The organism is Hydromonas duriensis (assembly GCF_004363775.1).
GTDB lineage: Bacteria > Pseudomonadota > Gammaproteobacteria > Burkholderiales > Burkholderiaceae > Hydromonas > Hydromonas duriensis.
Window position 1 is genome coordinate 115,343 of sequence record NZ_SNZE01000002.1, and the last position, 52,562, is coordinate 167,904.

Here is a 52,562-nt window from a genome sequence, read left to right on the forward strand (position 1 = left end):
AACTTTTCAATCCAAACTCTTTTTGAGCCTGTATGGCTAGGCGTGTTGGCAAGACACAAATCATTTGATTGTTTTCTAACAGTGCAGACACGCTATGAAAGTAAGGTAACACTATTTTAATTGGCGGAGATGAGCATCCCAAGCGAGACAGAACATCATCTTGAGCTTCATGATTACCCGCAGGGTAACTAACAATAACTCTTGGGTAGTTGGCACAGTTTTTCAACATCTCATCCATGCTGTTTTTTTGCACCAGCGGATGGCTTTCGCTCATTACTAGGCTGTAAGATTCAGTAAACAAGCGACGTTGATGAAAGTCGGCGGGTAAGTCCCCTGTGTAAATAGCAAAGTCCAATTCGCCATGTTCAAGTTTGTGCAAGGTATTTGATTGCCAAGCAGCAACTTCGATTGACAGGTGTGGCGAGGCTTCGTATAGCTTAGGTAATAACGGCTTTAAAACAATCGAAATACCATAATCTGTTGATGCAAAACGCACATTGCGTTTATCGAGTGCTGGGTCAAACTGGTCAATGACAAATATTTCTTGCGCCTGTTGCATAAGAGAGCGCACTTTTGTTTCCAGAGTTCTAGCCCGATTTGTAAGCGTGTAACCCTTGCGTGTTCGCACCAACAGCGGGTCGTTTAACTGAACCCGCAAACGACTCATAGTGCGGCTTGCTGCGGGTTGACTGAGCCCGAGCAACTCTCCTGCACGCGTGATGCTGGATGTTTTTAATAACGCATCCAGAAAAGGCAACGTGTTCAGATTAAGGTTTAAACTTTCTTCATTCGATTTTTGCATGCTTAACATCCATTTTAATGACTTTATATAATTCTGAGACTGAATATAATGCCAAGCTATTATCCAGTCAACAGCTAACTCGACTATCGAGCTGATAAAACGCAACATAGCAAACTCATTGTTGAAACACATTGTTTTTATTAAAAACCCAAGTAAAAGGATAAAGAAATGAAATATGCAGTCATTGGAGCAACAGGACAAACAGGCTCAGTCGTTGCTCAAACATTAAAACAAGCTGGGCATGACGTGCGCGCAATCGTCCGTGGTGAGGTGCAAGCAGAAAAAATGCGGGCTTTAGGTTATGAAGCCTTTTTAGCGGAAGTGGACGATATTGCCGCTTTAACGCGAGCATTCAGCGATGTAGACGGGGCTTATTTAATCAATCCGCCCGCATACTTATCAAGTGATATGTTCGCTAGAGCTAAGCAGGTACATTTCTCACTTCTCAAGGCAATAGAAGATGCAGGTGTGTCTTATACGGTGGCATTGTCGTCTGTGGGTGCTCAACACCCTGATGGAACGGGCAATATCAAAACGACATTTGATTTTGAGCAACAAATTAAAGCATCGGGTCTAAATATCACCATTTTACGCGCACCTAATTTTTTAGATAACTGGTCTGATAGTATTCTTATTGCGAAGACAAAAGGCGTTTTACCTTCATTTTTCTTACCTTTAAATAAACGTTGGCCTATGGCTTCAAGTTTAGATATAGGCCGTGTCGCAGCGGAATTATTAATCGAGCGCAATATGGAAGTTAAAATGGTTGAGTTATCGGATGCCGTAGAATGCTCTGCGGAAGATGTCGCTTCCTGTTTATCAAAATTACTCGGCCAAGATATTCAAGCGGTTGAAGTCCCTACAGACAGCATTGCCAGTCTCTTTGAGGGCAAAGGTTTGCCCAGCAAATCAGCGCAAGGCTTCCAAGAAATGATGCATGGGTTTAACACTGATTTCATACAGTTTGCAGGTGAAGGCGCACAACGCCGCACAAATGTTGATTTAGAAACGGCGATTAAACACATGCTTGCTGAATCCTAAACAACCGATATCCCCAGTTGATTCAAACTGGGGATTTTAATTCGCCCCACTCCCTAGACCACAGCCAGTACAGCCGCAATACAATTTCACATTATGTTGGTAGAATGCGCGCTGGGTTTGCAAGGATGTTGATGATAGGCCCCTTCCCTCTTTTATCTGATGATGACCTTATTGCTAAAAAAATTTAAATGATTATATGAACACAACTAAAAAAAATTCACTATTTAAGCCCATGCTGCCTCGCTCTAAAGAAGAGGTTCATCGCGCATCGACGCCTCTTGAGCTGCTATTTGATTTGGTTTTTGTGGTGGCCGTAGCGGGGGCAAGCGCCAATTTGCACCATAGTATTGCTGAAAACCATTTATCTTCAGCGATATTCCCTTTTCTTTGGGTCTTTTTCGGTATTTGGTGGGCATGGATGAATTTTTCATGGTTCGCCTCGGCTTACGATATCGATGATGTCCCTTACCGCATATTGGTTTTAGTGCAACTAACAGGCGCGCTGGTCGTCGCTGCGGGTGTATCCGATACCTTTTCAAAAGGCACCAGTTGGTTTGCTATTACAGGCTATACCATCATGCGCGTCGCTCAAATTACGCAGTGGGTTCGCGCTTGGCTCGGCGACCCTCCGCGCCGACAAGTAATTACGCGCTATATAGTCGGATTATTTCTTGCCCAAATTTACTGGTGGCTCATCATGCTTGCGCCCATGTCGTTAAAGCCTTATTTGATTGGGTTTGGCATTTTAATTGAACTGAGTGTGCCTTTTTTAGCTGAGAAAGTGAATGGCGGTACACCGTGGCATCCTAAACACATCATTGAACGTTACAGTCTATTTACCATTATCGTACTGGGCGAGACTATTCTGTCAGCCTCTACCGCTGTGCAATCCTCGATTGATGCAGGCTATGTTGATGGTTCTTTAGTTGGAATTATTATTGGCGGCTTACTGCTTGTGTTCAATATGTGGTGGAGTTACTTTCAGCAAACTGAGCACAATATTACCAATAGCCATTGGCAAGGCATTTTTTGGGGCTATGGGCATTATTTTATTTTTGTGTCTGCTGCGGCAGTTGGTGCAGGCTTGGCCTCCTCGGTCGACTTTATGAGTGGTCAATCTATGGCTTCTCTGACTTTGACCAACGCCGTTATTGCCATTCCAGTTATTTGTTATTTTCTCACCTTGGCACTGGTTCATGGTCGTTTACGCGCTTACCCAATGTCTGCCGCCGTACTGTGCATAAGTACTGTACTGATTGCTCTTTGCATCTGGAGTCAATCTGCCGTACTTCTGATTGGCTTAATTATATCGGCTTCAAATGCATTCAAATTATGGCACTATCGAACACTATCTTTTTAAGATAGTGTTTCACCGAATTATTATTTTAAGGAATGCGGGGGCTTAAACCACATGATGGTTAAACAATTTCCCCGCCAATCTCGAGGACTTTTTGCTTGAGTACTTGCCAAGCCTCTTCCAACAAAACACATGCGTCACCCGTCGCTTTCACGCCCAATTCAATATGATAGCGTCTTGCGGATGCCTCGCCTTCTTGCGCTTGTACAATTTTAGGCAAGCTATAGGTTTTCACGCCTGCAAAATCACGTTCAATCGCTATCATGAAAGGCGCAATTTGTGACTCTTGCAAGCCGTACAAATGAGCGGACAAGTGCGCATGGCGTTGTTTAAAAAACTCATGCTTGTAGTATGTCTCCAAAACCCATTCGAGCATAGGGTGCGCCATCACTGGGAATCCAGGGACAAAGTAGTGACGCTGAATTGAGAAGCCAGCGACATTGTTAAATGGATTGGGAATAATTTCAGCACCTTGCGGAAAATGCGCCATTTGAAGCCGTTGCAAATGAATCGCTCCATTTAAATCATCACCACGTTTTACAGACAGTTCTTCAATGAATTTTGCGGCCACAGGATGCTCAAGCAGAGGCACTCCCAGCGCACTGGCCGCGGCTTGTCGGGTGTGGTCATCAGGTGTTGCGCCAATGCCTCCTGTAACAAAAACGGGGACATCTTGCGCAAAACTACGCTGTAACCGCGCAACGATTTCAGTAGGTTCATCAGCCACATATTCGACCCATGCTAAACGTAAACCACGCGCATCAAGCATGGCGCGAATCGCTTGAAAATGCGCGTCGGTACGCGAGCCATTTAATATTTCGTCACCAATAATCATTAAACCAAAACGCATATGTCCTCATCAATCTTGCAAGACTGTTTGCAATAAATGTTCTCTTTGCCGCATGCGATAATCAGATAGCGCCTGTAAGCAATAGCAACTATACGTCAAACCACAAAATGTAAAGAGTGCCGTGAACGTCAACACCGAAAAAATCGCGGCAAACGGCAATAAGATGACGCCAATAATCGAGCCCATCCAAATAAACGTAGGCAATGCGCCCATCAGGGTTATCAGCACCCCTAAGATGAACAGATGCACATTTCTTTCGTTCGCGATAGCCGCATATTCATTTGTGTCGGCATAGTCCGCAAGTGCATCAAAAGCAAATACTTTTTGATTATAACGCGCCATGACTCCCGTTTGAATGACAGCACCCAAGCCTGCAAACAAATACGCTGGAGTGCTGATAATCCAAAAAAAAGCAAACCAAAACGTCCACCTCATGGTGTTACGCAAACTTAGCCATGTGCTCAAGCCACCTTTACTTTGCAATGTTGGAAAAAACTTATCCGCAACCGCGCGGTTGATGTGAGTCATCCCAAAAACGCTAATCATCAGCATGGACGACAAAACCACCAAAAGAATCCACAACAAGCCGACGGCCAACCAAAAACCGCCCTGCATCGCCCAATTCATTGCCTGTGCCATCCAAGCATCACTCAACGCCCACCGATTTTTCAGAGCCGTCAACCAGACAAAAATATCGTCACCGAAACCCCACCAGAGCACGCCGCCGATGACGAACCAACCCAACAATGAAAACAATGCGGGACGCCAGACCAGCCCCCATATTCGCGGAGTGAGCATCATCATGGTCGCTCGGCTCATTGCTTGAATCACGTCTTTCATTGACACCTCCGTTTTTTATCTTTGCAAACTATCCCAAACTTTATGCAAACGTTTGACCGACACGGGCATAGGGGTGCGGCACTCTTGTGCAAACAAGCCCACTCGCAACTCCTCCAGCAACCATCTAAACTGTAGCAATCCGTCATCCAACTGCCCCCCCCGCTCATTAACAGCACGCTGCCAATTTTGCGTTAAAGGTAGCATATCTCGCATCAATTGCGCATCTCTTGCGTTATCATTTTTTAGCTTATCTATTCGTAAAGCAATCGCTTTGAAATAACGGGGATAATGCACCAGCTGCACATAAGCTGTATTTAAAACAAAGTGTTTGGGTATTAAACGTTCAATTTGCCCTTTAATGTCATTGTACGCATTGATGTGCGCCTTTGCTGACACCCACTTTTTCTGTGCCACTTGCCATTCGCTCAAAATATTGAGCACCAGCTTCGACACTTCTTGCACAATGAGCCCCAAACGGGATTTGGCTTGCGATAACATTTTTTCAAATGTTTCCGCATTACGAGGCCACTGCGTCACGTCATCCAAGCCACACGCACGTTGAAGTGCCAAGGCGACAATGTCACTTTTTAACGCCTCTAAAGAATCACCCGTCAAGGCTGCATACAACATACCCATGTTGGCGGCATCGGGTATATTTTTATCCAAGTGTTTCAAACTGTCTTTGAAATGCAAACGCGCCAAGCGCAACAATCCAAGCAAATGCACGTCTTGGGCAATTTTCTCTTCATCCCACACGCTTAATTCACAATGCGTCTCACAATCAAGCAACGCAGGATAACCAAATATTTTGGCTTGCCCTTTCTGTAACTCCATCAGTTCGGGCAACTCGCCAAAATCCCATGTTGTAATGGCTCGACCAGCCTCACCAGCGGACACTGTTGATTTAGCTTGTTTAGACTGTGAAGCATCGTCAGCCGTAGATTGTGCTTGCACAACCTCTTGAAAAGACTCGCGTGCCTGCCCCCCAAAATGAGTTCGCAATAAACTTAAGTTTCTCGACATTTCAAGCTGCCGCCCATACTCATCAATTAACTTAAAGTTCATAAACGCATGTGCAGGCAACAGCTCCAATTTGAAATCGGTGCTTTTGAGCTGTTGCCCCGTTTTTAAACGCACATGCGCAATCAACGCATCCAATAAAGCTTGCTTACCCATGCACGCTTCAGCCACCGACCATTCAATAAACTGCTGCGCATAGTCAGGTAACGGAACACAATGACGACGAATTTTTTGGGGTAAAGATTTAAGTAAAGCCAACACTTTATTTTTCAACATTCCCAACACCAACCACTCACACTCAACCGCTGACACTTGATTCAAAACCGCAATCGGTACAGTCAAGGTCACCCCATCGCGTGGGCTATTGGGTTCAAAATGGTAGGTTAAACCGCATGACAGACCGCCGACTTGCATATGTTTTGGAAACACATCCGTGGTCACACCCGATGCCTCATGCCGCATCAAGTCATCTTTCGACAAATACAAAATTTTAGGCTGGGTTTTAATCGCTTCATCATGCCATTTTTGTAAAGCACGGATGTCGCAGATGTCCTTTGGGATGACGCTATCATAAAAAGCCACGATTAACTCATCATCGACCAAAACATCTTGCCGACGAGATTTGTGCTCAATATTTTCAATATGCGCAATCAATTGCTTGTTGTGCGTCAAAAAGGGAAAACGCCCTTCAAATTCATGCTGAGCTAAGCCATCACGAATAAAAACGGCACGCGCCTCTTCTGGATTAATACGAGCGTAGCTGACAGGTCTATGGTTATAAACCACCAAACCATATAAAGTCGCACGCTCATCCGCTTGAACTTGCCCTGATTTTTTGCGCCAACGTGGCTCAGAGTAGGTTTTTTTCAATAAGTGTGAACCAACACGCTCCAACCATTTGGGTTCGATTTTAGCTAAGGTTCGAGCAAATAAACGGCTGGTTTCTACCAACTCTGCGGCCATGACCCACTGGCTCGACTTTTTCTTTAGACTCGAACCCGGCCATAAATAAAACTGAATCCCTCGTGCACCTTGATAATATTGACCACGTTGCCCAACCTTGGCTGGCGCTCCTGCGGAATGTTTAACCGCCTCGTTTTGCAATTCGGACTTAAAACCAATATTGCCCAACAATCCCGCCAACAACGCGCAATGCAATTGTTCAAATGTCGGCTCAGACTCATTGATGCGCCATCCAAGTTCTTTGACCATACTCGATAATTGAGTGTGCACATCTCGCCACTCACGCAAACGCAGCTGCGATAAAAAATGTGCACGACAATTTTCTTGCAATAACTTATTGGATTTTTTGTGCTTAACCGCCTCATCAAACCACTGCCATATTTTTAAATAACTCAAAAATTCCGATGCAGGGTCATTAAATTTGGCATGCGCTGAATCGGCCTGCGCACGCAACTCCGTTGGACGGTCTCTTACGTCTTGTACCGACAACGCACTCGCAATAATAAGCACCTCTCGCAAAGCCCCCTCATCTCGTGCGGCCAAAATCATGCGCGCCACACGCGGGTCAATTGGCAACTTCGCCAGCTCACGCCCTATCTGTGTGAGTTGGTAATCATCCGTCAACGCACCCAACTCTTGCAACAAATGATAGCCATCCACAATGGCGCGATTAAGAGGCGCTTGCACAAAAGGAAACTCTTCAATGCGTTTTAAGCCCAAAGCCTTCATCCGTAAAATAACCGTCGCCAACGATGAGCGCAAAATTTCTGGGTCAGTAAAATCGGCTCGTGCAACAAAATCCGCTTCGTCATATAGACGAATGCACACGCCCGCCGCCACACGCCCACAACGACCAGCCCGTTGATTTGCAGCCGCTTTGGCAATGGCTTCAATCTGCAATTGCTCAACCTTTTGACGATACGAATATCGCTTAACTCGCGCCAAACCACTGTCTATCACATAACGAATACCTGGCACGGTCAATGAGGTTTCAGCAACATTTGTTGCCAAAACAATTCGGCGCGCATTCGATGGCTTAAAAATACGCTCTTGCTCCTGCGCCGTCAAACGAGCAAACAAGGGCAAAATATCAACATGAGGCGGATGATGCTTGCGCAAACTCTCGGCGGCCTCTCGAATCTCTCGCTCGCCAGGCAAAAAGACCAAAATATCACCCGTACCCTCGCGCGCCAATTCGTCGACAGCATCAACAATGCCATCATACAAATCACGCTCTTTATCATGCTCATTGGCTTGAATCGGCCGATAACGAATCTCCACTGGATACGTCCGACCGCTGACATTCATAATCGGAGCGGGCCCTTTTTCTGTAGCAAAATGCGCTGCAAACCTATCCGCATCTATCGTTGCGGATGTGATAATTATTTTAAGGTCTTTGCGCTTAGGTAAAATTTCTTTCAAATACCCGAGTAAAAAATCAATATTTAAACTTCGTTCATGCGCCTCATCAATAATGAGCGTGTCATATTGTTTCAGTAAGGGGTCGCGTTGCGTTTCAGCCAGCAAAATACCATCTGTCATCAACTTAATCGACGCGCCCTCATGCAAGCGGTCTTGAAATCTAATTTTATAACCCACGACCTCACCCAATGGTGAATCCAACTCCTGCGCAATGCGCTTGGCGGTACTGGTTGCCGCCAAGCGACGCGGTTGGGTATGCCCAATCAAACCCAGCCCCCCCACCCCAACACCACGTCCAAGCGACAAACACATTTTAGGCAGTTGAGTGGTTTTACCTGAGCCTGTCTCACCGCAAATGATGACCACTTGATTGCTCTGAATGAGCTTGCAAATGGCCTCTCGCTCTGCACTTACTGGCAGCTGTTCGGGAAATTGAATAGACTGTTGTAAACGCTCTATTTGAGCAGGCGTAGCAGAAAACTTAATTTTAGCGGGTGAAGATTTCATTTTAATGATCAAATAATAAACATCAAATAGTAAAAGCCTTCGTCAAACGAAGGCTTTTATGATTATATAAAGGTGCTATTTCTAGAGTGATGGTGAACGACCACCAAGCACGTCCAACTTTGACACGGTCGGCGCATTACCACTTTCAAGCCAATCCTTAATACGAACTGCATCTGTCACACGAGAATCTGCCGTACGAGAATCGAGCAAAACAATAATTTTCGGCGAGCCGTTAATGAAAGCCTGAATGACGACACATTTACCCGCGGCACTCAAAGTCCCTGTTTTTTGCATGCCGATATTCCAACCCATGCCCCGCGATATCAAACGATTACTGTTGTGATACACCAACTGACGACCCGATGGGGTGTAAACCATAGCACTATCGGTTGTCGACAATTGTCGAATCATTTTGTATTGCGATGCAGCATTAACCATCTTCGCTAAATCCATCGCAGATGCTTGATTTGAGGGCGACAAACCACTTGGATCAACAAAGTTGGCCCCACTCATTCCGAGCATACTGGCTTTTGCATTCATGGCCTGAATAAAAGCAAATAAACCGCCAGGATAAGTGCGACCCAAGGCATAAGCGGCACGGTTTTCAGATGACATCAGCGCCAACAACATCACATCACGACGAGGCAATGTCGTGCCAACAGACAAGCGCGAATTACGATAATGATTGGCATCTTCTTCGGTGATGGTGATTGGCTCATCCATATCCAAACGCGCATCCAAAGAGACCATCGCCGTCATCAACTTGGTGATAGATGCAATGGGTAATTTTGTACGAGAGTTTTTTTCGTACAACGTACTCCAACTGTTCTGATCCACCACCAAAGCCACACTGGCTCGTAAATCGAGAGGATCATAGGATTGCTCCAAACCATATTGTCGGCCATACGACACGTTATGAGTTGCGTAAGGGCGAGCGGGCTGGGCTGTGACGGCCTTAGTCGTAGCTTGAGCAATCATTGCCCCAACCACATCTTCTGCGGCCTGAGCAAATGTCGATAGAGAGGCAGAGAGTGTCAGAGCCGATGCCACGGCAAATTTAAGTATATGTTTCATCACAACCTCGCTTTTTTTGTGTATTTACGTATGACTTTACGGAAAACGAATTTTAAAAATATGTCCTAATTTTCCTTCGTCAACTGCTTTTGAAAAGAATTTTACGGATAAAACCATTAAAAATCAAATAGTTTTCTCTTTTTTATAAAGCAAAAACTTAATTTGTTGTTAAATGGGCAGAGTTTCTCAAAATAAAAGCACATATACCCTAATGCAATGTTATTTTCTTTAAAACGTATTTATAGCAAATTAACATTGAGGTAAACGCCGCAATACAAAAATCACTCAATCGCCACATATTTAACTTCAACAATCTCTAAAATATCTGTGCCAGCTGGTGTATTAAGACGCACCTCATCGCCCTCTCGCGCTTTAAGCATTGCTCTTGCAATGGGGCTATTCCAACTCACCCAGCCTCGAGCCGAATCAATTTCATCCTTGCCAACAATACTGATTGTTTCTTCAACCTGCGTCGCCTCACGCCAAAAGGTGACTGTAGCGCCAAAGAATATTTGGTCGACGTGCTGCTGAGTAGCGGGGTCAATGACCTGCGCATTTTCCAAAGCCTTTGTTAAGTAGCGCACTCGACGGTCAATTTCTCTCAGTCTTCGCTTGCCGTATAAATAGTCGCCATTTTCTGAACGATCGCCATTTTTTGCAGCCCAAGATACAACTTGAACCACTTCAGGCCGCTCAACATCCAACAGGTTTAACAATTCGCTCTTTAGACGCGTATATCCCGTTGGTGTCATATAATTTTTTACGGGTGCTGCCACTGTTTCTGCTGCATGCCCCCTCTGGTTTGAAACCATGACAAATCCTTTCCATCTTTGCGATTACTCAAAAACCGACACCTAGACACTTAAATTTTAACCACAAATTATACGCTAAACGATAACAACGCCTTAAGAACACATATAACCATTGAGTGCCTCGACCTAAAAATGGCTTGTCACATTTAGACTTCTATGTGATAATAAGCGGCTTTTTATATATTTGGCGTGTGATTGGGTTTATGCTTTTTAGCCGCCCAATTGGCTGCCGCTCAACTTTTAAAGGATTTAAAATGAAATCAGGTATCCACCCAGAATATCGTGAAGTTGTTTTCCATGACATGTCAAACGACTTTAAATTTGTGACTCGTTCTACAGTCAACACCCGTGAAACCATCCAGTTCGAAGGTAAAGAATATCCTTTGGTTAAGTTAGAAACGTCTTCTGAATCACACCCATTCTACACTGGCACGCAAAAAATCATGGATACTGCGGGTCGAGTTGAGAAATTCCGTAACAAATACGGCTCACGCGGCGGTGCTGCTAAAACAGCGGCAGCTGAGTAATCGTTTCTCTCTGACACATGTTACATGTTCAGGACAAAAGGCAGCATTTGCTGCCTTTTGTTGTTTTTGTTTAAACACTTTTAGTATGCCTCTTCAGTGCTATGGCACATATTGAGACATATTGTTATGCTGCCACTATGGATATTAAAGCTTCTAATCCCTTGCGCTTAAACCAACACGATGTCGCACGTTTGCCTCGTCGTTATCTGTTTTTATTATTAACGCTTTACATCGCCGCTGGCTTGACTTGGCGAGACTTGTGGCGACAAGAAGCGGGTAGTTTTGGCATTATGCTAACCATGGCTCAAGGTGGTGTGAGTGACTGGATTTATCCTAATGTTGCTGGTTTGTATAGCACGACTTTTGGGCCTTTGCCTTATTGGATTGGTGCTGTATTCATTCGGCTATTTAGCTTCATCATGTCACCGTTTAACTCGGCTCAGTTTGCTATTGCCTGTCAAGGTGCTTTGAGTGCTTATCTATTATGGCTGGGTGTTTATCGACTGGGTAAGCGCGATGAACTTCAGCCTCAACGTTTGGCTTTTGGCGGCGAGCCTTCGCCGACGGATTATGGTCGAATGCTTGCTGACTCTGCCGTGTTGCTTTTGGTAGCGACATATGGTGTTGCCGCACATACGCACGACACAAGCGAGGGTGCAACAGTGTTATTGGTCTGCATGATGTGGCTGTGTGGCGCCATCAGTGCGCTTGAACGACCTGCAAAGGGGCGATGGTTATGGTCTTTGGGATTTGCAGGTATGGGCTTAACCCTACCATTTACCTTATTTATTTTCTTTATTTTTACAACATTAGGCGTGCTTTTTTTCACGCACTGGCGTGAGAACAGTTTACACGTCACTCCCGTTGTTATCGCAATTGGATTACTTACACCTGCCATTTGGTTTTTCAATATGGCACAAAACCCCGAGTTTTTTCTAAACTGGCGGTCTAATCAACACTTTACCCCCTTGTCAGCTGATAACGTGACATTTTTCGGGCGCAATTTTTTCGTTTTCACTTGGCCAATTGCCCCATTGGGATTATGGTGTATCTGGCGTTGGCGTTCGCGCTGGAGCAATCCAATGATGGTGTTAGGCGTTTTATTGCTATTGACTCCGCTGGGTCACCTGATTATCAGTGGCCAACGGTTTGATGCGTCCATGTTGATGTTCGTGCCTGGTTTTGTACTTTTAGCACCATTTGGCTTGGCAACACTCAACCGTGGTCGCGCCAATATTATTGATTGGTTTTCTTTACTGACTTTTTCAACTTTATTGCTGCTGGTTTGGATGTTTTGGATTGCGGCATGGACAGGTTTTCCTACCCAACTCACTCGTAACATTTTTAAACTTGCGCCCAACTTTCAAATGGAATTTAAATGGTGGCCGTTTTCAATTGCGGTTCTTGTGAGCCTGGGTTGGCTGCTGATTTTAAATTGGCGTGCACGCTTTCAGCCTCGTGCTTTATGGAAAGCTGTTGCCCTATCATCCAGCGGACTGGTGATGATTTGGGTCTTGTTGGCCACCTTGATAATGCCTTGGTTAAACTACACGAGAAGCTATAGTGAAGCGGGGAAAGCATTAACAAGTAACATTCCATCAGAAGTGTCTTGCGTGAGAGCAATTGATTTACCAGCCAATATACGCGGTGCCATGTATTACTACGCCAACGTACCGTTTGTACCAGAGCGCTCCGAGTTTGCAAAGGTGAACTGCCCTTACGTATTAACGCAAGAAAGTACTCTAAAATTAAACACGCCCATTAAAAACACGTCAAGCGTTCAATTACACAATCAAACATGGAAAGTGATTTGGACAGGCGAGCGTGTATCTGAACGTGGCAATGCCTTGATTCTACTGCGTCAATAAGGACATCGCACAAAGCCTAGCTCGTTTATTAACCAATATCTAATCAACCAGAGGAGCCTTCATGACCACTATTTTGGAAAAAGATTTTGTTGAGTCCATCGCTGATGCGTTTCAATACATTTCTTACTATCACCCAGAAGACTACATCAAAGCACTGGCCGCTGCTTATGAGCGTGAAGCCTCGCCCGCAGCAAAAGACGCCATTGCACAAATTTTAACCAACAGTCGCATGAGTGCTGAAGGTCATCGACCTATTTGCCAAGACACAGGGATTTGCGTGGTGTTTCTCAAAATCGGTATGAATGTTCGCTGGGAGTCCAAACTCACCATCCAAGAAATGGTCAACGAAGGTGTGCGCCGTGCTTACCTCAACCCTGATAATGTCTTGCGTGCCTCTGTACTTGCTGATCCCGCTGGTAAACGCAGCAACACCAAAGACAACACCCCCGCCGTTGTACACATTGAAATGGTCGCTGGTGATACGGTTGACGTGACGGTCGCAGCCAAAGGTGGCGGCTCGGAAAACAAATCCAAAATGGTCATGCTCAACCCATCTGATTCCATCGTTGACTGGGTTTTGAAAACCGTACCAACCATGGGCGCAGGCTGGTGCCCGCCTGGCATTTTAGGCTTAGGCATTGGCGGCACGCCAGAAAAAGCCATGACGCTTGCCAAACAAGCAATTATGGAACCGATTAACATGCATGAGTTGCTCGCGCGTGGCCCCTCCAATCGTGTTGAAGAATTGCGCGTTGAGCTATACGAAAAAGTCAATGCATTGGGCATCGGTGCGCAAGGTTTAGGTGGTCTCACCACAGTATTGGACGTTAAAATTTTGGACTACCCCACACATGCCGCCTCATTGCCCGTCGGCATGGTGCCCAACTGCGCGGCCACCCGTCACGCGCATTTTGTGCTCAATGGCAGCGGCCCCGCCCTGCTCACCCCACCGTCATTGGACACTTGGCCCAATGTCAGCTGGACGCCTGACGTACAAAAAAGTAAACGGATTGACCTGAACAACCTGACCCGTGCTGAAGTGGAAAGCTGGACACCAGGTCAAACTTTATTACTCAATGGCAAAATGCTTACTGGACGCGATGCCGCGCACAAACGCATCGCCGACATGCTCGCCAAAGGCGAACCCTTACCAGTTGACTTCACCGATCGAGCGATTTACTACGTCGGCCCAGTCGACCCCGTACGCGATGAAGTGGTCGGTCCAGCGGGTCCCACCACCGCCACGCGCATGGACAAATTCACCGAAATGATGCTGGCACAAACAGGCTTAACCGTCATGATTGGTAAATCAGAACGCGGCCCAGCAGGTATTGAAGCCATCAAAAAACACAAAGCCGCCTATCTAATGGCGGTGGGTGGCGCAGCGTATCTGGTGTCTAAAGCCATCAAATCAGCCAAAGTATTGGCTTTTGAAGACTTGGGCATGGAAGCGATTTATGAGTTTGATGTGGTTGACATGCCCGTCACGGTTGCCGTTGATTCAAACGGCGTGTCGGTACATGAAACAGGCCCGAAAGAGTGGAAAGTAAAAATCGAGCAACTCAAAGGAAAATAAGCCCCACAAAAAAGCCCAGTTCATACTGGGCTTTTTTATAGTCAACTTGGTTGGCGTTGATATCTGTTCGTGCGCCATTTAACTTGATTAGCATCGTTTCGTAATTACTTTGAATCTCGCATCAACGTTGATTTACCAAATAAGCTATCCACCAAATCTACGGCCAACAATGCCGTTTGATTTTTGACGTCGTATGCGGGGTTGACTTCCATGATGTCAAGAGAGGCCATACGCCCCGTGTCAGCAATCATTTCCATGCACAGTTGCGCTTCGCGGTAGGTTGGTCCACCTGGAACGGTTGTGGCAACGCCAGGGGCTATGCTCGGGTCAAGAAAATCAACATCAAAACTAACATGCAGATGGGTATTCTCGGTCATGCCTGCCAGTGCGCGCTCCATTGCTTCACGCATGCCATACTCGTCAATGTAACGCATGTCGAATACTTCTAAACCAACTTGATGAACAAAACGTTTTTCGCCCTCGTCAACGCTGCGAATCCCAATCTGATGCACCACGTCAGGATTAATCGCTGGAGTGCGGCCACCAATACGCGTGAGTTGTTTTGGTCCATAGCCACACAATACGGCAACAGGCATGCCGTGAATATTGCCCGTGGGCGTGAGTTCACTCGTATTAAAATCGGCATGGGCGTCTAACCACAGTACGCGCAAGTCTTTTCCTTTTTCACGGCAATAGCGTGCAACCGCGCTGATGGAGCCAATACCTAGGCAATGGTCACCCCCTAAAATAATTGGCAAATGACCTTGCTGCAAGGCAGCATAACTGGCTTCATGTAGAGATTGATTCCAAGCGGCAACTTCCTCAAGGTGGCGGTAGCCTTCAACGGGGGGTAGCCAGGGGTTGGTCGGCCCAGCTAAATTGCCACTGTCAATGACGTTTAATTGATGGGCTTTGAGCATTTCAATCAAACCTGCAACCCGCAAGGCTTCTGGCCCCATGGATGCGCCCCTTGAACCTGCGCCGATATCTGTTGGTGCACCAATAAGTTGTATCGTAGTCATGAGATGTGTTCCTTATGTAATATTTCAATCAACTTTTCCACTGCCAAACCACGGTGGCTAATGGCATTTTTTTCGTTATGTGACAATTCTGCTAAAGTTTTATTCAAATGCGGTAAATAAAAATAAGGGTCGTAGCCAAAGCCAGAGTCACCACGGGGATTATCAATCATTTCACCCCATAATTGACCGTCTACGATAATCGGTTGTGGGTCTTGAGCATGACGAACCAGAACGATGACACAATAAAAATAAGCCCGTTTGTCGAGTTTATCCGCTAACGCGGCCGTTAATTTTAAATTGTTGCGCACGTCTTTGGGCAAATTTGAATCTTTGTCCTCTCCCGCGTATCGAGCTGAAAGCACCCCAGGTGCTCCGTTTAATGCAGGTACACACACCCCAGAGTCATCCGCCAATGCAGGCAACCCCGTGATGCGAGCCGCATGCCTCGCTTTGTGTAATGCGTTTTCAACAAAAGTAAAATAAGGCTCTTCGCACTCGGGCACATTCAAAGCCGCTTGCGCTTGCACCTCAATATGAAGAGGAGCAAGCAGGCGATTGAACTCGAGCAGTTTACCTGAGTTATTAGAAGCCAAAACCAATTGAGACATAGATAACCCACCTCATTTTTATAAATACATCACCATGCAGGTGACTTTTTTCCAATACAACAACTGCCACATTCTAGAAGTGAGCGAAATCGATTCTTGCACAAACCCTTGCTTGATAAAAAAGCGGTGCTCCGCCTCAGTCATCGCAGGAAACTCAATACGAATACGATTGTAATGATAAGTTCGAGCATGCTGGATTAAACACCGCAATAATTGCTGACCAACCCCGATACCCCTACATTGCGGATCAATCGCCAAACCAATAACAAGCAACTCGTCAGGCCTAGGCTTTTGACGAACATATTTCAAAACAAACGCAGCCCAAAGTCCCGATAAAAAACCTAAGTTTTTGATGAGCGTACACAATGAAACCTTTTTAATCAGTGTCTCACGCAAGTGAGCAAATCCCAAAACCCCTAGCAAATGCTCTTCCAAATAGGCGGCCACGCAACAATTCGGCTCTAAAAACTGTTGCAGCAAGGCAGCCCGTTTGACGCTGTTTGGTACTGCCAATTTGAAATATTGACCAAAAGTTTCATTGTACAAAAGAGAGACCAAGCGGGCATCCTGCGGTCTGAAACCAATCGTGCAATTGATATCCATTTCAACTCACCTGATGTCACCACGTAACTCACGGACGATAGATTCCAAATATTCAGGCGTTGCCTTTTCCGGTTGAATTGGCGACCCCACCACCACATTCACTTTTGAAAAAAATCCGCGTACAAAAGGACGTGTCATCGCTTTGCCGTATTTTCGTGAGAAGAATGAGCCCCATAAGCCTTGTAACGCACATGGAATCACTGTGGTCGGATGCAAAGCTAAAATTTTGCTGATGCCGGGTCGAAACGTGCCAATCTCACCATCACTGCTCAAACGACCTTCTGGGAAAATGCAAACTAGCTGACCGTCTTCAAGCTCATGTGCGATTTGTAAAAAAGCTTTTTCCAATAAAAATTCGTCGTCTTTAGCACTCGCAATTGGAATGGCCTCTAATTTTTTAAACACCCATGACAATACTGGAATTTTAAAAATCTGTGCATCCATCACAAAACGAATTGGACGCGGGCTCGCCGCCATTAAGAACAAAGCATCTACAAATGACACATGATTTGCAACCAATATTGCCGCTCCTTGCGCGGGTATGACTTGACGATTAATGAACCGCACGCGATACATTAAACGAGTCAACACCCATGAGAAAAATCGCAAAAAGAATGCGGGCACTAAACGAAAGATATAAATGGCAACCAAGACATTCAAAATTGCTGTCACGCCAATGATGTGCGCCACATTGGCTCCCAGCATGGTCAAGACCAAAGCCATGACACTGGCAATAATCATAAACAAAGAATTGATGATGTTGTTCGCCGCAACGATGCGCGCACGGTGGGTCGGCTGTGCGTACGTTTGAATCATGGCGTATAACGGTACGCTGTAAAAACCCGAAAACACGGATAATAAAAACAAATCCAGCAACAATCGTATACTGCCTTCATGCGCCAAAAAGTCAATGACACCCATCAAATCTACGCCATTGCCTCCCACTCCAACAAAAGCTTGAATCGCAAAATACAAATCGATGCCAAAAATACTCATGCCAATTGCACCGAAAGGCACTAAACCAATTTCCAATTGTTGGCGTGACAATTTTTCGCACAAAACTGAACCCACACCGATACCAATAGAGAACGTCGCCAACATCAAGGTCACAACCCGTTCATTTGCGTGCAAAATCTCTTTTGCCAAGGGCGCAAAATGCGTCAAAAAAATCGCGCCAAAAAACCACAACCATGAAATACCAATCATGGCATAAAACACGGCCATATCTTCACGCGCGAGCTTCAAATTGCGCATGGTTTCCGACAGTGGATTCCAGTTCATTTTAAGATTTTGCAAAGACGGCGTGCTTGGAATGAAGTAACTTGCAGCGTAACCCAATAAGGCCACCGTTACGCACAATAAAGCCACGAGTTGAACACCTTGCTCACCATAATGCACCAGCTCACCAGCCACCAAAGAACCCACAAGGATTGATACAAACGTTGCCATTTCAACCAAACCATTACCGCCGACAACTTCCTGATTCGACAAATGCTGAGGTAAATAAGCATACTTGGCGGGGCCAAAAAGAGCTGAATGCACACCCATCAAAAACACACAGACATATAAAATCGAAGCCACATGAGCAATCAACCCAAAAGCCGCCAAACTTAAAATGACAATTTCAAACAACTTAATCATGCGCATGAGCCGAGCTTTGTCCATTTTGTCCGCCAACTGCCCTGCCGTAGCAGACAGTAAAACAAAAGGCAAAATGAATAGCCCCGCAATTAAATTACTTGCCATCGTGCTGGACAAGCCGCCGTATTGCGCCGCATAAAAAGTCACCAACAGGGTGAATGCAGATTTAAACAAAGTATCGTTAAAAGCACCCGAAAGCTGTGTGATAAAAAAGGGAAGAAATTTGCGCTGTCGCAAAAGACCAAAAGAAGAATTCGACATATTTTAAGAGTTGTATAAGTTTGATGAGTCGTACGTAACGAGTATGTTTTTCAAGTAAATATTTGAGTAAATTTCACAAAAAAACGGGCAACCCGCCCGTTTTTTTTAATGACCAATGTATTAACCTTCAATTGGCCAATCACGGATATATGCTTTTAACATTTTATTTTCCAACGCTTGCGCATTGAGCATGGCTTTGGCGACATCGTAAAATGAAATGACGCCCATCAGTACATTGTTATCAATAATGGGCACATATCGAGCATGGCGATCAAGCATGGCTTGGCGGGTATCGTGCACGTCCGTTTCAGAGGTCAAAACCAGCGGCGAGCGATCCATAACCTGACCAACCAATGTCCCAACAATTGAGCCTCGGGTGAAACTCAAAGAGCTGTTGATTTCACGAAACGTCAACATACCCACTAAAATACCCGCATCCAAAACAACCAATGAACCCAAGTCTTTTTCTGCCATCAAGTCAACCGCAGTTTGTAGTTCAGTTTCAGGGTTCGCAGTGAACAATGTGAAGCTTTTAGTTTTTAAAATATCAGCAACTTTCATAGTTGTCTCCAGCGAAGTTTTAATGTTCAAATCAGTTTTCAAATTCAATGCAATAACCACAGCATTGCACGTTTAAAGCGCATTGTAACCATAAGCCCGCTTAGATGCACTACTTTTTATCGCTTTTCAAACAACTCAGATAAAGACACCTGATGGTAATTTGAACGATGTAAGTCGGTTAAACGGCTGGCCCACGGTAAATGCTCCTGTTGTGCTTTAGCGGCATGGTATTGAGAATCGAATACGAACACATCGTACAAATGGGCTAAAGAAACCTCACTTGTATCACAAATCAACGCCCAGCCCGTCCCATCATCTGGACGACGAATTTTACCGACCCATCCTTGAGTTTGGAGTTTGCCCATAATGCTCGACAAATCGTCACTATTGAGCTTCATTTCTGTTTGCAATGACTCCCAACTAATCATACGTGCAGGCGAGTGCTGTACCTGATATAGCTTATATAAAATCATCAATGCTTCGGGTAAGTCGTCACCAACGCGCGGCTCTTTACGCCAACGTTCAAATTTTAAAATCGGCAAACTCGCTGTCAATGACGCCCCCAACATCACAATCCACCAAAACACATAAAGCCACAAAAAGAATGCAGGCAAAATACTAAATGCGCTATAAACAATCGCATAGACTTGGAACTGATGGAAAACGTAAGCAAAACCTTGCGTCAGGCACACAAATAAAATAGCCGCCACCAACGCGCCAATCAATGCATCATGCCACCTAACCTTGCGATTAGGCACAAACATGTATAACGCTGTGAACGCGAACCAAGCCAATAAAAAAGAGCTGGCAGTCATCAGCCCGTTATTTAAAAAGGGCGCATTTTTTATAGAGTCAAAAACATAACGGCTCAATACAAGAACCAAAGCAAATAATATCGGACCTGCCGTCAATACGGCCCAATACACCAAAACATTTTTACGCAACAATCCGCGTCGTTTGACGTGCCAAATATCGTTGAAAGCCCTATCGACTGTACTCATGGTTAACAAAGAAGTGGTAACCAATGACAAGCCGCCCGCTAAAGACAACTGAGAACTGCGAGCCGCAAATTGATTGATTTGCTTCATGACCTCTTTACTCATTTTTTCGGGCATCAAGTTATCCAACATCATTTGTTGAAGCTCTTTTTGAAATTTTTCAAAAACAGGTAAGCCTGTGAGCACGGATAACATCACCACCAACAACGGTACAAGTGCCAATACCGAGGTGAAACTCAGACTACTCGCCACTTGATTTAAGCGTTGCTCATTCATTCGCCGCAATAAAAAGTGAAATACGGCAAGGACGCGCTTACCTTTTTGTTGGAGGTTTTGTAATTCAGTAAAATTCATGGCGTTTAGTCTTTTGTGTGGGTGAAATAAGTGATACAACTCTTGTGGCCGAGCACTTGTTCATCTTTGAGCGATTTTTTAAGATGAATTCTGGATATAATACCGCTATTCTAGCAAAAACACGTTTCGCTTATGGTGCATCGCAGCATTTTTTATATGAAAAATCCCTATATACTGGTTTTGTTTTATTCTCGCAGCGGTCACACTCAACGACTGGCCGAGTTCATTGCTCAAGGCATTGAATCTTTAGGATGCGTTGAAGCGCGTTTACGCACCGTACCCCCAGTTGCAGTTCAAACCGACACGACTTTGCCTCCCGTGCCTCTTGACGGCGCGCCTTATGCCACTTTGGATGATTTAAAAGACTGCATAGGGCTTGCTCTCGGCTCGCCCACACGCTTTGGCAACATGGCGGCTCCAATGAAACATTTTATTGATGGCACCAGCGGCTTATGGAATAGCGGTGCTCTTATTGGCAAACCCGCATCTGTATTCACCAGCACAGGCTCACTGCATGGCGGACAAGAAACCACGTTATTAACCATGATTCTGCCGCTGATGCACCACGGCATGATTTGGGTAGGCTCGCCATACAGCAATCCAGAGTTGATGCGCACCAGCAGTGGCGGCACGCCTTACGGGGTGTCTCATTTGGCAGGTGTAAAATCGGACAGAAGCATAGACGACACCGAAAAACAGTTGGCATTTGCGGCGGGACAACATTTGGCGCGTATCGCCCTTAAATTACAAGAAACATAAATGACCTCATCTCAACATTCTCCTGAACTGCATGCGCTTAGCCGCAAAACCTCTTACGCCTGCATTACCCTAATTGTATGGTGCTTATTTTGGGAGACTGTCGGTGCGCCCTTACAACATGCAGGCTATTGGCTTGCCCTGAAAGGTTTTTTACTGCTGCCGCTCTTGCCTAAACTTTGGCGCGGCGAACGCTACACGTATCAAGTTTTGAGCTTATTGATATTGTTGTATGTGCTTGAAGGACTGCTGCGCACATTTTCAGATACTGCACCTTCGCGTTATTTCGCCGTTATAGAATTGTTGTTATCCACTTTGATTTTTATATGGGTCAATCAGTTCGCTCTAAAAACCAAAGCCGCAAAACCTCAACGTGAGAAAAAAAATCGAAAAATGAGCTGGCTACTCTACGCCATCATTCTTTTAATCGCCATGAACCTCACACTGCCGAGCACCCACAGCTCGTTGATTGGTGCAGAAGATGCGAACTACATTCATTTTAAAACAGCACTGGAATGGCTAACAGCCGCTTTGGTCATACCGTATGTGAGCTTGATTGTATTTTATCGATTCAAAACAACCGAAAGCACATCAGACCGTTCATGATGCATTCACCTCACCGCACTCATTTTTTAAAGGCGCTCATCACTTGTGTCGGCGAAGCCCACTTGCTGACGGATGAAGCTGCAAAGCCTTTTACACAAGATGAGCGCAACCGCTATCACCACCCTGCCCTTGCCGTTGTTTTTCCAAAAACAACCGAGCAAGTTGCCCGCATCGTCCAACTATGCGCCAACCATCAACCACCAATTGCCATTATTCCGCAAGGCGGCAACACAGGACTGGTCGGCGGTTGTGCTGTTTTAACCCATCGCGATAGTATTCTGCTCAACTTATCACGTATGCAACAGGTACTTGATATTGACCGTGACAATCGCACCATGACACTACAAGCAGGCGTCACTTTAGAACAGGCTCAACAAACAGCAGAGGCGCATCAGCTACTTTTTCCGCTTACTCTCGCTTCACAAAACGCAGCCACCATCGGCGGCAACCTCGCCACCAACGCGGGCGGCACACAAGTCCTGCGCTATGGCAATATGAGAGACTTGTGTTTAGGGTTGGAAGTCGTTTTACCGACAGGTGAAGTTTGGCAAGGCCTGAACCGTCTGCGCAAAAACAATACAGGTTATGACTTAAAACATCTATTCATCGGTGCAGAAGGCACTTTGGGCATCATCACCGCCGCGGTACTTAAACTATTTCCCGCACCACAGCAAACTCAAGTAGCGATGCTCGCTGCGCCCAGCGTGGCTGGTATTGCCCGTAGTTTCGATGTCTTGCAACGCCAGTTTGATGCACAACTGACCGCATTTGAATACATCTCGCCCAGCGCATCACAACTGGTGTGTGCTCAGTTTAACTGGCCCCCTCTTTTCTCAAATCACAATGCACACGTTGCATTGATTGAGCTATCACATGCACAACCCGATGCCTCTTTAAATGAACAATTGCAAAACCAACTCAGCCAACTGATTGACAATCAAACGCTTGACGATGTACTGATGGCTCAAAACCTCAATCAAGCCAATAATTTTTGGCGCATGCGTGAACATATTTCGGCCGCTCAAAAACGAACGGGACCCAACATCAAACACGACATCAGCGTCCCCATTTCAGCCATCGTGCCCTTTATTGAACAAACCACATTAACGTTAGAACAAGCCTACTCTGGCATTCAGCCCATCGTATTTGGGCACATGGGCGATGGCAATTTACATTTCAATATTTCATGCGGCCGCGCATTCGCAACATCCGAGCAACTGATGGCTCGCGAACGCGACATTAACAATATGGTTTACGAAAAAGTCACTCAATTCGGCGGCAGTATCAGTGCCGAACATGGCATAGGCCTACTAAAACGCGACCTTATGCCCTCCATCAAAAGCGCGGTCGAACTCAATATGATGCGTCAATTAAAAAATACTTTTGACCCGCTCAATATCATGAACCCTGAAAAAATCATCACACACAACTAAGCCACCGCACGTTCAATCTTCACAAAAAATAGAACGGTCGTTATTTTTTATTAAAATGCATTCAAAACTCAATTACTTCTGTTAATAAACAAGATTTCATAAACAAACCCTAGTGTTTTAAAGTATAATCCCTACTGAAGCCAAGTGATATTCAACATTGAGAATGGTTTCTTTTGATATAAAGGACATATATGAGTAAAGAACATCCCGTCGAACACATTGAGCCCGTGCCTGTGAGTGAAGCCCTGCCTTCTCGCAAAGTGCTCCGTTCGTGGCTGTTGCCATTGGTACAACAAGACACCGCACGCGCCTTGCGTTTGTTGATTATTGATTACATCATCTTTTTTGCTTTGATTTTCGCAGCCATGGCCGCACCTCATTTTTGGCAACGCCTATTGGCAAGTCTCGCCTCAGGCTACTGGATTGGTCGTCTCTTCATCCTCGGCCATGATGCCTGCCACCAAAGCTACACACCACACCGCAAGCTCAACCGCCTTTTAGGCCGAATTGCATTCTTACCCTCTTTGTCAGCCTACAGCTTATGGGAAGTCGGTCACAATGTGATTCATCATGGCTTTACCAACTTAAAAGGTGTTGATTTTATTTGGATTCCCGCGTCTAAAGAAGAGTACGACGCCATGAGCGGTCCGCGTAAAGCACTCGAGCGTTTCTATCGCAGCGGCTTCGGCCCTTGGTTGTATTACATGATTGAAATTTGGTGGAAAAAAATGTACTTCCCCAATAAAAAACACAAACCAAGCGATCGCAAGTCATTCTTTTGGGACAATGTGCTGGTCACCGCTTTCGCCGCCATATGGCTACTGGCCATCGTGTTAATTGCGCCTGCGTTTAATGTCAGCATCATTTCAGCCCTCATCACAGCATTCGTCATTCCATTCATCTTCTGGAATGGCATGATTGGCTGGGCTGTTTACGTGCATCATACGCACTCGCGCATCCAATTTTATGACAACAAAAAAGAATGGACGGCTGCCAATCCATTCGTCACAACGACTGTTCATTTGACATTTAACAAACCTTGGGGCGCCATGATGCATCACATCATGGAACACACGGCTCATCATTTAGACATGACCATACCGCTATATAAACTAAAGGCGGCACAGGATAAGCTGGAAGAACTGTTACCAGGTCGTATCGTGGTTCAAAAATTTTCAGTGCGCTGGTATTTCAAAAATGCCAAACAATGCCAACTGTATGATTATGTGAATAAACAATGGATTGACTTCAATGGTCGTCCAACTGTTAACGCATAAACATAAAAAAGTCCCCGCACATTGCGGGGACTTTTTTTAACTTCATTCTTGGACACATCTTTTAAAAAACTTGAGACATATTCATTCGACTGATTCAAAGAGCACTATCAACTACAGCCAAAATCCTATTTGTTTTATTGATGAGCCCTTGCGACATGCGTTTATTACGACATGCGTTTAAACACATTTTCTTTGTTCATCAGCAAGTGAACCAATGCACCCAAAATATGAACCGCCAATAAACCAACAAAAACATCAGCTCCAAAACCATGCAACGAACCGAGCTGTTCAGCCAAATCAATATTTTTGCCAATTAAAGTCGGCAAGTTAAACAAACCAAAGAAACTGGCAGGATAACCAAACGCGTTACTGGTCAACCAACCGACAACAGGCAAGCCAAACATGGTCAAGTACAACAAACCGTGAACGGCTTTTTCAACCCAATATTTCAAAGAACCGATTGTATTCACTGATGCAGGAATACGGTCTTTTGCACGAATACGGTTAATCAAACGCAAAACGCCCAAAAGCAACACCGCAATACCCAAGGACTTATGCAACCCCATCAACCCCTCGTTGTCTTCTAATTGCCAACCGACAACCAAAGTCGCAATCATCAACAATGCAATTAAACTGTGAAACAACTTAACAGACATGGGATATTTATTTATATTTGAATTACTCATAACGCCCTCATTAAAAAAGATAAAAAAACAGCCGACTTTGATTTTACCACAAAGAAAAACCCATACAGCTTACTAACCACTTGAATTATCACAGATTAAACTTAAATCTCAAAACAATGTGTTTCTATAAAAAACAATAAAATATTATTGGCTTTATCATTAGCTTTGGTATTATCATCCTCTAACTCTAAACTAACAACAGCTATTGTTAGCACTGTTAATGTTGTTAATTTTATTAATAACGATGTCAAAAACACAACACTGATTTTGACACATGCCTAAGCTAAAAGCTAATTTCAGACTAGCCGAGTTGTATTATCAAGTTCTTCATATTGCCAAAAGCCCATCATGAAAAAATTCAAAGACATTTATGCCATCGCCGTTGAACGCAAAGGTTCGGAACAAGTGCTGACACGTCTATTGCCTGCCATTAAAACGGCGAAGGAGTTGGCTAAAATTGATGACAGTCGATATTTATCGACTATGACCAAAGGCATCAATCAAGCTGGATTTCATTGGCAAGTTATTGAGAATAAATGGCCACAATTTGAAGAAGCTTTTTTAGGCTTTGACCCAATTAAACTTGCTCATTTACCCGAAGAAGCATGGGAACGCTACATGGATGACACCCGTGTTGTGCGCAATTGGCAAAAAATTGACGCTGTTAAACGCAACACCCAATTTATTAATGCCTTGCGTGCAGAGCATGGCACCGCCGCTCAATTTTTCGCGAATTGGCGCGTTGACGACCAATTTGGTCTTACTCAATATCTCAAAAAAAATGGTGCTCGCTTGGGTGGCAATACGGGGCAACTTTTCTTGCGCCGCATGGGCTGGGACAGTTACCTGCTGTCGCGCGATGTTGTACTGTGTTTACAGCAAGCGGGCCTGGATATCAATGGAACACCTAGCAGCCAGCGTGAGCTTAAATTAATCCAAGCCGCATTCAACGAATGGCATGAGCAAAGCGGCTTGCCATATAGTCATTTATCAAAAATTGCAGCCTATTCAATCGGCGAAAACCACAGCAGTGAACTCATTTTGAGTTACATGGGACAAGATGTGTATGCGTCCAAAGAATAAGCTGATGTGTTATTTTGTCTGCAGTCATTTGGCTTAGCTTTTTACGCTGTTGTAAACATTGAAGTCCATCCCCCCAAAGTATTAGAACAGCATCCCCCAAATGCGATGACTAAACGCCCCCTGTAGCGAATGTTCTATTGTCGCGCCCTCACGTATCCTCAACATTGTAAAACTTTAAGTGATTTTTTAACGCAGTTAAACAATGATGAGGGGCAAGAATGAGCCACTTTTTAGATCGATTGAATTTTCTTGGCAAAGTGAAAGGTACGTTTTCGAACGGTCACGGTGCTGTCGTCAATGAAGACCGTCAATGGGAGAACGCCTACCGTTCACGCTGGCAACATGACAAAATTGTGCGTTCGACCCACGGGGTCAACTGTACGGGTTCATGTAGCTGGAAGGTGTATGTCAAAAACGGACTGATTACTTGGGAAACCCAGCAAACGGATTACCCGCGCACCCGCCCAGATTTGCCCAATCACGAACCACGCGGTTGCCCCCGTGGTGCTTCCTATAGTTGGTATGTCTACTCAGCCCAGCGGGTTAAATATCCAATGGTGCGAGGTCGCTTGATGCGCATGTGGCGCCAAGCGCGTCAAACCATGTCAGCGGTTGAGGCTTGGGATTACATCAGTCAAAACCCTGAACGCGCTAAACAATATAAGTCGAAACGTGGGTTGGGCGGTTTTGTGCGTGCGACTTGGGATGAGGTCAATGAAATCATTGCCGCTGCCAATGCGCATACGGTTAAACATTTTGGCCCCGACCGAGTACTCGGATTCTCACCCATCCCCGCCATGTCGATGGTCAGTTATGCGGCGGGCTCACGCTACTTATCGCTGCTCGGTGGTGCGTGCTTATCATTTTATGACTGGTATTGTGATTTGCCTCCCGCATCGCCGCAGATTTGGGGTGAGCAAACCGACGTGGCGGAATCGGCCGACTGGTATAACTCAAACTACCTCATGGTGTGGGGTTCAAACATCCCCATGACGCGCACGCCCGATGCCCATTTTTATACCGAAGTGCGTTACAAAGGCACTAAAACAGTGGCGGTCTCCTCAGACTTTGGTGAAATGGCGAAATTTGGCGACATTTGGCTCGCGCCCAAGCAAGGCACAGATGCGGCCTTGGCGATGGCGATGGGGCATGTGATTTTAAAAGAATTTCACTTAGACAATCCCTCGCCGTATTTTCAAGATTATTGCCGCCGTTTGACCGACATGCCGATGCTGGTGGTGCTTAAAGATGATGGGCAGCGACTTGTGCCCGATTATTTCTTGCGCGCCAGTCATTTGTCGGGCAATGCTGGTCAGGACAACAACCCCGATTGGAAAACCTTGGTCATCGATGAGAATACGGGTGACGTGGTCACACCGAAAGGTTCCATCGGCTTCCGTTGGGGTGAGCAAGGCAAGTGGAATCTAAAATCAGAAAACGCCAATAGCGAAGACATCAAAGCGCGTTTGAGCTTGATAGATGCGCATGATGAGGTGGTCGGCGTGGGTTTTGAGTACTTCGGCGGTAAAGATGCGCACGATGTGTTGGTGCGCAACGTCCCAGCCAAACGCATCACGTTGGCCGATGGCAGCAGCACGCTGGTGGCGACGGTGTTTGATTTATTGGTTGCCAACTATGGTGTAGATCGTGGTTTGGGCGGCGAGAATGTGGCTAACGACTACATGCAAGACATTCCGTACACACCCGCTTGGCAACAAAAGCACACGGGGGTTAAACCCGAAATGGTGATTCAAGTGGCACGGGAATTTGCACAAAACGCCCACGACACCAATGGCAGAAGCATGGTCATTGTCGGGGCGGCGTTGAATCACTGGTATCACATGGACATGACCTACCGTGGCATCATCAATATGTTGATGATGTGTGGCTGTATTGGTCAATCGGGTGGCGGCTGGTGTCACTATGTGGGGCAAGAAAAATTACGCCCACAATCAGGTTGGGCGCCGTTGGCCTTTGCCTTGGACTGGCACCGCCCACCGCGCCAAATGAACGGCACGTCGTTTTTCTACGCGCACACCAGCCAATGGCGACATGAAAAACTTGGCATGAATGAAATTATCGCGCCGACGCATGAAGGCAAAGTCGAAAACATGTCGATGATTGACTACAACGCCAAGGCCGAACGCATGGGCTGGTTGCCATCTGCACCGCAACTGTCAACCAACCCAATCGACATCACGCGCATGGCCGAAAAAGCAGGCGTGGATCCGATTCAATTCACGGTCAATGGCTTGAAAGACGGCAGCTTGGATATGTCGTGCAATGACCCAGACAACCCGAAAAACTTCCCGCGCAATTTATTTGTTTGGCGTTCAAACATCCTCGGTTCGTCGGGCAAAGGACACGAGTATTTCTTGAAATACCTGCTCGGTACGCAAAACGCCGTACTCGGTGATGAAGAGCACTGCATCACGCCGAAAGAAGTCAAAGTTCGCCCTGCGGTCGAAGGCAAATTGGATTTATTGGTGGTCTTGGATTTTCGCATGTCAACCACGTGTTTGTACGCCGACATCGTATTGCCGACGGCGACATGGTACGAAAAAGACGATTTGAACACCTCTGACATGCACCCGTTCATTCACCCCTTGAGCGAAGCGGTGCAACCGTTGTGGCAAAGCAAAACCGATTGGGAAATTTACAAAGGCATTGCCAAGAAATTTTCTGAAATCGCGGGCGACTATGTCGGCGTGCAAAAAGACTTGGTCTTAACGCCGTTGATGCACGACTCACCGCAAGAGCTTGGTCAGCCATTTGACGCGCGTGACTGGAAAAAAGGCGAATGCGACCCCATCCCAGGCAAAACCATGCCAGCCATGACGGTGGTCGAGCGGGATTACGGTGCGATTTACGAGAAATTCACCTCAATCGGACCTTTACTGGAAAAAGTCGGTAATGGCGGTAAAGGCATGGCGTGGAAAACCGAGCATGAAGTCGAGGTTTTACGTGGCTTGAATAAAGTGGTGCTTGATGGTGTCGGCAAAGGTCAACCGAAACTGAACACCGCCATTGATGCTGCCGAAATGATTCTGACCCTCGCGCCTGAAACCAACGGTCACGTGGCGGTTAAAGCGTGGGAAGCCTTAGGCAAAACAACAGGCATTGATCACACACATTTGGCCAAGCCACGCGAACACGACGCGATTCGTTTTCGCGATGTACAAGCACAACCCCGCAAAATCATTTCGTCACCGATTTGGTCGGGTTTAGAAAGCGAAGAAGTGTCGTACAACGCGGGGTATACCAATGTCCATGAATTGATTCCGTGGCGCACGCTCACGGGGCGGCAACAGTTCTATCAAGACCACCAATGGATGCGGGCTTTTGGTGAGGGGTTCTGTGTGTATCGCCCACATGTGGATTTGAAAACCACGGACGCGGTGCTCGGTCAACACAGCAATGGCAACCCTGAAATTGTCTTGAATTTCATCACGCCGCACCAAAAATGGGGCATTCACAGCACGTATTCAGACAACTTGCGCATGTTGACCTTATCGCGCGGCGGGCCACATGTGTGGGTCTCTGAAATTGACGCACAAGCAGCGAACTTGGTCGATAACGATTGGGTTGAAGTGTTCAACATCAATGGCACCTTGACCGCACGCGTGGTCGTCAGCCAGCGCGTCCCCAAAGGCATGATTTTGATGTATCACGCACAAGAGAAAATCATCAATGTCCCTGGTGCAGAAGTATCGGGTAAGCGCGGCGGTATTCACAACTCAGTGACCCGAGCGGTGCTCAAGCCGACGCACATGATTGGCGGCTATGCCCAACAATCGTGGGGCTTTAACTACTACGGCACGGTCGGTTGTAACCGCGATGAACACGTGGTGGTGCGCAAAATGGATAAAGTGGATTGGATGGATGAGCCAGCGACTGCAGAGGAGCAATCATGAAAATTAGAGCACAAATTGGCATGGTGCTGAACTTGGACAAGTGCATTGGCTGTCACACCTGTTCAGTCACGTGTAAAAACGTTTGGACCAGCCGCGATGGCGTCGAATACGCTTGGTTTAACAATGTCGAAACCAAACCAGGCATTGGTTACCCCAAAGAATGGGAAAATCAAAGCAAATACAACGGGGGCTGGATTCGTCGCGCCGATGGCAAGTTGCAACCACGCCAAGGTGGCAAAATGAAGATTTTATCGAATATTTTCGCCAATCCGAACTTGCCTGCAATTGACGAATATTACGAACCATTTACGTACGATTACGAGCACTTGCAAAATGCGCCCGAGATGAAAACGCCACCGACGGCACGCCCTGTATCGGTGTTGACGGGTAAAAAAATGGACAAAATCGAATGGGGGCCGAACTGGGAGGACGATTTGGGCGGCGAGTTCGCCAGCCGTGCCAAAGATGCTTTGTTTGAAGGCATTCAAAAAGACATGCACGCGGCATTTGAAAACACATTCATGATGTATTTGCCCCGCTTGTGTGAGCATTGTTTGAATCCAACCTGCGTCGCCAGTTGCCCATCGGGTTCGATTTATAAACGTGAAGACGACGGCATTGTGTTGATTGACCAAGACAAATGTCGCGGTTGGCGCATGTGTATTTCAGGTTGCCCGTACAAAAAAATCTATTACAACTGGACCAGCGGCAAAGCGGAAAAATGCACGTTCTGCTATCCGCGCATTGAAGGTGGGCAGCCGACGGTGTGTTCTGAAACCTGTGTCGGGCGCATTCGATATTTGGGCGTGTTGCTCTATGACGCCGATCAAATCGAAAATGCAGCCAGCGTGGAAAATGAACACGACTTGTATGAGTCTCAACTCGGCGTATTTTTGAATCCACACGACCCAGCGATTCAGACCGAAGCGCTCAAACAAGGGATTCCACAAAGTTGGTTGGATGCCGCGCAAAACTCGCCCGTCTACAAAATGGCGATGGAATGGAAAGTGGCCTTCCCGCTGCATCCTGAATACCGCACTTTACCCATGGTATGGTACATCCCACCACTCTCGCCGATTCAATCCGCAGTTGAAAATGGTTTGGTCGGTGAAAACGGCATCATTCCTGATGTTAAAGATTTGCGCATCCCCTTACGTTACTTGGCGAATTTGTTGACCGCGGGCAATGAAAAACCCGTGCTCAAAGCCTTGGAAACGATGATAGCCATGCGCCGCTACATGCGAGCCAAATCGGTGCATAAAAAAGTCGATGAAACCACACTCAAAAACACCCATCTGTCATCGCGTCAAGTCGAGGAGATGTATCAAGTGATGGCGATTGCCAACTACGAAGACCGCTTTGTGATTCCAAGTTCACACAAGGAATTGGTCGAAAATACGTTTGAAGACAAAGCAGGCTGCGGTTTTACCTTTGGCAATGGTTGCTCGGATGGCACAAGTGAAGGCAGCTTATTTGGTAAGAAAAAAGCGTCGCCGATTGTCTTTCATGACATGCGCCGTGACCGCCAAAACAATGCGGATAAAGGCTAGGAGGCATCATGCGAATGTATAAATTATTATCTGTACTGCTGTGTTACCCAGAGCCAGACTTACTCGCCGCCCTACCCGAGCTACGGACAGAGGCGAATCAGCACACGGCATACGACACTCATTTGACGCCGTTACTTGACGAATTGGCAGCGCATGATTTGATTACTTTGCAGCAAAATTATGTGCAAACCTTTGACCGCACGGCTGCGCACTCATTGCATTTGTTTGAGCACATTCATGGTGAAGACCGCGCACGCGGTCAAGCCATGGTCGATTTGCTCGAAGAGTATCGCCAGCATGGGTTTGACTCTGTGTCCGAGGAGCTACCTGATTATGTGCCGCTGTTTTTGGAGTTTTTATCAACATGCGATGAAGAAAAAGCCGCGCAGTTGCTGGGCGACGCGATTCATGTGTTGGCGCATGTGGGTCATAAGTTGAAAGACTCGGGTTCCGTGTACGCAGGCGTTTTCGATGTACTGCGCGACTTGTCACCTGTGACACCTGAACCGTTGACCGTGCCACCGATTCGTGACATGGATGAAGCACTGGAAACCTTTGGCCCGAGTGCCGATGGTGTTGAACCCTTGCTCAAACCTGTGGCACCGATTAACTTTTACCCACAGCGACCCAACGCCTCGGCAGGGCATCAAACTGCACATTAATGCACTGACGTGCTAAAGGAACAGACATGGATTATTTGAATCAATTCATTTTTGGGATTTATCCCTATATCGCCTTGGCGATTTTTGTGCTGGGCTCACTGGTGCGTTTTGAACGCGAACAGTATTCGTGGAAAAGTGAGTCTTCTCAGCTGTTGCACATGGGCTTGCTGCGTTGGGGCAATATATTGTTCCATGTCGGAATATTAGGCTTATTCTTTGGCCATTTGGTCGGCTTGCTCACGCCTTTGGTGGTGTGGGATACATTGGGCATTTCGCACAGCACCAAACAACTTGTAGCCATGGTCGCAGGTGGCATCATGGGCGTCATGTGTTTACTCGGCGTGTTAATGCTACTTTACCGCCGTTTCAGCAATGACCGTTTGGCGGCCAACACCACTTGGCGCGATAAGCTGGTCTTGTTATGGATTTTGGCGACCTTACTGCTCGGCTTATCAACGATTTTTGTGTCCGCTCAACATTTGGATGGCGAGGACATGGTGGCCTTGATGACTTGGGCGCAACATGTCGTGACTTTCCGCGGTGATGCGGCCAGCTACGTCATCAATGCTTCTTGGGTCTTTAAACTGCATTTGTTCATGGGCATGAGTTTATTTGTGATGTTCCCGTTCACCCGTTTGGTGCATGCGTGGAGTGGTTTTGGCACGTTCACCTACATCAACCGCGCATGGCAATTGGTGCGGCCACGTAAATAAACGGCAAAACCTTGGGGACAACGCTCCGATGTGTGGCTTGTTGGTTTGCTTGTTTTTTTAATGTGAAAAACAATTGGCTTGAGGCGCGTTAATTGGGTTCAGATTCAACTTCTTTATCCACAAAATCTGTGGATAAAACTTTGGATAAGTTTATGATAACTGGACTTAAGCCAATTAAATCAATAGGCTGGGTTGTTTTGATTGAAATTTAAGCAGCTCAATTGCGACCTCATCTAACTCACAAGAGTCAATCCGACACGCTAAACATATTTTGTAGAACGCTGTTGTTGAGAATTTGTTGCATCCCCCCAGAAAAACTCATTGCAGTCAGCAACACAGTTCCTGTTTATGTTGACTTTGACTTAAAAGGCTATACAAAAAACGCATCCAATAACGGCGCAGAAGTTGAACGTGAATACCAGAAATCAAAGGAAAAAATTAGTAGCATCACACCCATTCCTCAAGCTTATTGGCTAAACCGTCAGCGTCAAGCCTTACTGGAGCTAAAGGATAGGCATAAGTTATCATTGGCATTTCTAAAAGCCCATACCCATCCAGAAGTTTTATATGATGCGCCATATGCAAAGCAGTGCGCAATTTATATTGATGCTCTTAATTCCAATAACGAGTCTGAGCTTTTAGCTGCTTGGCAAGGGAAACACTAGACCCGCTCGCCTTCTCAATGAATATCAGGAAAAATTGGCGTCTAATGAGCGGTTGACCTATTCGCGTATAAATTTATTGAGTTTTGGTTGGCACAATTGTACTAACAATGAAATCAAACAAGTTGAACACGACGGCGTTGCCGACAAAAAATTTGAAAAATTATTTACCAAAGTTCATCAACAGTGCGATGAGCCTTAATTCATAGCTAAAAAATAGACCAAAGCCTTGCTGGGAGATTGTATCGTAACGCCAGATTTCAAAAGCTCAATCAACCGCCCAAATTTGCCTCCTTCTCGTTTGCCCATCATTTAAGCGCTTCAAGTCTATAAGTAATCATCTAAAATGCTCTATATAATGCATTGTGGATAATTTCAAAGGAGGGGTTTGATGAGGCGATTACGTCGATTCTTGGTTGGTTTGTCTTTACTGCTGCTGTTAATCATGGGTTGGCATTACGCACCGTGGTTAAAAGTGAAATTTGGCTTCGCACCCAGTGCACTACAAACAGTACTGGGGAAAATGCCAGAGGGGGGCTTTAGCCCCGCACAATTGGTTCAAAACGCGCGAGACCAAATCGGTGTGACGGTGCGTTATGATCCAGAATATACAGTGATTCCTTATCCAAATGGTGATGTGGCTCAGTTTAAAGGGGTTTGCACTGACGTGGTGATTCGGGCCATGCGTGGTCAAGGTGTAGATTTACAAAAGCTGGTACATGAAGATATGAGACAAAATTTCTCTCATTACCCAACGCGTTGGGGATTAAATCGAGCCGATGCGAATATTGACCACCGGCGGGTGTTGAACTTAGAGGTCTTTATGGCGCGGCGCGGCTTGAGTTTACCATTGTCAACGCGGCCAGCGGATTTTCAGGCGGGTGATTGGGTGACTTGGCGTGTGGGTGACAAAAACTTGCCGCATATTGGAATCGTTTCAGATAAAAAATCACGCGATGGCGTGCCTCTTATTATCCACAACATCGGTTTAGGGACTCAAGAAGAAGATGTTTTATTCTCTTATAAAATGGTGGGGCATTATCGTTGGTGATGATGGTTTTCAATAAATTGGATGATGAAATTGGCTGCGGCTTCAGGGCTCTCTTGAAGCAGGCCGTGCCCTCCGTCGAGCATTTGGGACGTGCTGTCTTTAATCATTCTCGCGAGAGTGCTTCCAGCGGTTTTTGATACCAAATAATCATGACGGCCTTGCAAAATAAGCGTCGGTGCGTTGATGCGAGGTAAAAAAGACCTGCTGTCCTCATGGATAACCGATTGCAACCGTTTTTTCATGATGCGTGTTGGGACACGTTCAAAGGCTTTGCCCAGTAATTCCATTAGTTGTTGCGACGAACGATAAAAAAGTAATTTGCCGAGCCAAGCACTCCAGCGGATGTGTAAATGCCAAAGCTGGGCGTAGATTGTGGGCGAAAGTGGTTGATAGAACCAATCCTTGCATAAAAGCCGCCCAAGAACAACATGGGCACCAGAGTGAAAAATGACAAAACACTAAGTCAAAAATCGCGTCGGCAAGCTGGTAAATCCAATTCGCTAAAAATATTTTGTAGAACTGTAACATTTTTTGTAGAACGGTTTTAAACATCTTCAACATCACCCCACAAAAACAAACCGCTTTACAATCCGCTGCAAAGCCTCTAAGATATTGACTTCACCAACCTGCGGGTGCTCAATGAGTTTCAAATTGGGCTGAGAAAACACCGCTTAAACCTGATTCAGGATAATCCCTGCGTAGGAAAGGACATCACATGACATCCCCTGCTATTTCCCCTTCACAAAACAAAACGAGTATTCTGCAACTGTTTCGTTCTATTACTTTACAAGAATGGATTACCGCTGCGGTGATTGCGGCCGCTTTGGGCGTTGCATACTGGGCTTGGACTTTGGTTTACGATTTCACTAAACCATTCTTAAAACCCCTCGGTCTGAAGTACCTCACTTCGGGGTTGTGGATTCTGGCTTCAGTTTTTTTATCGGATTTAATTCGTAAACCTAGTATTGCACTGTTTGCGTCTATCATCGCTGCTTTTGTTGAAGCACTCATCACTCAATGGGGCATGTCGGCGGTGATTTACGGTGTCGTTCAAGGTGTCGGTGCTGAGTTGGTCTTTTTAATTTTCGCCTATAAAGTGTGGAACTTGTCCGTGCTGTCATTGGCAGCCGCCGTCTCTGCTTTTTTCAGCTACAGCTACGATTATTTAATCAATCAGTATTCAAGTTTATCTATCGGATTAAATTTTATCCAAGTCATGTCGTTTATGATCTCAGCCGTTGTATTAGGGGCTTTTTTGAGTCGTTATTTATCAAATCGTTTGCTCAAAACGGGGCTGCTGGATAACTTCCTTATCGCTAAACAAGCCAATTGATGACCTTACAGCTTTCCCCCTTCGATTTCACTTACGCCCGCAGCTCTGCGGGCGTATCTCTTTCGCATCCATTGCTCTTCAAACCGCGCCAAGTCATTTGGTTGGTCGGTGCGAGTGGCAGTGGTAAGTCGACTTTTTTGCATTTACTCAAGGGGTTTTATCCCGAGTTTTTGTCTGGTCGCATCACAGGAAACGAGCCTGCAGTATTTAAACATGCAATGTTTATGGCGCAAAACCCCGCCTCACAAATTGTGCATGAGCGCGTTGGTGAAGAATTTTTTTTCACCCTCGAAAACAATCAAGATGCGGTCGAGAAGATGCACCATACTCGCCATTGGTTGGCACAGTTTGGTTTATCCGAGCATGAATTTTCGCCCACATCGCAGTTGTCTCACGGGCTGGCACAGCGCTTATTGTTGGCCTCTCAACTGGCGGCTCAACCTGAATGGCTGTTATTGGACGAACCCACGGCCTTTCTGAATCCTAAAATCCGTGATGAGTTTTATCTCACGCTCAAAGCCTTGAAAAACACCGTTGGCATCGTCTTAATCGACCATCATCCGCACGCAGCCGATTTTGCGGACATATGCTGGTATATCGATGCGCAAGGTCGGTTAAGCGAAATGTCGGTGGCGAATTATTTATCTTTACAACAAGACGAGTTGAATCAAGAAACACAAAAACTCAATTCATCTTGGCCTCTCAATAAAATAACACCGACTTTTACCCTTAGGGGCAAGCATCTCAAAATCGGCTATAAAAACAAGCCGTTATTCTCTGCTGATTTTACTTTGAGCAACGGCGAATGTGCAGTGCTCATGGGCGAGAATGGCACGGGCAAATCTACCCTGTTCAACACTTTAGCGAATATGCACAAGCCACTTTCAGGGCAATTTGAACTAACCGTCAGTGGCGAGTTGCAAAAAAAACCCTCTGAACACATGGCTTATGTATTTCAGCATCCCGACAGTCATTTTTATTTCGATACCATCGCGGAGGACTTAACGCAATTCGGCATTAGTGAGCTTGAAACCACTTTGGCACAGATTGGCTTGCCTGATACCGCCCATCGTTCACCACACCAGTTGTCTGAAGGGCAAAAACGACGCCTCACCCTACTTTATCCTTGCTTACAAGGTAAGCCTTTGATTTTATTGGATGAGCCCACCTTCGGACAAGATGCGGTCAACGCCTTGCGCATCACTCGATTGATACTTGACCTTAAACAGGCTGGACACGCCATCATTGTCATCACGCATGATGTGGATTTACAGCACGCCATCGCAGATTATGTGTGGACCATTGCCGCTGGAGAGTTGCGGGTGTCTGCCACTCAAGCCACACACTCATGAATAAAGCCCCTGCCCCCATCCTTGATAAACGTTTCCATGACCTGCATTTATGGTTTGTACTGTTTGCATTTTTTGTTGCGGTTGCACTGCCTTTTAAGTGGTACACCGTCATTGCATGGGCAGCGGTTATTTGTGTAACGGCTTTATTACAAGGTGTTCGCATCCAATTTGCTTTCAAAGCATTGTGTATCGCCTTTGGCTTGTCTATTTCAATTTGGCTGCTCAACGTTTTTTTTCACACCGAGGACAGCACTCAGACCGAGGCTTTGCAACAAGCGAACCAAATTGCCTTAAAAGTCTGGGCCATGACTTGGGTCGCATTGCTCTCATCCAAGATGATTAATATGCGCGATGTCATCACGTGCCTACTACAAAAAGGCTGGTTGAGCATGCAAATTGCCTATGCCACAATGGTTGGCGTGGGCTCGATTGATTTGATGCGTGCAGAAGTACGTCGCATATCACTCAACGCACGGTTGCGCGGTTTAAATTGGCGACAACGGTTTTTACAATGGCTACCTCTACTGGTGTTTGCCCTTCGTCACGCGCAACGCGGAGCCATGAGCTTACGAGCACGCGGACTGAGCGACCGCAAAAGCTTTTATTATGATTATCAAGCAACTCGAACTCAACAATACAGAATGCTCATTCTTTGTACATTGTTTATCGCGGTCACCTTAGCATGCGAACTTTCAATGTGATTTTTGCATAGCATTACCAAAGTAAAAACCGCTTCATATCGAAGCGGTTTTTATTGGCTAAAAATTGTACAGTTTGCTCAATTAAGCACCAGGTTTCCAAGGGTTCGTCGTCATAAATTCAGAATACGATTTTTCAGCCAGACCAAACCATTGAGCCTCATTGTGACGAAACGCCAACCAGTTATCTAAAATTTTCTTAAAGTTGGCATTGCTCGCAGCCTCTTCAGCAAATACTTCTTTGGTCGCTTTAAATGCGGCTTCCATCACTTCCTTGGGGAAGGCTTGCAATTTAGCACCGTTATTAATCAAGTTTGCCAATGCACCTGGGTTTTTCGCGTCATATTTGGCTTGCATGTCTGTGTGAGCCTCCATGCTGGCGGCAGCAATGATGGCTTTATAATTATCTGAAAGCTTGGCGTACTCTTCCTGATTCACATAGAACGATAAACTCGCGCCACCTTCCCACCAGCCTGGATAATAATAATTGGGCGCAACTTTATAAAAGCCCAGTTTCTCATCGTCGTATGGCCCTACCCACTCCGCACCATCAATCGTGCCTTTTTCCAATGCGGTGTAAATTTCACCACCTGGAATTTGTTGTGGCACCACGCCCATTTTGGCCATGACTTTACCTGCAAATCCGCCTATACGAAGTTTCAAGCCTTTGAGGTCCTCAACGGTTTTAATTTCTTTTTTGTACCAACCGCCCATTTGCGTACCCGTATTGCCACCCAAGAAATTAACCACGTTATACTGCTTGAAAAAATCGCGCATCAATTCCATGCCACCGCCATGCAACATCCAAGCGGTATGTTGACGCGAGGTCATGCCAAAAGGGACGGCTGTATCAAATGCAAACGTAGCGTCCTTACCAAAGAAATAATACGACGCCGTGTGACCAATTTGTACGGTCTTATTTTGAACCGCATTGAGCACCTCAGGGCCTGGGACAATTTCGCCCGCAGCTTTTACGTTGATAATAAAATTACCATTGGACAACTCTGCTACACGTTTAGCAAAAACATCCGCAGCACCAAAAATCGTATCTAAATTTTTAGGAAAACTCGAAGCCAAAGTCCATTCAACTTTACCGCCTGCCCCCCCTGCTGCCACTTTGTCTACAGCTGCGGTACATGCAGCCAAGGCACTCGTACCTGCCACCACACCTGCTTTTTTTAAAAACGAACGACGTTCCATGACTTCTCCTCACTAATTAAAATTGTATTTTTTTGGCACTGTTCTGCCTTTTTACTCAACCAGAAGTTGACGAAAAGCATTGTGCCACATCAACTTTAAAAAAGGAATGACAAAAACTATTTCTCTTTAACCTGCGATGGTCATTGCGTCAATTAAAATCGAACCCGTTTGCTTTGTACCGCGTACCAACTCATCCGCCCCTATTGCAACAATGCCTTTAAACATGTCTTTTAAGTTACCTGCAATGGTGATTTCTTGCACGGGATAGGCAATCACGCCCCCTTCGACCCAAAAGCCGCACACACCACGCGAATAATCGCCCGTGACATAGTTGACACCCGAACCAAGCAACTCGGTCACAAACAACCCAGTGCCCATTTTGGCCAACATTGCCGCCAAATCATCCTTCGCGCGCGTTTTCCGACTGGACAAACGTAAATTATGCGAACCGCTGGCATTGCCCGTTGGGGTCATGTTCAGCTTGCGTGCGGTGTACATGGAGAGCAAATAACCTTGCAACACCCCTTTGTCAACCAACATGCGCCGCTGTGTCGCCACACCTTCATCGTCAAAATAGCTACTGCCCATGCCCTGTGGCACAAATGGGTCATCCAGCACATCAATGTGCTTGGGGAAAATTCGCTTGCCTAAGCCATCCAACAAAAAACTGGTTTTACGATACAAAGCACCGCCACTGATGGCTTGAGCCAAATTACCGACTAAACCACACGCCAACGGCGCATCAAATAAAACAGGACAAGTTCGGCTGCTGATTTTTTTAGCCCCCAAGCGTGAAGCCGCTCGAGCCGCCGCATACGCGCCAACCGCTTCAGGCGAGGACAACTTTTCAGGCACGCGATTGGAGGTAAACCACGCATCACGCTCCATAAAACGACCTTTTTGCGCAATGGGCATCGCGCCCATGCTGTGGCGCGAGTACGCGAATCCACCCATAAAACCATTGGTCGCCGCCGCCACAAAATGACCTTGGCTGGTGTTCACACTTGCGCCTTCTGTATTTTTTATCAACTTGGACTCTGCAAAAGCCGCACGTTCTGCGCGTTGCGCCAACGCAATCGCATCCGCAGTGGATACATCCCAAGGATGAAACAAATCCAAATCTTGCTTGGCCACTTGTTTAGCCACCAAATATTTTTTCGCTGGCAATCCTGCAAAAGCATCTTCAGCCGTATATTTGGCAATGTCAAAAGCCGCACTCACCGCACTGACAACAGCATTATCCGAAAAGTCCGAAGTGGATGAATGCCCTCGGCGCGAGCCTAAATACACCGTAATTCCTAGGCTTTTGTCACGATTGTGTTCGACCGTTTCCACCTCGCAATTGCGTGTACTGACCGACAAACCATTAGATTCAGACACCTCAACCGCCGCCGCTGTACCGCCCATTTTTTTCGCGCTGTCTAACGCCAGTTGAGCCAGTGTTTCAAGCTGCTTGTGTGTATAATCGAACTTTACCGACATGACTTTCCTTTAAAAAAGGCGACAAAAAATTTTTGTCGCAACTGTATGTATATTTTTTAATGTGTCCGTCATGATACCGCTTTTAAATTATTTTGACACGCGACAATGTCGCTCAATAACATGACCGAAACACACTACATCGTTGATGGCTCCCGCGAGCGTGATGGCATCAGCAAAACCGCACGCAAAGCCGAAATGTTGGCACTACAAAAAATTGGCGAGGCCTTGACCGACCTCTCTAAAGACCAGCTTGCACAAGTGCCCATGTCTGACAAACTACGCGAAGCCATTAAAGAATACAAGCGTCTAAACTCTCATGGTGCCTGCCGCCGCCAAATGCAATACATCGGCAAAGTCATGCGCGATGAGGATGTTGAGCCGATTCAAGCCAAGCTCGACCAGTTCAACGGCGTCAATGCCGAAGCCACGGCTAAATTACATCGCATTGAACGCTTACGCCTGCAAATTATAGAAAAAAACGAGGCTTTAACTCGCTTTTTCAGCGACTACCCCCACGCAGATGTTCAACACATCCGCGCCTTGGTGCGTAACGCCCGCAAAGAAGCTGAGTTGCAAAAACCGCCCAAATCTTTCCGAGAGTTATTTCAGGTGATTAAAGAAGTACTGGAAGGCAAAGCCATGGCGGCAAGTGCCGATAACACCGAACTAGATAACGAAGATTCGGACGAGCTATAAATACAAAAAAGCGAGCTTCACAAGCTCGCTTTTTTTGGGGTTAGGTTCGTTAAGTGTGTGTGCTTGTTCGCATCGCAGCCATCATGCCTTGATGTAATTCATGAGGACGCTTCAATACACCGCCAAAATTTAAAAAGCCGTGAATGACACCATCGTACTGAACCAACTCAGCGGGAGTACCCGCTGCATTGAGTTTATCCGCATACAAACGACCATCATCAGCTAACGGGTCATATTCTGCAATGGCAATCCATGCGGGTGCTAAATCCGCATGATTCTCGGCATAAAGAGGCGCAAAACGAAAGTCTCTGCGGTCATCTTCGCTGTTGAGATATTGCTCAAAGAACCAATCAATGACACGCTGAGTCAATCGAAAGCCGACACCAAATCGCTTGTAAGCCGCTGTTTCGCCAAAACCGCATGTTCCTGGATAAATCAACAATTGCAATACAGGCTGCGGTAAACCCGCATCTCGCGCCTGCAAGCAAGTCACCGCGCTTAAGGTACCACCCGCGCTGTCACCGCCGATAATGATGCGCTGTGCATCTAAGGCGTAATCCGATGCATGGGTCAGTAGCCATTGATAAGCGGCAAACGCATCCATCGCCGCCGTTGGAAATTTATGCTCAGGCGCAAGACGATAATCCACAGACAACACCGCCATTTCGGCCCCCGCACACAATGTGCGACAGACTGCATCATAGCTATCTAAAGAACCAATGGTAAATCCTCCGCCATGAAACCACAACAATACGGGCATTGGCTTCGCCCAAATCGGCTCGGAGGGCAAATATAATCGAGCATTCAACGTCGCCCCTTGCCAACCATCAACTTGAATCTCTTTGACTGCATGAACAGATTGGGGGCGCACATCTATGACGGGGAGATTGGTGTCTACAAATTGACGAGCAAGTATGGCGCCCATCTCGGGATACTCAGGTGCTTTGGCGCGTTCAAGGCGATTCAGCAGTTCAGCCATATCTAAATCGAGAGGCATATTCTTTCTTTCATAAATGAGTTAAAGCCAACCCAAACGTGAGTTTAAATTGAGTTTTTTCATATCAAATTTCTTAAAAACTGTACGGCATTATTACACAAAGCATCATTGGCTATGGCACAATGGACGCCGACTTTTTACTCTTTTTTGACCATGACGATCCCCTACCCTTCGCCGCCCACCGTTTTGTTTTGCTCCCAATGTGGCACCGCCACCGAGCAACGAATTCCACCAGATGATAGCCGTCTGCGTGCCGTCTGTCCTGTATGTCAACACATACATTATGACAATCCAAAAACCGTGGTCGGGACTATTCCTGTCTTAGGCGATAAAATTTTACTGTGCAAACGTGGAATTGAGCCAGGTTATGCGATGTGGACCTTGCCTGCGGGTTTCATGGAGTGTGGGGAGGGCTTGGCGCAAGGTGCGGCACGCGAGACTTTAGAAGAAGCCCTTGCAACTGTTGAAGTGATTGAGCCCGTGTATAGCTTGGTGGACATTCCGCACATTGGGCAAACTCATGTATTTTTCCGTGCCAACTTGCAAGAAGGCGATTTCGGTGCTGGACACGAGACCCTTGAAGTCGCGCTATTCGCTCTTGATGAAATTCCGTGGGATGACATTGCGTTCAATAGCGTGCGCATCACCTTACAAGCATTTTTGGCCGATGTCGCACGCGGGGAGTTTGTGACCCGCCACCATGTGCGCACTTTAGATAGCATGTAACGACGAGATGACCATGCCTGCCATGATACCGTTTATACGCTCACCGAATGATTTACCTGACCACAGCGCGATTTTAAACGGCGCGCCCAATGTGCACGATATTTTCGCTGTCAGCACCTGCATCAGTGCGGAGTGGGTCAATGTCGCTTATCAAAGTGGTTTATTTCCTTGGTACAGCAGTGGCGAACCCGTTCTATGGCACAGCCCAAACCCACGAATGGTGCTGCAACTCAAGGACTTTAAATACTCCATTTCGTTAAAAAAACGCCTAAAACAGTGGGCTCGTCAATCGAACTTGGGCATGCGCGTCACCATCAACCGCGCTTTCGAGGCTGTTATTACAGCATGCGCTGAAACTGCGCGTTTGGGACAAGAGGGCACGTGGATTACACCCGAGCTGGCGCAAGCCTATATTGATTTACACCACCAAAAACAGGCAGTCAGCATTGAAGTGTGGCAACACGATACGCTGGTTGCGGGATTGTACGGCGTATTGCTTGGGCGCATGTTTTTTGGCGAGTCGATGTTTACCCATATAACCGATGGCTCTAAAGTCGCCTTGGCATGTTGGGTTGAATATTTGCAACAAGCGGGATTTGAGATGATGGATTGTCAACAACAAACCGAACACCTCACACGATTGGGAGGCGCTCCAATTTCGCGCGCGCTGTTCTTTGAACGCTCCGCGCAACTGATGCAAGCCGCCTCCCCCGACTGGGAGACCATGAGCGCACACACCAATTTACTGAGCTTTTATCAACATTAATACACAACAAGCATCAATAAACATCGATAGAATTAACGGGTACATTTTGAACACCAACGACCACCAATATTTTTCTCAAATACAACTTTATGAAACGGATGAATATCCTTGCAGTTATTTGCCTGAGCGTTTTGCGCGCTCACAAGTAGTCGCATCGGCCAACACTGTTAACGCACACAATTATCAATCTTTACTCGACCAAGGCTTTAGACGCAGTGGTTTATTTGTGTATCGTTCCAAGTGTAAGGACTGCAACGCCTGTCAATCTTTACGCATCCCTGTAGAGCAATTTGCCCCTAACCGCAGCCAACGCCGAGCAAAGAAACAATGGGCTAAACTCATCACTGATGTACACGAGTTGAAGTTTTCACGTGAACACTTCGATTTGTATCAACGCTACCAACACGACCGTCACTCTGAACCGCATCAGATAACGCAAAATAACGAAGAGCAATACCAAGAGTTTTTATTGAAGAGCCAAGTCAACAGTGTCTTGGTTGAGTTTCGCGACCCTGAAGCAAATCATCGGTTGGTGATGGTCAGTGCGATTGACCGAACCGCTTCTGCGTTATCTGCCGTGTATACGTTTTTTGAAACAGACCCAACATATAGCGGGCTCGGCACGTTTAATGTGTTATGGCAAATTGATTGGGCAAAGCGTCTGGGCTTGAGTTACCTGTATTTGGGCTATTGGATTGAGGACTCACAAAAAATGGCCTATAAATCAAAATTTGCACCGTCAGAAATTTTATATTCAGGAGACTGGCGACCTTTGCAGCCTCTAACGCCTTTGTAAATCCGATGCCTTTATAAAAAAACCACCTCAAACGGTGGTTTTTTATACATTCAAAGATCAAGACGTCAAGGATTCACATTTTTATTAATATACGCTTTGACTAAATCCACATTCGCGGTCATGCTTTCGAAGCGTTGCGGACGTTTTTCAATATCAACATATGCATCTGGACGCGGCGTCGGCAAGTTCAAAGCCTCATGAATGGTTTGCTCAAACTTGGCCGCCTGTGCCGTTTCAAGCACCACCATGGGCATGCCTTTCTCTAAATACTGGAATGCAACATACACACCATCGGCAGTGTGTGGGTCAATGATTTGTTTGTAATCCTTAAAGACTTCTCGAATGGCTTGTAAGCGTTGTTTATGCGTGCTTCTACCCGAGACAAAACCATATTTTTCTTCAATACTGACGAACTCTGGAGTTGCCGAAATATCAAAAAAGCCTTCTTGTTCAACTTGCTTAAATAACGCAGCTGTTTTAACAGCATCACGCCCCATTAAATCAAAGATGAAACGTTCAAAGTTGGAGGCCTTTGAAATATCCATTGACGGGCTGGATGTATGATGGGTGTTTTCTGAGGTACGAACTCGATACACGCCTGTTTTAAAAAACTCATCCAAGACATTATTCTCATTAGTGGCGACCACCAGTTTGTGAATCGGCAACCCCATTTGACGAGCAATATGACCCGCGCACACATTACCAAAATTACCCGATGGTACGGTGAATGACACTTTTTCGTCATTACTCTTTGTCGCGGCAAAATAACCTTTGAAATAATAAACCACCTGTGCAATCACGCGCGCCCAGTTGATTGAATTAACAGTGCCAATGCTATGTGCCGCTTTAAAGGCATGGTCATTCGATACGGCTTTAACAATGTCTTGGCAATCATCAAACACACCTTCGATGGCGATATTAAAAATATTGTCGTCCATCAACGAAAACATTTGTGCCGTTTGAAAAGCACTCATTTTGCCTTTGGGAGAAAGCATGAATACGTTGATGCCTTTTTTACCACGCATCGCATATTCGGCAGCACTTCCCGTATCACCCGATGTCGCACCCAAAATATTTAAACGCTGTCCACGTCGCTTGAGCACATATTCAAATAGTTGACCCAGCAGTTGCATCGCCATGTCTTTAAAAGCCAAAGTTGGACCATTCGACAAAGACAGTAAAGACAATGGCGCGCCTTTTTCTACACCAAGCTTGGTTAAAGGCGTGATGTCCTCAATCCATTGTCCAGCGCGCACATGAGCAAAAGCCTGTGGCGAATATGTCGATGAGACTAACGGCGCCAGCTCTTCAGGCAAAATATCCGTACAGTATTTACTCAACACCGCAAAAGCCAACTCCGCATACGATAAATGACGCCATGCAGCCAGCTCGGTCGCAGAGACTTGCGGGTACACTTCTGGCAAGTACAAACCACCGTCAGGCGCCAATCCGCCTAGCAAAATATCACAAAACTGCTCGTTGGCGGCATGACCGCGTGTTGAAATATATTTCATGGACTATCCAAAGATAAAAAATTAGAAATGAGGTGGCGTTCAATCTCGTTATTATAAACAAAAGGGGCGCATAAACCTACGCAAACCTGTGCAAAACTAAGTTGAATAAAGCAAAGATTTATACTTGCCAATCAATCGGCGTTTTATTTTGAGCCTGTAACAACTGATTCGTCAGTATAAAATGATTACAGCCTAAAAAACCATTGCCCGCCAACGGCGATGGATGAACAGCGGTTAAAACATGATGGCGGGAAGCGTCCACTCGTTCTGCTTTTTTCTTAGCAAAATTACCCCATAACAAAAACACAACGCCTTCACATTGATGAGACACCACGTCAATGACCGCATCGGTAAAATCTTGCCAACCAATTGCGGCATGACTGCCCGCTTTATCACGCTCTACCGTCAAAGAGGCATTCAACATCAACACGCCCTGTGCCGCCCATTTTGACAAATCCCCATGTTTAGGCACAACGAAGCCGTCCACTGTTGCAGCAAGTTCTTTATAAACGTTCCTCAGTGAGGCTGGAATTTTAACTTCAGGTGGAACACTAAAAGACAGCCCCATCGCCTGCCCAGGCTGATGATAAGGGTCTTGTCCCAAAATCACCACCTTAACCTCTGATAACGGCGTCGAATTAAACGCATTAAAAATTAAGCCACCACGTGGATACACATCACGCCCTTCTTCACGGGCTTGTAATAAAGCCGTCTTAATTTTTGCAAAATATGTTTTTTTAAACTCCTCCGCCAACGCTTCTTTCCAACTTGATTCAATTTTGACGTCCATATCCTCTCCAAAATATAAAACGCTCATAGACCACTGGTTTAACTTGCACATTCGATGCCATCATTTCAACCAACTGAAAAAACCTGCGCCATCAAACAAAAAGGCGGTAAAGGCCGCCTTTTTGATGAGTGTTCGCGCACGATTACAAATGAACTAAAGTACCTTCATCTGAGCCTTGAACAATCCGTTTCAATGCACCTTCTTTAACAATAGAAAAAACACGAATGGGCATTTTTTGGTCGCGGCACAAAGCAAAAGCAGTCGCATCCATGACCTTTAAGTCTTTGCTAATCGCTTCGTCGAAACTAACGGTCGTATAACGTGTCGCATTGACATCTTTTTTGGGGTCTGCGCTATAAATGCCATCGACCTTAGTCGCTTTAAGCACCACTTCTGCACCAATCTCCACCCCACGTAACGCGGCAGCCGTATCGGTCGTAAAAAATGGGTTGCCCGTGCCTGCGGCAAAAATAACAATTTTGCCTTCCTCAAGGTGACGCATCGCGCGTGGCCGAATATACGGCTCAACAACTTGGTCGATGCGTAAAGCAGATTGAACGCGTGCTTCAACCCCCGCCTGTTTCATTGCATCTTGTAATGCCAAGGCATTCATAATCGTCGCCATCATGCCCATATAATCAGCCGTTGCACGATCCATGCCCGCCGCACCGCCCGTCATTCCACGAAAAATATTACCACCGCCAATTACAATCGCAATTTGCACACCCATGTCCGCAATTTCTTTAATCTCAGCCACCATGCGTTCAATGGTTTTGGGATTGATACCAAAAGCATCATCCCCCATTAACGCCTCACCTGACAATTTTAGCAACACGCGTTTATAAGCGGCCATATTCATCTCCTTGATATCTAAAATAAAATTAAAAAAGGACGAAGCATCTCTTTAAAGCCAATGGGTTTTTAGGATACACCCCTTTGGGTATTAACTCACATCCTTTGCGACAGAATGTTGCCTAAAAAACGCATATGACCTATTGGGACTCCAGTCGTTATTATTAAAAATTTCTCATCCACAACATGTGTAACAAAACACTTTTAAAAATAACTCTCAAATTTTAAGCAAAATAAAAGCGGGCATCGCCCGCTTTTATTCAAAAACGATTAAGCTTTTGCAGCAGCGACTTGTGCCGCCACTTCTGCAGCAAAGTCATCGACTTTTTTCTCAATGCCTTCACCTACGATGAACATCGTAAAGCCTGCAACTTCTGTCGCTTTTGATTTCAACATTGCCGCTACAGTTTCTTTATCATTTTTCACGAAAGGTTGGTCAAACAAAGACACTTCTTTCAAGAATTTTTGAACAGAACCTTCAACCATTTTCGCTGCGATATCAGCTGGTTTACCTGATTCAGCTGCTTTTTCAGCTGCAACTTTGCGTTCAGTTTCAATCAATTTGGCAGGTACATCTGCTGCCGATAAGGCAACAGGTTTCATCGCAGCAATGTGCATCGCCACATCTTTAGCGGCAACTTCATCACCTTTGTATTGCACCACAACACCGATTTTTGCACCGTGCAAATACGATACCAAGCTATTGTCACTGTCAAAACGAACAAAACGACGAATCGTCATGTTTTCGCCAATTTTACCAATCAAATCAGCGCGTGTTTGTTCAACTGTTTTACCATCCAAGTCTAAAGCAGATAAGGCTTCGACATCAGCAGGGTTATGTTCTGCGACCAATTTAGCGCAACCATTTGCCAACGCCAAAAACTCATCATTTTTAGCGACGAAGTCAGTCTCAGAGTTCACCTCGACCATTGCGCCTTTTGTGCCATTGGTATAAACCACGACCACACCTTCAGCAGCAATACGTGATGACGCTTTGCCTGCTTTGCTACCCAATTTCACACGTAAAATTTCTTCCGCACGTTCCATATTGCCTTCGGCTTCGACCAAGGCTTTTTTGCATTCCATCATCGGCGCATCAGTTTTACCACGTAACTCTGACACCATGCCTGCAGTGATTGCTGTCATTTTCAACTCCATTCGTTTATCAAAAAATCAATTTAGATTCTTTGAGTTCAATTGCGGTGATTTAACTTCAACATCAAATCACCTTTTTTGTATTCTCTTGAAAAAGGGGCACTGACTGCCCCTTTTTTAAACCATCATCTATCGATGATTAAGCATCCGTAGATTCGTCAGCCAATTCTTCAACAAACTCTTCTGGTTCAGCTGCTTCTTTAGCCGCTTCAACCACTTCGTTCAAAGCATTCGCACGACCTTCGAGAATCGCATCGGCCATACCACGAGCGTACAAACGAACCGCGCGTGCTGAGTCGTCGTTACCTGGAATAACGAAGTCCACACCTTTAGGGTCATGGTTGGTATCAACAACTGAAATCACTGGGATACCCAAGTTTTTCGCTTCAAGCAAAGCACCTTTGTGATAACCGATGTCAACGATGAAAATGGCATCAGGAACACCCGCCATATCTTTGATACCGCCGATAGACTTTTGCAATTTATCCAATTCACGTTTGAACAACAACGCTTCTTTTTTAATCATTTTGTCTGCTTCACCAGACTCAATTGCGGCTTCCATGTCTTTCAAACGTTTGATAGAGGTTTTGACCGTTTTGAAGTTGGTCAAAGTACCACCCAACCAGCGTTGGTTAACGTATGGCATACCCGCACGCGTTGCCTCTTCGGCCATGATATCTCGTGCTTGGCGTTTAGTACCAACAAACAAAATCGTGCCACGACGTGCTGCGATTTTTTTAACCACTTCAGCAGCCTCGTTGTACATCACAACAGTTTTTTCGAGGTTAATGATATGGATTTTGTTGCGATGACCGTAAATAAACGGTGCCATTTTTGGATTCCAAAAACGGGTTTGGTGACCAAAGTGGCAACCCGCCTCGAGCATTTCACGCATAGTGACTAACATAATTTACCTTTAATTCTTAAAAGGGTTGATTTCTAACATTGGTAAGCACTGTCGTTTTAAGCGAGATGAATGAAGCGATTTGCTCCGCCATGTTGATTTTGATATTCGTTGACCTGATTTTCACAAATCCACTTTACACAAGCATCTAACACGTCCACCATCGTTTCGCCCTCAACACCCTTATGGCTACCAATGCGGTATTTGTCCCAAAACAAACAAGAGACAGCCTCTTATTATATAAGAGATATCAACCGATGTAAAGCCAACCACATCTTTACTGTTTTTTCTTTATTGATGCCCCTCTTCTTAGCCATGTTGAATGCTGAGGCGCCATTTTTTATCCAGAGTCCCTCTTAAAACTCACTCAACAATCTGTAAGCCCGTTTTAATGACCTGTACGCAAGCGTTTTGCCCCATTGCGTATGCCAAATCGGCAGGACGGTCGATGTCCCAAAAAGTAAAATCTGCCGCTTTTCCAACCTCCAATGAGCCGACTTGATCTTGCATGCCCAGGGCTTTAGCGGCATTGATGGTGACACCCGCTAAAGCCTCTTGCGGTGTCAATTTGAACAATGTGCATGCCATATTCATCGCCAATAGAATTGAAGTCATGGGCGATGTACCAGGATTGCAGTCGGTCGCTACGGCGATGGATACGCCTGCATCGCGCAAGGCTTGGATAGGAGGCAGTTGTGTTTCCCGCAAGAAGTAATACGCCCCTGGCAAAAGCACCGCTGTCACGTCCTGCTCTGCCATCGCACGGATGCCATCATCGCTCAGGTATTCCAAGTGGTCGGCTGATAAGCCTTTATAACGCGCCACGAGAGCCGCGCCTTCTTGATTTGATAACTGCTCTGCATGCAACTTAACGGGTAAGCCCAATTGTGTTGCGGCTTTAAATACACGTTCAGTTTGCGCCGCTGAAAAGCCAATGCGCTCACAAAACGCATCCACTGCGTCCACTAAACCTTCGGCATGCAAAGCGGGGAGCATATCTTCACAAATAAAAGTGATGTAATCATCCGCGCGCCCCTTGTATTCGGGTGGTATGGCATGCGCGCCCAAAAAAGTGGTGCGTACATTGACTGGATAGTGGGCATCAATATGCCGAGCAACCCGAAGAATATTGGCTTCGGATTCAATCGTCAAACCGTAACCTGACTTGATTTCTAAGGTGGTCACGCCTTCGGCGAGTAGTCGTTTGATGCGTGGCAAAGAAGCATTGAGCAGCTCGTCAAAAGTTGCGTCTCGCGTGGCGTTGACTGTCGATAAAATGCCACCACCCGCTTGAGCAATGTCTTCGTATGACGCGCCATTCAAGCGTGCCTCAAATTCGTGGCTGCGATTGCCTGCATACACAATATGCGTGTGACAATCAATCAGACCCGGCGTGACCCACAGGCCTTTGCCATTCAGAATCTGTGCGCATTTGCGCTTGAGCTCAACGGTATCGGGCAAATCCGATTGAGCGCCTAACCATGCAATTTTTTTATCTTTTATCGCAATAGCGGCATCACGAATTTCGCCATAAGACTCGCCTTTCATCGTTGCCAAATGGACATTAAGCCATAAACAGTCCCACTCATGAGTTGGTATTAAAGGCATATAAAGCTCCTTTTTTTATTAAATAATTTGGCGTTGAAGACGAACAATATAAATATCTGAATCTGAACCTGAGCTGGTTTGTAATTGCAGTTCGAGCGCGGAGGACACAAGCAATTCACCCTTGAGCACGGTGTGCTGCGCCACCCCATCATCACACACCAACTCTCCCCCTCGAGCGTGATAAATGAGCAGCACATCGGCATGATTAAACACGTGACAACTGCCTTGAATACACTGTCTTTCCAGCGTATGCAACCAACGGTTGCGGCGAGTCATCACATTAAAATCCTCAACCGCACCATTTAACAATTGAGCATGAACCCTATCCTCGCCTGTAAACGAGTAAGGTGCAGAACAAGGCGTGAATGCAAACGGCGTTTGATGATTCACGGTCAACATCACACCCTCACCAGAGGTGATTAACAAAGAGCGGTCAACCCCGTGGTAAGATGAAAAACCACTATCGGTCTGAATGTGCGCACAACTGATGCGCCAATCTGTTGCTGCTCGTTCAAAACTGACCATTTAAAGGCATAAATTTGCGTTCAAAATTGACCAGGTAATCCAAGTATTCTGCTTATTTTATAAGCAGG

At 46.0% G+C, this 52,562-nt stretch carries 47 protein-coding genes and 1 riboswitch (1 of these 48 cut by a window edge); of the genes, 23 read left to right on the forward strand and 24 right to left on the reverse strand.

Annotation, left to right across the window (positions count from 1 at the left end):
* A protein-coding gene (locus DFR44_RS01730) for a LysR family transcriptional regulator (RefSeq protein ID WP_162845116.1) crosses the window boundary here: on the reverse strand, positions 1-802 show its 5' portion. 116 nt of this gene lie to the left of the window's left edge; only the first 802 of its 918 coding nucleotides appear in the window; it begins with the start codon at positions 800-802; its stop codon lies beyond the left edge, outside the window.
* Between the two features lie 168 nt (positions 803-970).
* Here DFR44_RS01730 and DFR44_RS01735 point away from each other — a divergent pair, with 168 nt between their 5' ends.
* A complete protein-coding gene (locus DFR44_RS01735) occupies positions 971-1,843 on the forward strand; it encodes an NmrA family NAD(P)-binding protein (RefSeq protein WP_133618985.1) in 873 nt (290 codons plus the stop codon).
* Positions 1,844-2,039: 196 nt separating this feature from the next.
* Positions 2,040-3,203 carry a low temperature requirement protein A gene (locus DFR44_RS01740; protein ID WP_133618986.1) on the forward strand — a complete coding sequence of 388 codons (1,164 nt, stop codon included), beginning with the start codon at positions 2,040-2,042 and terminating at the stop codon, positions 3,201-3,203.
* Positions 3,204-3,261: 58 nt separating this feature from the next.
* Here the strand turns inward: DFR44_RS01740 and DFR44_RS01745 are convergent, their stop codons facing one another.
* The 5 genes from DFR44_RS01745 to greB all read right to left on the reverse strand — a co-directional run bounded on the left by DFR44_RS01745 (position 3,262) and on the right by greB (position 10,688).
* Entirely contained in the window at positions 3,262-4,050 is a 789-nt protein-coding gene (locus tag DFR44_RS01745) for a competence/damage-inducible protein A (protein WP_133618987.1), read from the reverse strand.
* 9 nt (positions 4,051-4,059) lie between these two features.
* Positions 4,060-4,890: an EI24 domain-containing protein gene (locus tag DFR44_RS01750; protein WP_133618988.1), complete on the reverse strand. Its 831-nt coding sequence runs from the start codon at positions 4,888-4,890 to the stop codon at positions 4,060-4,062.
* Between the two features lie 15 nt (positions 4,891-4,905).
* Positions 4,906-8,802: an ATP-dependent RNA helicase HrpA gene (gene hrpA, locus DFR44_RS01755; RefSeq protein ID WP_133618989.1), complete on the reverse strand. Its 3,897-nt coding sequence runs from the start codon at positions 8,800-8,802 to the stop codon at positions 4,906-4,908.
* An 81-nt stretch (positions 8,803-8,883) separates the two neighbouring features.
* Positions 8,884-9,876, reverse strand: coding sequence for a serine hydrolase (locus tag DFR44_RS01760; RefSeq protein ID WP_133618990.1), 993 nt, complete (start codon positions 9,874-9,876; stop codon positions 8,884-8,886).
* Positions 9,877-10,157: 281 nt separating this feature from the next.
* Positions 10,158-10,688, reverse strand: coding sequence for a transcription elongation factor GreB (gene greB, locus DFR44_RS01765; protein ID WP_133618991.1), 531 nt, complete (start codon positions 10,686-10,688; stop codon positions 10,158-10,160).
* A 254-nt stretch (positions 10,689-10,942) separates the two neighbouring features.
* On the opposite strand from greB, the gene DFR44_RS01770 reads away from it, so the two are divergent.
* The 3 genes from DFR44_RS01770 to DFR44_RS01780 all read left to right on the forward strand — a co-directional run bounded on the left by DFR44_RS01770 (position 10,943) and on the right by DFR44_RS01780 (position 14,659).
* Positions 10,943-11,215, forward strand: coding sequence for a type B 50S ribosomal protein L31 (locus DFR44_RS01770; RefSeq protein WP_133618992.1), 273 nt, complete (start codon positions 10,943-10,945; stop codon positions 11,213-11,215).
* Positions 11,216-11,352: 137 nt separating this feature from the next.
* Complete coding sequence (locus DFR44_RS01775) at positions 11,353-13,083, forward strand: ArnT family glycosyltransferase (RefSeq protein WP_133618993.1); 1,731 nt, start codon at positions 11,353-11,355, stop codon at positions 13,081-13,083.
* A 61-nt stretch (positions 13,084-13,144) separates the two neighbouring features.
* On the forward strand, positions 13,145-14,659 hold the full coding sequence (locus DFR44_RS01780) for a fumarate hydratase (RefSeq protein WP_133618994.1): 1,515 nt from the start codon (positions 13,145-13,147) through the stop codon (positions 14,657-14,659).
* 104 nt (positions 14,660-14,763) lie between these two features.
* On the opposite strand, the gene rocF is transcribed toward DFR44_RS01780, so the two are convergent.
* The 6 genes from rocF to DFR44_RS01810 all read right to left on the reverse strand — a co-directional run bounded on the left by rocF (position 14,764) and on the right by DFR44_RS01810 (position 20,707).
* The gene (gene rocF, locus DFR44_RS01785; RefSeq protein ID WP_133618995.1) at positions 14,764-15,681 is read right to left on the reverse strand and encodes an arginase; all 918 of its coding nucleotides are present in this window, start codon (positions 15,679-15,681) and stop codon (positions 14,764-14,766) included.
* Positions 15,678-16,289 carry an RdgB/HAM1 family non-canonical purine NTP pyrophosphatase gene (gene rdgB, locus DFR44_RS01790; protein WP_133618996.1) on the reverse strand — a complete coding sequence of 204 codons (612 nt, stop codon included), beginning with the start codon at positions 16,287-16,289 and terminating at the stop codon, positions 15,678-15,680. The genes rocF and rdgB overlap by 4 nt, the downstream gene beginning before the upstream one ends.
* 18 nt (positions 16,290-16,307) lie before the next feature.
* On the reverse strand, positions 16,308-16,892 hold the full coding sequence (locus DFR44_RS01795; protein WP_133618997.1) for a GNAT family N-acetyltransferase: 585 nt from the start codon (positions 16,890-16,892) through the stop codon (positions 16,308-16,310).
* Between the two features lie 6 nt (positions 16,893-16,898).
* On the reverse strand, positions 16,899-18,794 hold the full coding sequence (locus DFR44_RS01800) for an MFS transporter (protein WP_133618998.1): 1,896 nt from the start codon (positions 18,792-18,794) through the stop codon (positions 16,899-16,901).
* A 120-nt stretch (positions 18,795-18,914) separates the two neighbouring features.
* The gene (locus tag DFR44_RS01805; protein WP_133618999.1) at positions 18,915-19,355 is read right to left on the reverse strand and encodes a CBS domain-containing protein; all 441 of its coding nucleotides are present in this window, start codon (positions 19,353-19,355) and stop codon (positions 18,915-18,917) included.
* A gap of 116 nt (positions 19,356-19,471) precedes the next feature.
* The gene (locus DFR44_RS01810; protein WP_133619000.1) at positions 19,472-20,707 is read right to left on the reverse strand and encodes a YihY family inner membrane protein; all 1,236 of its coding nucleotides are present in this window, start codon (positions 20,705-20,707) and stop codon (positions 19,472-19,474) included.
* Between the two features lie 156 nt (positions 20,708-20,863).
* Here DFR44_RS01810 and wrbA point away from each other — a divergent pair, with 156 nt between their 5' ends.
* The 4 genes from wrbA to DFR44_RS01830 all read left to right on the forward strand — a co-directional run bounded on the left by wrbA (position 20,864) and on the right by DFR44_RS01830 (position 24,779).
* The gene (gene wrbA, locus DFR44_RS01815) at positions 20,864-21,466 is read left to right on the forward strand and encodes an NAD(P)H:quinone oxidoreductase (RefSeq protein ID WP_133619001.1); all 603 of its coding nucleotides are present in this window, start codon (positions 20,864-20,866) and stop codon (positions 21,464-21,466) included.
* Complete coding sequence (locus DFR44_RS01820; RefSeq protein WP_133619002.1) at positions 21,467-22,069, forward strand: DUF2069 domain-containing protein; 603 nt, start codon at positions 21,467-21,469, stop codon at positions 22,067-22,069.
* Entirely contained in the window at positions 22,066-23,502 is a 1,437-nt protein-coding gene (locus DFR44_RS01825; RefSeq protein ID WP_162845117.1) for an FAD-binding oxidoreductase, read from the forward strand. Before DFR44_RS01820 ends, DFR44_RS01825 begins: the two co-directional genes overlap by 4 nt.
* Before the next feature lie 191 nt (positions 23,503-23,693).
* Positions 23,694-24,779 carry a fatty acid desaturase gene (locus DFR44_RS01830; RefSeq protein ID WP_211336879.1) on the forward strand — a complete coding sequence of 362 codons (1,086 nt, stop codon included), beginning with the start codon at positions 23,694-23,696 and terminating at the stop codon, positions 24,777-24,779.
* Positions 24,780-24,943: 164 nt separating this feature from the next.
* On the opposite strand, the gene DFR44_RS01835 is transcribed toward DFR44_RS01830, so the two are convergent.
* Entirely contained in the window at positions 24,944-25,465 is a 522-nt protein-coding gene (locus tag DFR44_RS01835; protein WP_133619004.1) for a cytochrome b, read from the reverse strand.
* Positions 25,466-25,813: 348 nt separating this feature from the next.
* On the opposite strand from DFR44_RS01835, the gene DFR44_RS01840 reads away from it, so the two are divergent.
* The 7 genes from DFR44_RS01840 to DFR44_RS01870 all read left to right on the forward strand — a co-directional run bounded on the left by DFR44_RS01840 (position 25,814) and on the right by DFR44_RS01870 (position 35,100).
* On the forward strand, positions 25,814-26,548 hold the full coding sequence (locus DFR44_RS01840) for a DNA-3-methyladenine glycosylase I (protein WP_133619005.1): 735 nt from the start codon (positions 25,814-25,816) through the stop codon (positions 26,546-26,548).
* Between the two features lie 218 nt (positions 26,549-26,766).
* Positions 26,767-30,462: a nitrate reductase subunit alpha gene (locus DFR44_RS01845; protein WP_133619006.1), complete on the forward strand. Its 3,696-nt coding sequence runs from the start codon at positions 26,767-26,769 to the stop codon at positions 30,460-30,462.
* Positions 30,459-32,012, forward strand: coding sequence for a nitrate reductase subunit beta (gene narH, locus DFR44_RS01850; protein ID WP_133619007.1), 1,554 nt, complete (start codon positions 30,459-30,461; stop codon positions 32,010-32,012). The genes DFR44_RS01845 and narH overlap by 4 nt, the downstream gene beginning before the upstream one ends.
* A gap of 8 nt (positions 32,013-32,020) precedes the next feature.
* A complete protein-coding gene (gene narJ, locus DFR44_RS01855; RefSeq protein ID WP_133619008.1) occupies positions 32,021-32,674 on the forward strand; it encodes a nitrate reductase molybdenum cofactor assembly chaperone in 654 nt (217 codons plus the stop codon).
* Between the two features lie 26 nt (positions 32,675-32,700).
* On the forward strand, positions 32,701-33,387 hold the full coding sequence (gene narI, locus DFR44_RS01860) for a respiratory nitrate reductase subunit gamma (RefSeq protein WP_133619009.1): 687 nt from the start codon (positions 32,701-32,703) through the stop codon (positions 33,385-33,387).
* A 287-nt stretch (positions 33,388-33,674) separates the two neighbouring features.
* A complete protein-coding gene (locus DFR44_RS01865; protein ID WP_133619010.1) occupies positions 33,675-34,052 on the forward strand; it encodes a hypothetical protein in 378 nt (125 codons plus the stop codon).
* Positions 34,053-34,440: 388 nt separating this feature from the next.
* Complete coding sequence (locus DFR44_RS01870; protein WP_211336880.1) at positions 34,441-35,100, forward strand: DUF1287 domain-containing protein; 660 nt, start codon at positions 34,441-34,443, stop codon at positions 35,098-35,100.
* Here DFR44_RS01870 and DFR44_RS01875 read toward each other — a convergent pair.
* Positions 35,088-35,387: an alpha/beta fold hydrolase gene (locus tag DFR44_RS01875; RefSeq protein WP_133619011.1), complete on the reverse strand. Its 300-nt coding sequence runs from the start codon at positions 35,385-35,387 to the stop codon at positions 35,088-35,090. The two genes, DFR44_RS01870 and DFR44_RS01875, sit on opposite strands and share 13 nt — an antisense overlap.
* A gap of 331 nt (positions 35,388-35,718) precedes the next feature.
* Positions 35,719-35,822, forward strand: a riboswitch (TPP riboswitch).
* Here DFR44_RS01875 and DFR44_RS01880 point away from each other — a divergent pair.
* The 3 genes from DFR44_RS01880 (at position 35,816) to DFR44_RS01890 (ending at position 38,486) form a co-directional block, all read left to right on the forward strand.
* Positions 35,816-36,433, forward strand: a complete 618-nt coding sequence (locus DFR44_RS01880; protein ID WP_133619012.1) for an ECF transporter S component — start codon at positions 35,816-35,818, stop codon at positions 36,431-36,433. It overlaps the preceding riboswitch by 7 nt.
* Complete coding sequence (locus tag DFR44_RS01885) at positions 36,433-37,785, forward strand: ATP-binding cassette domain-containing protein (RefSeq protein WP_133619013.1); 1,353 nt, start codon at positions 36,433-36,435, stop codon at positions 37,783-37,785. The genes DFR44_RS01880 and DFR44_RS01885 overlap by 1 nt, the downstream gene beginning before the upstream one ends.
* Positions 37,782-38,486, forward strand: a complete 705-nt coding sequence (locus DFR44_RS01890; RefSeq protein WP_133619014.1) for an energy-coupling factor transporter transmembrane component T family protein — start codon at positions 37,782-37,784, stop codon at positions 38,484-38,486. Before DFR44_RS01885 ends, DFR44_RS01890 begins: the two co-directional genes overlap by 4 nt.
* Positions 38,487-38,567: 81 nt before the next feature.
* Here the strand turns inward: DFR44_RS01890 and DFR44_RS01895 are convergent, their stop codons facing one another.
* Complete coding sequence (locus DFR44_RS01895) at positions 38,568-39,683, reverse strand: TRAP transporter substrate-binding protein (RefSeq protein ID WP_133619015.1); 1,116 nt, start codon at positions 39,681-39,683, stop codon at positions 38,568-38,570.
* Between the two features lie 126 nt (positions 39,684-39,809).
* Entirely contained in the window at positions 39,810-41,165 is a 1,356-nt protein-coding gene (pmbA, locus tag DFR44_RS01900) for a metalloprotease PmbA (RefSeq protein ID WP_133619016.1), read from the reverse strand.
* Between the two features lie 105 nt (positions 41,166-41,270).
* Here pmbA and yjgA point away from each other — a divergent pair, with 105 nt between their 5' ends.
* Positions 41,271-41,861 carry a ribosome biogenesis factor YjgA gene (gene yjgA / locus DFR44_RS01905; protein WP_246012021.1) on the forward strand — a complete coding sequence of 197 codons (591 nt, stop codon included), beginning with the start codon at positions 41,271-41,273 and terminating at the stop codon, positions 41,859-41,861.
* Positions 41,862-41,910: 49 nt separating this feature from the next.
* On the opposite strand, the gene DFR44_RS01910 is transcribed toward yjgA, so the two are convergent.
* Complete coding sequence (locus tag DFR44_RS01910; protein ID WP_133619018.1) at positions 41,911-42,858, reverse strand: alpha/beta hydrolase; 948 nt, start codon at positions 42,856-42,858, stop codon at positions 41,911-41,913.
* Between the two features lie 114 nt (positions 42,859-42,972).
* Between DFR44_RS01910 and DFR44_RS01915 the strand changes: the two genes are divergently transcribed.
* The 3 genes from DFR44_RS01915 to DFR44_RS01925 are packed head-to-tail and all read left to right on the forward strand — an operon-like array spanning position 42,973 to position 45,146.
* A complete protein-coding gene (locus tag DFR44_RS01915; RefSeq protein WP_425459556.1) occupies positions 42,973-43,584 on the forward strand; it encodes an NUDIX hydrolase in 612 nt (203 codons plus the stop codon).
* Positions 43,585-43,597: 13 nt separating this feature from the next.
* Entirely contained in the window at positions 43,598-44,350 is a 753-nt protein-coding gene (gene aat, locus DFR44_RS01920; protein WP_162845118.1) for a leucyl/phenylalanyl-tRNA--protein transferase, read from the forward strand.
* A gap of 46 nt (positions 44,351-44,396) precedes the next feature.
* Positions 44,397-45,146 (forward strand): arginyltransferase, encoded by a 750-nt coding sequence (locus tag DFR44_RS01925; protein ID WP_133619020.1) that lies wholly within the window; start codon positions 44,397-44,399, stop codon positions 45,144-45,146.
* Between the two features lie 65 nt (positions 45,147-45,211).
* On the opposite strand, the gene thrC is transcribed toward DFR44_RS01925, so the two are convergent.
* The 7 genes from thrC to DFR44_RS01960 form a co-directional block, all read right to left on the reverse strand.
* Positions 45,212-46,660 (reverse strand): threonine synthase, encoded by a 1,449-nt coding sequence (thrC, locus tag DFR44_RS01930; protein WP_133619021.1) that lies wholly within the window; start codon positions 46,658-46,660, stop codon positions 45,212-45,214.
* 118 nt (positions 46,661-46,778) lie between these two features.
* A complete protein-coding gene (ung, locus tag DFR44_RS01935; RefSeq protein ID WP_133619022.1) occupies positions 46,779-47,450 on the reverse strand; it encodes a uracil-DNA glycosylase in 672 nt (223 codons plus the stop codon).
* A gap of 142 nt (positions 47,451-47,592) precedes the next feature.
* A complete protein-coding gene (gene pyrH, locus DFR44_RS01940) occupies positions 47,593-48,303 on the reverse strand; it encodes a UMP kinase (RefSeq protein ID WP_133619023.1) in 711 nt (236 codons plus the stop codon).
* 269 nt (positions 48,304-48,572) lie between these two features.
* Positions 48,573-49,448, reverse strand: a complete 876-nt coding sequence (tsf, locus tag DFR44_RS01945; protein ID WP_133619024.1) for a translation elongation factor Ts — start codon at positions 49,446-49,448, stop codon at positions 48,573-48,575.
* A 148-nt stretch (positions 49,449-49,596) separates the two neighbouring features.
* On the reverse strand, positions 49,597-50,364 hold the full coding sequence (gene rpsB / locus DFR44_RS01950) for a 30S ribosomal protein S2 (protein ID WP_133619025.1): 768 nt from the start codon (positions 50,362-50,364) through the stop codon (positions 49,597-49,599).
* A gap of 360 nt (positions 50,365-50,724) precedes the next feature.
* Complete coding sequence (gene hutI, locus DFR44_RS01955; RefSeq protein ID WP_133619026.1) at positions 50,725-51,969, reverse strand: imidazolonepropionase; 1,245 nt, start codon at positions 51,967-51,969, stop codon at positions 50,725-50,727.
* Positions 51,970-51,987: 18 nt separating this feature from the next.
* A complete protein-coding gene (locus DFR44_RS01960; protein ID WP_133619027.1) occupies positions 51,988-52,494 on the reverse strand; it encodes a HutD/Ves family protein in 507 nt (168 codons plus the stop codon).
* Positions 52,495-52,562 lie beyond the last annotated feature (68 nt).

What these genes read in the sequence shown, in the direction of transcription:
- DFR44_RS01735 (WP_133618985.1), top strand. Translation starts at nt 971, where the DNA reads ATGAAATATGCAGTCATTGGAGCAACAGGACAAACAGGCTCAGTCGTT.
- DFR44_RS01740 (WP_133618986.1), top strand. Translation starts at nt 2,040, where the DNA reads ATGAACACAACTAAAAAAAATTCACTATTTAAGCCCATGCTGCCTCGC.
- DFR44_RS01745 (WP_133618987.1), bottom strand. Translation starts at nt 4,050, where the DNA reads ATGCGTTTTGGTTTAATGATTATTGGTGACGAAATATTAAATGGCTCG.
- DFR44_RS01750 (WP_133618988.1), bottom strand. Translation starts at nt 4,890, where the DNA reads ATGAAAGACGTGATTCAAGCAATGAGCCGAGCGACCATGATGATGCTC.
- hrpA (WP_133618989.1), bottom strand. Translation starts at nt 8,802, where the DNA reads ATGAAATCTTCACCCGCTAAAATTAAGTTTTCTGCTACGCCTGCTCAA.
- DFR44_RS01760 (WP_133618990.1), bottom strand. Translation starts at nt 9,876, where the DNA reads ATGAAACATATACTTAAATTTGCCGTGGCATCGGCTCTGACACTCTCT.
- greB (WP_133618991.1), bottom strand. Translation starts at nt 10,688, where the DNA reads ATGGTTTCAAACCAGAGGGGGCATGCAGCAGAAACAGTGGCAGCACCC.
- DFR44_RS01770 (WP_133618992.1), top strand. Translation starts at nt 10,943, where the DNA reads ATGAAATCAGGTATCCACCCAGAATATCGTGAAGTTGTTTTCCATGAC.
- DFR44_RS01775 (WP_133618993.1), top strand. Translation starts at nt 11,353, where the DNA reads ATGGATATTAAAGCTTCTAATCCCTTGCGCTTAAACCAACACGATGTC.
- DFR44_RS01780 (WP_133618994.1), top strand. Translation starts at nt 13,145, where the DNA reads ATGACCACTATTTTGGAAAAAGATTTTGTTGAGTCCATCGCTGATGCG.
- rocF (WP_133618995.1), bottom strand. Translation starts at nt 15,681, where the DNA reads ATGACTACGATACAACTTATTGGTGCACCAACAGATATCGGCGCAGGT.
- rdgB (WP_133618996.1), bottom strand. Translation starts at nt 16,289, where the DNA reads ATGTCTCAATTGGTTTTGGCTTCTAATAACTCAGGTAAACTGCTCGAG.
- DFR44_RS01795 (WP_133618997.1), bottom strand. Translation starts at nt 16,892, where the DNA reads ATGGATATCAATTGCACGATTGGTTTCAGACCGCAGGATGCCCGCTTG.
- DFR44_RS01800 (WP_133618998.1), bottom strand. Translation starts at nt 18,794, where the DNA reads ATGTCGAATTCTTCTTTTGGTCTTTTGCGACAGCGCAAATTTCTTCCC.
- DFR44_RS01805 (WP_133618999.1), bottom strand. Translation starts at nt 19,355, where the DNA reads ATGAAAGTTGCTGATATTTTAAAAACTAAAAGCTTCACATTGTTCACT.
- DFR44_RS01810 (WP_133619000.1), bottom strand. Translation starts at nt 20,707, where the DNA reads ATGAATTTTACTGAATTACAAAACCTCCAACAAAAAGGTAAGCGCGTC.
- wrbA (WP_133619001.1), top strand. Translation starts at nt 20,864, where the DNA reads ATGAAAAATCCCTATATACTGGTTTTGTTTTATTCTCGCAGCGGTCAC.
- DFR44_RS01820 (WP_133619002.1), top strand. Translation starts at nt 21,467, where the DNA reads ATGACCTCATCTCAACATTCTCCTGAACTGCATGCGCTTAGCCGCAAA.
- DFR44_RS01825 (WP_162845117.1), top strand. Translation starts at nt 22,066, where the DNA reads ATGATGCATTCACCTCACCGCACTCATTTTTTAAAGGCGCTCATCACT.
- DFR44_RS01830 (WP_211336879.1), top strand. Translation starts at nt 23,694, where the DNA reads ATGAGTAAAGAACATCCCGTCGAACACATTGAGCCCGTGCCTGTGAGT.
- DFR44_RS01835 (WP_133619004.1), bottom strand. Translation starts at nt 25,465, where the DNA reads ATGAGTAATTCAAATATAAATAAATATCCCATGTCTGTTAAGTTGTTT.
- DFR44_RS01840 (WP_133619005.1), top strand. Translation starts at nt 25,814, where the DNA reads ATGAAAAAATTCAAAGACATTTATGCCATCGCCGTTGAACGCAAAGGT.
- DFR44_RS01845 (WP_133619006.1), top strand. Translation starts at nt 26,767, where the DNA reads ATGAGCCACTTTTTAGATCGATTGAATTTTCTTGGCAAAGTGAAAGGT.
- narH (WP_133619007.1), top strand. Translation starts at nt 30,459, where the DNA reads ATGAAAATTAGAGCACAAATTGGCATGGTGCTGAACTTGGACAAGTGC.
- narJ (WP_133619008.1), top strand. Translation starts at nt 32,021, where the DNA reads ATGCGAATGTATAAATTATTATCTGTACTGCTGTGTTACCCAGAGCCA.
- narI (WP_133619009.1), top strand. Translation starts at nt 32,701, where the DNA reads ATGGATTATTTGAATCAATTCATTTTTGGGATTTATCCCTATATCGCC.
- DFR44_RS01870 (WP_211336880.1), top strand. Translation starts at nt 34,441, where the DNA reads ATGAGGCGATTACGTCGATTCTTGGTTGGTTTGTCTTTACTGCTGCTG.
- DFR44_RS01875 (WP_133619011.1), bottom strand. Translation starts at nt 35,387, where the DNA reads ATGGAATTACTGGGCAAAGCCTTTGAACGTGTCCCAACACGCATCATG.
- DFR44_RS01880 (WP_133619012.1), top strand. Translation starts at nt 35,816, where the DNA reads ATGACATCCCCTGCTATTTCCCCTTCACAAAACAAAACGAGTATTCTG.
- DFR44_RS01885 (WP_133619013.1), top strand. Translation starts at nt 36,433, where the DNA reads ATGACCTTACAGCTTTCCCCCTTCGATTTCACTTACGCCCGCAGCTCT.
- DFR44_RS01890 (WP_133619014.1), top strand. Translation starts at nt 37,782, where the DNA reads ATGAATAAAGCCCCTGCCCCCATCCTTGATAAACGTTTCCATGACCTG.
- DFR44_RS01895 (WP_133619015.1), bottom strand. Translation starts at nt 39,683, where the DNA reads ATGGAACGTCGTTCGTTTTTAAAAAAAGCAGGTGTGGTGGCAGGTACG.
- pmbA (WP_133619016.1), bottom strand. Translation starts at nt 41,165, where the DNA reads ATGTCGGTAAAGTTCGATTATACACACAAGCAGCTTGAAACACTGGCT.
- yjgA (WP_246012021.1), top strand. Translation starts at nt 41,271, where the DNA reads ATGTCGCTCAATAACATGACCGAAACACACTACATCGTTGATGGCTCC.
- DFR44_RS01910 (WP_133619018.1), bottom strand. Translation starts at nt 42,858, where the DNA reads ATGCCTCTCGATTTAGATATGGCTGAACTGCTGAATCGCCTTGAACGC.
- DFR44_RS01915 (WP_425459556.1), top strand. Translation starts at nt 42,973, where the DNA reads ATGGCACAATGGACGCCGACTTTTTACTCTTTTTTGACCATGACGATC.
- aat (WP_162845118.1), top strand. Translation starts at nt 43,598, where the DNA reads ATGCCTGCCATGATACCGTTTATACGCTCACCGAATGATTTACCTGAC.
- thrC (WP_133619021.1), bottom strand. Translation starts at nt 46,660, where the DNA reads ATGAAATATATTTCAACACGCGGTCATGCCGCCAACGAGCAGTTTTGT.
- ung (WP_133619022.1), bottom strand. Translation starts at nt 47,450, where the DNA reads ATGGACGTCAAAATTGAATCAAGTTGGAAAGAAGCGTTGGCGGAGGAG.
- pyrH (WP_133619023.1), bottom strand. Translation starts at nt 48,303, where the DNA reads ATGGCCGCTTATAAACGCGTGTTGCTAAAATTGTCAGGTGAGGCGTTA.
- tsf (WP_133619024.1), bottom strand. Translation starts at nt 49,448, where the DNA reads ATGACAGCAATCACTGCAGGCATGGTGTCAGAGTTACGTGGTAAAACT.
- rpsB (WP_133619025.1), bottom strand. Translation starts at nt 50,364, where the DNA reads ATGTTAGTCACTATGCGTGAAATGCTCGAGGCGGGTTGCCACTTTGGT.
- hutI (WP_133619026.1), bottom strand. Translation starts at nt 51,969, where the DNA reads ATGCCTTTAATACCAACTCATGAGTGGGACTGTTTATGGCTTAATGTC.
- DFR44_RS01960 (WP_133619027.1), bottom strand. Translation starts at nt 52,494, where the DNA reads ATGGTCAGTTTTGAACGAGCAGCAACAGATTGGCGCATCAGTTGTGCG.